This is a genomic window from Bacillus sp. WC2507 (assembly GCF_052656125.1).
On sequence record NZ_JBQXPN010000001.1, the window covers coordinates 1,766,189 to 1,823,859 of the forward strand.

The following is a 57,671-nucleotide window of genomic DNA, read 5'->3' on the forward strand; positions in this document are numbered from 1 at the left end:
TGGACCACTTTATACAATTCATAAAATCATTTCAGTTTTACAGCTTGCGAGGGAAAAGGAAGAAAGTTTAGGTGTTAAAGTTGTTCCTGTTTTCTGGATTGCTGGTGAAGACCATGATATGGATGAAATTAATCATACTTTTGTAACGAAGAATAAAAAAATAAAAAAGACTATTTTTCATGATCGTAATCCGAAAAAGGCGAGTGCTTCAGAGTCCGAGCTTTCTTTGGAAGACTGTAGAAAGTGGATTGAAGAAATTTTTAAAACATACCCTGAAACGAATTTTACAAAGGATGTACTGCAATTTATTGATGATTCTTTGGGGAAATCGAATACGTATGTAGATTTCTTTGGCCATCTTATTATGAAAATGTTCGTTAATTCTGGTTTAATTCTTGTCGATTCGCATCACCCTGAATTAAGAAGATTAGAAGTGCCGTTTTTCAAGCAACTTATAGGTAAATATAAAGAAGTGCAAGAGGGGCTTCATAATCAACAGGAAGTAATTAAAGAATTAGGATATAAACCGATTATTGAAACAAAGTCTAATGCAGTACATATATTCATGGAAATTGATAATGAGCGAATATTACTTGAAGACGATCAAGGGAAGTTTGTTGGAAAGGATGGGGCGTACTCCTTTTCATATGAGGAATTGATGGAAGAGATGGAAAGAAGTCCGGAACGCTTTAGTAATAATGTTGTAACGCGCCCTCTTATGCAAGAGTATGTATTTCCTACGCTCGCGTTTATTGGAGGACCAGGGGAATTAGCTTACTGGAGTGAATTGCAACAAGTTTTCCATACGATCGGTTTCCAAATGCCGCCTGTCGTTCCGCGTATTACGATCACTTATATAGAGAGGGATGTAGCGACAGATTTATACGATTTACAATTGCAAGTTAGTGATCCGTTTTTTAATAACGTAGATAATTTGCGTGAAAACTGGTTATCTAATCAAATAGAGGAACCGATAGATGATCGATTTGTAGAGGCGAAAAAAGAAATAATTGATATTCATACGTCATTACAACAGTTTGTAAAGAAAATAGATCCTGGATTAAGTGCGTTTGCAGGGAAAAATGAATTCAAAATTAATGAACAAATGGAACTGTTGGAAAGAATGTTGAAAAAAAATGTTGAGAAAAAATATGAAGTGCAGCTAAATAAGTTCCGTCGCATACAATTTGCGCTTCGTCCATTAGGAGCGCCGCAAGAGCGTGTGTGGAATATATGTTACTATTTAAATCAGTTCGGTTTGGATTTCGTTGATCGTGTAATGGAAAACCCGTTTTCTTGGGACGGAAAACATCATGTTATAAAACTATAGAATCTTGCTCTTAGGAGCAGGATTTTATTTTTATTCTGTTGAATTTACTGTGAAGTGAAATTTTTCTGAATTATCAATCTGAAAAAACGCTGAATGTCGTAATTATGCAGGATACTTAAATATATGACAAAATAGCACAAAATGTAAACGTATTATTATCTTTTTCGACAGTTTTTTATTTAAATTCCCGCAAAAGATGATAAAATTTAGTATATAATAAAAGAAAATAGCGATTTGTATAGTATGCTGCCTTTGTAGGCAAGTTAAATGAGTCGTTCTTTCATAGTATTTCGTTCTCTAATCGTGAAATATGCGTTTAGGGGAGGAGATGCATTCAACATAATTAATTGGAAAAAGAGTAGGTGCAACAATGTTTAAACACGTAACAGTGCTTTTGAAGGAAACAGTAGACGGCTTAGATATAAAGCCAGGTGGTACATATGTAGATTGTACACTGGGGGGAGGAGGACATAGTTCTTATTTATTATCCCAACTAACTGACGGCGGAAAATTAATCGCATTTGATCAAGATGAGATAGCAATTCAAAATGCGAAAGAAAAATTCTCTTCATACGGTGAGCAGTTCATAACAGTAAAGAGTAATTTCCGTTATTTATCTGAAAAATTACAGGAATTAGGTATAACAGAAGTAGATGGTATTTTATTTGATTTAGGTGTCTCATCCCCACAATTAGATACACCAGAGCGTGGCTTTAGTTATCATCATGATGCACCGTTAGATATGCGGATGGATCAAGATGCCCCATTAACAGCATATGATGTTGTAAATAGCTGGTCATATGAACAGCTTGTAAGAATTTTCTTCCAGTATGGTGAAGAGAAATTTTCAAAACAAATAGCAAGAAAAATTGAAGCGTATCGTGAGAATAAAGCTATTGAAACGACAGGAGAATTAGTAGAACTAATTAAAGAGGGTATTCCAGCTCCTGCTCGTAGAACAGGGGGGCATCCTGCGAAGCGAGTGTTCCAAGCAATCCGTATTGCTGTAAATGATGAGTTGAAAGTATTTGAAGAAGCGTTGGAATCTGCAATTGAGATGGTCAAGCCAGGTGGAAGGGTTAGTGTTATAACATTCCATTCTTTAGAAGACCGTATTTGTAAAACGACGTTTAAGCGAAATAGTACAACGCCACAATTACCACCAGGATTACCAATTATTCCTGATGAATTTAAGCCGAAATTAAAGCTTATTACAAGAAAACCGATTTTACCTTCTGATATAGAGTTAGAAGAAAATAATCGAGCGCGTTCTGCGAAATTGAGAATCGCTGAAAAACGATAAAAAGGGGAGAGAGGTATGAGTAACTTAGCTGTAAAGTACAAACAACAAGCGCAAGAGGAGATACAGATTCAAACACCCCCACAGCAGATGGTTCAGCCAAAAGCTAAAGCGAAGATTACAAGAATCGAAAAACTGTTGTATGTAGCATTTATTGGCTTTTTATTGTATGCCTGTGTAGCGTTTATTGGAAATAAAGCAGGCCTTTACCAAGTTAATGTAGAAGCTGCGACGATAGAACAAAATATTGTACAGCAGCAAAAAGAAAATCAAGAGTTACAGGCTGAAGTAGAGAAGTTAAGTCGCTATGAACGAATCGCTGAAGTTGCAAAAAAACATGGCCTAGAAATTAATGCGAATAATGTGAAGGGCCTCAAATAAGGCAATAGGTGTGAAGGGAAAATGAAGAGAAATATGACTAAATTTCATACCAATAAGGGAGCAGGGTATTTTATGATTTTATTCCTCCTGCTCTTTTTGCTGTTATTAGCCCGATTTTTTTACATACAAGCGACAGGAACAGTGCATAATCAGGATTTGGATAAACTTGCGCAGCAGAAACATAGTAAAACAGGAGTTCTGGAAGCAAATCGCGGGACGATTTATGATCAAAATGGTCATGTATTAGCGCAAGATGCAAACTCTTATAAACTTGTAGCGGAATTAAAAGGTGCGAATCATGTTGAAAATAAAGAGGATACTGCAAAGAAAATTGCGGGAGTACTCGGAAAAGACGAAGAGAAGATTTTAGCCACGTTAAATAAAAAAGATAAAAATCAAGTCGAATTTGGAACACTAGGTAAAGATTTGACGAAAGAACAGAAAGAACAAATAGAAGCATTGAAATTACCGGGAATATCTTTTATTACTGAAAATGCAAGAGTGTATCCAAACGGTGATTTTGCATCTTACGTTATAGGTCATGCGAAGCCGAATGAAAAGGGAACCTCGGTAGGTCAATTTGGCTTAGAACAAAGTTTGGATAAATATTTAAGTGCTTCTAACGGGAAAGTAGCTTATACAGGGGATCGTAAGGGTGTATCTCTAGATGGTGGAAAAGTGAACGTAAAGGCACCTAAAAATGGAGATAACGCTTATTTAACGATAGATCAACGTATTCAAAGTTATTTAGAAGATGCAATGAAAGAAGCGAGTAAACATTATGAACCAGAAAGTTTAATAGGGATTGTTGCGGATCCGAAAACAGGGAAAATATTAGCGATGTCTAGTAAACCTAGTTATGATCCAAATGATCGTCAAATTAAATATTTTTTCAATGATGCTATTTCAAATGCATTTGAACCTGGATCAACAATGAAAATTTTCACACTAGCAGCAGCCATTAATGAAGGTGTGTACAAGGGACAAGATTATTATCAGTCTGGTACATATCAAGTCGGAAACCGGAAAATAAAAGACCATAACGGTGGTGCTGGATGGGGATCTATCACGTTTGATGAAGGGGTAGAGCGTTCTTCCAACGTAGCGTTTGCAATTTTAGGGGATCAAAAACTTGGTCCAGAACGTTTCCGAAAATATATTCATAGCTTTGGATTAGATGAAAAAACGAATATTGATTTACCTGGTGAAGGTTCAAATACCATTGTATTCGATCAGCAAATACAGCAAGTAACAACAGCTTTTGGACAAGGTTCTACTGTAACACCAATTCAGCTTGTGCAAGCTGCAACTGCTATTGCAAATGATGGGAAAATGATGAAGCCATATACAATTGATAAAATTGTAGATCCAATAACAGGGGAAGTAAAATTAGAACATAAGCCAGAGGAAGTGGGAAAACCTGTTACAAAAGAAACAGCAGCGCAAGTAAGACAGTTATTAGAACGCGTTGTTACATCTCCGAAAGGAACAGGAACTGCTTATAAAGTCGATGGATATTCAGTTGGTGGTAAAACAGGAACAGCGCAAATTCCGGATGGAAAAGGTGGATATATGACGGGAAGAGAGAATTATATATTCTCATTCTTAGGGATGGCACCTATGGACGATCCGCAACTTGTTGTGTATGTAGCTGTTAAACAGCCGAAATTGAAAGATGATGAGAATGGTGCACAGCCTTTAGCTGATATTTTTAAATATGTAACCAAAAATAGTTTAGAGTATTTAAAGATTAAGCCGAATGAAGTGAAAGATCCGAAGAAATATGTGAAAGAGCAGCAAACTGCTGTTCCAGAAGTAACCGGAAAAACGATGGAAGAAGCGAAAAAAGCAATTGATAAAGCAAAACTTCGTCCAATTGTATTAGGTGAAGGGAAAGTACAGCAACAAGTGCCGAAAGCGACTGAGCAAACATTGAAGGGTGACCGAGTCTTCTTAGTAGGAGATAAACCTACAATGCCAAATATACAAGGTTGGGCACTGCGTGATGTTATGAATTTAGCGAAAACATTAAAGCTTAACCTAAAACCTACTGGTACCGGATACGTAACTGAACAAAGTGTGGCAGAAGGAACATTGTTGCAACCTGGCACAGAGTTAGGTGTAACACTTGTACCGCCACTTGAACCACAACAAGAAGCAGAAAAACAGTAATGGTAAAAGAGAAGAAGTTCTAATTAAATAAGTACAAGCATATATTGGAACAAGCTAGGCGTAAGGGAGGCTTGTTCCAATATGCGTGTATCAAATGTAACAGTTAGAAAACGACTTATTTTTATACTCATATCAGGTATACTTATTTTCACTATCATCGATATTCGTCTTGGATATGTACAATTTTTTCTTGGGAATATGTTAACGGATCGTGCGAAGGATTCGTGGAGTCGTAATATTACTTTTGAACCTGAACGTGGGAAGATTTTAGACCGAAATGGTGTGGAACTTGCTACGAATAAAAGTGCCCCAACTGTCTTTGTTGTACCGAGGCAAATTGAAAAACCAGCAGAGACTGCAGAGAAGTTAGCTGCAGTATTAGGTGTGGAAAAAGATGAGATTTATAAGAGAATTACAAAAAAAGAATCGATTGTAAGGTTAGATAAAGGCGGAAGAAAAATATCACATGATAAAGCGAAAGAGGTACGAGGATTAAGTTTGAAAGGTGTTTATATCGCAGAGGACTCTATCCGGTACTATCCATTTGGTAACTTTTTATCACACGTATTAGGGTTTGCAGGTAGTGATAACCAAGGTCTTATGGGGCTTGAAAAATATTATGATAAAGAGCTAAATGGTGATGAAGGTCATGTGCGTTTTTTTGCAGATGCAAAAGGACAAAGGATGCCTAATGTTGGCGATGATTTCAAAAAACCAGAAGCTGGTTTGAATTTAGGCTTAACAATTGATGCGCGTATTAATAGAATTATGGAAAGAGAAATGAATATTGCAGAGTCGACATATAATCCAGATGGTATGATTGCGATTGCAATGAATCCGAAAAATGGTGAAATTTTAGGTATGTCGAGTCGGCCGAGTTTTGATCCAGCAGATTTTCAAAGTGTATCTCCAGAAGTGTATAATAGAAATTTACCAGTATGGAGTACGTATGAGCCTGGTTCAACATTTAAGATCATTACGTTAGCGGCAGCTTTAAATGAAAATTTAGTAGACTTAGAGAAAGATACGTTTTATGATGATGGAGCAGCTGAAGTGGGTGGAGCGAGATTGAAATGCTGGAAAGCAGGAGGCCATGGTAGCCAAACGTTTTTAGAAGTAGTTCAAAACTCATGTAACCCAGGATTTATTGAACTTGGTGATCGTCTTGGTAAAGACCGATTGTTTAAATACATTCGTAATTTCGGCTTTGGACAGAAAACCGGAATTGATTTGCAAGGTGAAGGTAGTGGGATTTTATTTAATTTAGATAAAGTTGGTCCAGTCGAGCAAGCAACTACTTCATTTGGTCAAGGAGTTTCTGTAACACCAATTCAACAAGTAGCAGCAGTAGCAGCGGCTGTAAATGGTGGGACATTGTATCAACCGTATATAGCTAAGGAATTTATTGATCCGAAAAATAATCAAGTTGTAAGTAAAAAGACACCTGTGAAAAAAAGAAAAGTTATTTCCAAGGAAACTTCAGAAAAAGTTCGGTATGCATTAGAGAATGTTGTAGCAAAGGGATCTGGTAAAGGTGCTTTCATTGATGGGTATCGTGTAGGTGGAAAAACAGGTACGGCTCAAAAGGTGAAAGATGGTAAATATTTAGAGAATAATTATATAGTATCTTTTATCGGTTTTGCTCCAGCGGATGATCCGGAGATTGTTGTCTATGTTGCTGTTGATAATCCGAAAGGTGTAACGCAATTTGGTGGAGTAGTAGCAGCTCCAATTGTTGGGAATATTCTTCGGGATGCACTTCCTGTTATGGGAGTGAAACCGAGAAAAGAACAAGTTGAGAGAGAATATAAATGGGGCGATACACCAACGGTGGAAGTTCCGAATTTAATTGGTATGAAAAAGAAAGACTTACAGACACAACTCGTCGATTTGAAGCTTGATATAAGTGGAGACGGGGAGAAAGTAATTAAACAATCCCCAGAAGCAGGAGCTAAAGTGAAAGAAGGCTCAAAAATTAGAATTTACTTCGGGAATTAAAGGTAACCTAGTACGTTTTATGGTACAATTGGTGGAAGTGAGTTCTTTATAGAAGAGTTACTTAATTTGAGGCTGTAAGAGCCCTAATTATAAATAAGTCTATTTATTAGACACCGTAGCACTTACCTCCTATTTTACATATTTAGGAGGTAACGTGTTGCTTATTAAAAAAGAGATAAATACACAATGTAGAGAGGGTTTAGTGAAATGAAGTTGCATACACTTTTATCATGTTTGCATGATTTTCCAGTTGTTCCAAAAGAAAATCCAGAAATCACATCTATAGAAGCTGATTCACGTAAAGTGAAAGAGGGAAGCTTATTTGTATGTATGAAAGGATATACGGTTGATAGCCATGATTTTGCTAAGCAAGCAGCGGCACAAGGAGCGGCTGCTATTGTTGCGGAAAGACCAATTGATGTTGACGTTCCAGTTGTACTTGTGAAAAATACTTTTCGTTCGTTAGCGGTTTTAGCTGATTATTTTTATGGTCAACCAACACACAAGTTACATTTAATTGGAATTACAGGTACAAATGGAAAGACAACAACATCGCATATTATGGATGAGATTATGCGCGCACATGGTCATAAAACGGGGCTAATTGGAACGATTAATATGAAAATCGGTGATGAAACATTTGAGGTGAAAAATACAACACCAGATGCACTAACACTTCAACAGACATTTTCAAAAATGGTTGAGCACGGTGTAGATAGTACAGTAATGGAAGTTTCGTCACATGCTTTAGATCTTGGTCGTGTACACGGATGTGATTACGATGTAGCAGTGTTTACAAATTTAACACAAGACCATTTAGACTATCATAAAACGATGGAAGAATATAAACATGCAAAAGGGTTGCTATTTGCACAACTTGGCAATAGTTATAATCATAATCGTGAAAAATACGCGGTACTGAATAACGATGATGCTGTAACAGCGGAATATATGAGAAGTACTGCAGCAACTGTTGTAACGTATGGAATTGATACAGAAAGTGATATTATGGCTAAAGATATCGTTATGACGAGTGGTGGAACTACATTTACGCTTGTAACACCGTATGAAAGTGTAAATGTTACGATGAAATTGATAGGTAAATTTAATGTATATAACGTACTAGCGGCAACAGCGGCAGGACTTGTTTCTGGTGTAAGTTTAGAAACGGTTATTGATGTAATAAAGCAACTAGCTGGAGTTCCAGGACGCTTTGAAGTGGTTGATGGTGGACAAAATTATACAGTTATTGTTGATTATGCACATACACCAGATAGCTTAGAGAATGTATTAAAAACAGCAAAACAGTTTGCAAAAGGCGATGTATATTGTATCGTCGGTTGTGGCGGAGATAGAGATCGAACAAAGAGACCAATCATGGCAAGTGTTGCAACTAAATATGCAACTCATGCAATTTACACTTCGGATAATCCAAGAAGTGAAGAGCCAGGGGCTATTTTAGATGATATGGTACAGGGTGCAAATGGGAATAATTATGAAGTAATTATTGATAGAAAAGAAGCGATAAACCATGCAATTGCTAACGCGAAAGCTGAAGATATAATCATTATTGCTGGTAAGGGTCATGAAACGTATCAAATTATTGGTAAAGACGTTCATCATTTTGACGATCGTGAAGTCGCTAAAGAGGCAATTACAGAGCGTTTAAACAACGAAGAGTAACAACATGAGAGGAGGACTACATGTGCTTGAGCAAGGTTTATTAGTAACGGCTGGGGTAGCATTCTTAATTTCTGTTGCCCTTTCGCCGTTGTTTATTCCATTTTTAAGGAAATTAAAGTTCGGACAGAGTATTCGTGATGAGGGACCAAAGTCACATCAAAAAAAATCAGGGACACCGACAATGGGTGGTATTGTCATATATGTATCTATGATGGTAACTTCACTTATTATGGCGATTAAGTTTAATCATTTAGGTGCAGAGGTTTCATTATTATTATTAGTGACGTTTGGTTACGGATTGATTGGATTTTTAGATGACTACATAAAGGTAGTTAAGAAGAGAAATCTTGGTTTAACATCAAAACAAAAATTAGTAGGTCAGCTTGTTATTGCTATTGCGTTCTTTTTAATTGGAAAAGGGCAAGCGTTCCACACATACATCATGATTCCGGGAACAGATGTTAAGTTTGAATTAGGTTGGGCTTATTTTGTACTTGTACTATTTATGCTTATTGGTGGATCAAATGCAGTTAACTTAACTGACGGTTTAGATGGTTTATTATCAGGAACAGCTGCTATTGCATTTGGAGCGTTTAGTATTATTGCAGTAGCACAAGAGCAATTTGGAGTAGCGATATTCTGTATGGCAGTTGTAGGAGCAGTACTTGGATTTTTAGTATTCAATGCGAATCCAGCGAAAGTGTTTATGGGAGATACAGGTTCTTTAGCTTTAGGTGGAGCCATTGCAGCTGTAGCGATTTTATTAAAACAAGAATTGCTACTTGTAATCATTGGTGGCGTATTCGTAATGGAAACTTTATCTGTTATTATTCAGGTCATTTCGTTTAAAACAACAGGAAAACGTGTCTTCAAAATGAGTCCATTACACCATCATTACGAATTATGTGGTTGGTCAGAGTGGCGTGTTGTTGTGACGTTTTGGTCTGTAGGATTTTTATTAGCTGTGTTAGGAATTTATATCGGGGTGTGGATGTAATTGAAAACTGTAACTGAATTTCAAAATAAAAATATTCTTGTATTAGGCATTGCAAAAAGTGGTTATGCAGCAGCTACGCTGTTACAAAAATTAGGGGCAAATGTTATTGTAAATGACGGAAAGCCTTTAGCGGATAATGTACTTGCTGCAGAATTACAAGCAAAAGGAATGGACGTTGTATGCGGTGGTCATCCTTTAGAATTGTTAGAGAGAAATATTTCTCTTGTTGTAAAGAATCCAGGAATCCCGTATTCTAATCCAATATTAATTGCTGCGAAAGAAAAGCAAATTCCAATTGTTACGGAAGTTGAATTAGCATATCGTATTTCAGAAGCGCCATTTGTTGGGATTACGGGGTCTAACGGGAAAACGACGACGACAATGCTTGCATTTGAAATGCTAAAAGAAGGACAAAAGCATCCTGTAATTGCAGGAAACATAGGAACTGTAGCGTGTGAAGTAGCACAGGATGCAAAAGAAAATGAAGTTGTAGTTACAGAACTTTCATCGTTCCAACTGATGGGAGTAGAATTGTTCCAACCTAAAATTGCTGCGTTTTTAAATTTATTTGAGGCACACTTAGATTATCACGGGACGAAGAAAGAATATGGTTTAGCAAAAGCAAATATTTTTAAAAACCAAACAGAAAATGATTATAGTGTAATAAATGCAGATGATGCAGATGTGATGGCTCTATCTGCTTATAGTAAAGGTCAAAAGGTACTATTCTCGACAACGAAAGAAATTGAAGATGGTGCGTGTATAAAAGAGAATGCTCTTTATTTTAAAGGTGAAAAAGTTGTTGAAGTAGACGATATCGTTTTACCTGGTCAGCATAATTTAGAAAATATTTTAGCAGCGATGAGTATCGCAAAATTATTGGGTGTTTCTAATGAAGCGATTACGGCGGTGTTAAAACGTTTTACAGGTGTAAAACATCGGTTAGAATATGTAACAACTATTAACAATCGTAAGGTTTATAATGACTCAAAAGCAACGAATATGTTAGCGACTGAGAAAGCTTTATCTGCGTTTACACAACCGATTGTGTTATTAGCAGGTGGGCTTGATCGTGGAAATGAATTCGATGATTTAATTCCGTATTTCAAAAATGTAAAAGCAATTGTGACATTTGGACAAACAGCTCCAAAATTAGTAAGAGCTGCAGAAAAAGCGGGATTAGATACAATTGAAAGTGTCGATACTTTAGATGAAGCGGTAGTGAAAGCTTATGCTCATTCTACAGATGGCGATGTAATTCTTCTTTCTCCAGCATGTGCAAGCTGGGATCAATTTAAAACATTTGAAGAAAGAGGAGACATTTTTATACAAGCTGTGCATAAACTTATATAAAGTAAATCAAAACATCAGTAGGCTAACACCTACTGATGTTTTGTTACATAGGGCAAAAGTTTCTGCCTAAAGAGGTGGTGTTTATGGGTAATGAAGAAAACGCCTGATTTTATTCTCATCATCGTTACACTTGCGTTGTTAACAATCGGAATGGTTATGGTGTATAGTGCGAGTGCGGTTTGGGCCTCTTATAAAATGGGGGACTCATTCTTTTTTGCAAAAAGGCAATTGCTATTTGCAAGTATTGGTGTAGTGGCTATGTTTTTAATTATGAAAATTGATTATTGGGTGTGGCGTACGTATTCAAAAGTAATTTTGCTAGTTTGTTTCATTCTTCTTATTCTTGTTCTTATTCCTGGGGTAGGGCTTGTTCGAGGAGGAGCGCGAAGTTGGATTGGAATCGGGGCATTTTCCATTCAACCGTCAGAATTTATGAAGTTTGCGATGATTATTTTCTTAGCAAAATTTTTAGCGGAACGACAAAAATTAATTACCTCTTTTAAACGTGGTTTACTACCAGCTCTTAGTTTTGTATTCCTTGCTTTTGGGATGATTATGTTACAGCCAGATCTTGGCACAGGAACGGTAATGGTTGGGACATGTATTATTATGATATTTATCTCGGGAGCAAGGGTCTTTCACTTTGCAATGTTTGGTTTGCTTGGTGTAGCAGGATTTGTAGGGCTGATTGCATCAGCACCGTATCGAATGAAACGTATTACATCATATTTAGATCCGTGGTCAGATCCGCTTGGAAGTGGATTTCAAATTATTCAATCGTTACTCGCAATTGGACCAGGTGGATTATTCGGGCTCGGACTTGGACAAAGTAGACAAAAGTTTCTTTATTTACCTGAACCACAAACAGACTTTATATTTGCAATCTTATCTGAGGAATTAGGTTTTATTGGTGGTTCATTTGTGTTATTATTATTTAGTCTATTATTATGGCGTGGGATTCGTATAGCTTTAGGAGCGCCTGATTTATATGGTACGTTTTTAGCAGTAGGTATTGTGGCGATGATTGCGATTCAAGTAATGATTAATGTTGGTGTTGTAACAGGATTGATGCCTGTTACGGGTATTACTTTGCCGTTTTTAAGTTATGGTGGATCAAGTTTGACATTAATGTTAATGGCAGTAGGTGTATTATTAAATATAAGTCGCCATTCTCGCTACTAAACCCTGTTTTATAAGACAGGGTTTTTCGTATGTGTGCGAAGAAACATTATGTATATAGAAATAAATACGACTGAAATAAGAACAGAGAAGCGGAGGAGTTAGTAGTGCGAGTATTAGTAAGTGGTGGGGGCACTGGAGGTCATATTTATCCGGCTCTTGCTTTAATAAGAGAAATAAAAAAGTTAAATCCGGAAGCAAGGTTTTTATATATTGGTACGGAGAATGGATTAGAGAGCACAATCGTTCCAAAAGCAGGTATACCGTTTCAATCTATTGTTATAAGTGGATTTAAGCGTAAAATATCGTTAGATAACGTGAAAACGGTGATGCGTTTCCTAAAAGGTGTACAAGATAGTAAACGATATATCCGTCGTTTTAATCCAGATATTGTAATTGGAACGGGTGGATATGTATGCGGACCAGTTGTATATGCTGCGGCGAAATTAGGTATTCCAACTATTGTACATGAACAAAATAGTGTACCTGGTGTAACGAATAAATTTTTAAGCCGCTATGTTGATAAAGTTGCGGTTTGTTTTGAAGCGGCTGCAGAACATTTTCCGCAGTCAAAAGTTGTCATGACAGGAAATCCACGAGCATCAGAAGTAATGGATCAGAATGGAATGAAAGGGAAACGTTCAGTAGGTTTATCTCTTCCTAAAAAATCCGTACTTATTTTTGGTGGAAGCCGTGGGGCTAGACCGATTAACGATGCTTTCGTAGAAGCAATTGAACAGTTTGGAAATAAAAGTTACGAAATATTGTATGTAACAGGTGAAGTTCATTATGACAAAGTAATGGAAGCAGTGAAGCAAAAAGGGAATCCGAATAATGTTATTATTAAACCTTTCATTCATAATATGCCAGAGGTACTTACAGGGGTAGATCTTGTTGTTTCAAGAGCGGGGGCAACAACACTTGCAGAATTAACGGCATTAGGAAAGCCAAGTGTGTTAATTCCGAGTCCGTATGTAACAAATAACCATCAGGAAAAAAATGCACGTTCTGTTGTCGATAAAGGAGCAGCAAAAATGTTGCTTGAAAAAGATTTAACAGCTGAAACGCTTATTCGTGATATTGATGAGATTTTATTAGATGCACAAACATTACAAAATATGAAGCTAGCTGCTACACAATTAGGTATTCCAGATGCAGCAAATAAGCTGTATGAAGTAATGAATAAGCTTGTAAAAAAATAACGTTAGGTGAACGCCCTGCATACTACTGTAATAAGGATACTTAGTATGGGGGAGATTGTTTATGGAGCAATTAGTAAATGAGCTTATAGAAGCAAATGTTGGTCGCGTGTTAGTGAATGAACCGTTAGCGCGTTATACCACTATGAAAATAGGTGGACCAGCTGATATTTTAATTGTGCCAAAGCATGTTGCCGGTATTGAAAAAACGTTGCAGTTAGTAAAAAAATATAAAACAAAGTGGACTGTAATTGGTCGTGGTTCGAACCTTCTTGTATCTGATCTAGGTATAGAAGGTGTCGTTATTCGTTTAGGAGAAGGATTAGACCATTTAGAAGTCGAAAAACATAGAGTAAGAGTTGGTGGTGGGTATCCCCTTATTAAATTGTCAACTTTACTTAGTCGTCAAGGGTTAGCTGGTCTGGAATTTGCAAGTGGTATTCCAGGAAGTGTTGGTGGTGCAGTGTATATGAATGCAGGAGCACATAAATCGGATATATCAAACATATTATCAAGAGCTCTGATTTTGTTTGAAAACGGAACAATTGACTGGTTAACGCATGGAGAAATGGAGTTTTCCTATCGTACATCTGTATTACAAACGAAACGTCCTGGTATTGTTTTGGAAGCTGAGTTTCAATTACAGATAGGAGAGCGTGAGGGAATCGTAAGTGTCATGCAAAAGAATAAAGATTACCGCCGTGAAACACAGCCATGGAATCATCCTTGTGCAGGAAGTGTATTTCGGAATCCAACTCCATACTTTGCAGGAGATTTAATAGAAAAGGCGGGGCTTCGTGGTTATCAAATAGGTGGAGCTCAAATTTCTGAAATGCATGGGAATTTTATTATTAATACTGGGGGAGCCAGCGCGCAAGATGTCTTATCTTTAATTGCAGTAATAAAACAAACAATCAAGGATAAATTTAGCGTAGAAATGCATACAGAAGTAGAAATCATTGGAAGATAACGGTTATTCGTTCCGCTCATTATCATTTATGTTATAATAAGAAGATAAGAACGGCATGAGGAACATGCCGTTCTTTATGTTACGTAGGGGGATCGTACATGAAAAATAGTAAAGTGATTAAACTACAGGATCGTGTACCAAAGTTAAAAAATCAGCAGAAAAAAAACAAAAAAAATGTTAATCATCGGTTGATTTTATACATATCAATTTTATTTTTATTAGTGCTCTTTTTAATTTATTTTCGGTCTCCGCTTAGCAATATTAAAAAGATAAGTGTGTTTGGAAATCATTATATGACAGATGAGCAAGTGATGAAGGAATCAGGTGTGACGTATGATACAAGTTATTTCCGAGTGACAGCACATAAAGCAGAAGAAAACCTAACGAAACGAAAAGAAATTAAAGCAGTAAATGTAAAAAAACGTTTTCCAAATAAAATTGATGTTCATATTGAAGAATATGTAACGATTGGTTATATAAACAAAGATGGGAAATTACAACCGCTATTAGAGAACGGGAAAACACTTGATGTACTCCCGAACGGAAAACTTCCTGTTGCAGCGCCAATTTTTGAACCTTTTAAAGAGGAGAAGATGAAGGAGTTAATTGCTGAGCTTGAAAAATTAACACCAACAATTTTAAGATCTATTTCTGAAATTCGTTATTCACCGACGAATGCGAATGAAGACCATCTTACTTTATATATGAATGAAGGGTATGAAGTGAGCACTACGATTCAAAATTTCGCAAAGCGTATGGAAGCTTATCCACTTATCCTAAAAACAATTGAGCCGGGTAAAAAGGTATTAATTGACTTAGAAGTAGGGGCATATACGAAAGAATTAGGAGCGGAAGAAAAAAAAGAATAGAGTGATAGTTTTCACTACGTTACTGTAGAAAAAACGAAACGAACGTTCTGCTTAATGCATCTGAATTTACAAGAATGGTTCATTTGATGAAAAAGATGTAAAAATTCTTAGATTCATACTAGGATTGGTACAAGTTTCACTTTTCTATGAGTACATCTTAGTGTAGACTTATACTTGGCGGTAATCTTTACACTTGAAATGGAATTATTTCAAGATAAGCAGTTATTCACAGTTTACTGCGATATTCTTAAATGAATGTTAAATAAAAATAAGAAAAATATAGGGTTAAAAAAGGGAAACGTATAAAGACGTTGAATATTTTTCTTATAAATAGTAAAGTTGCGATTGTTGTTCCATATATTGAGTTGTATGGTATAAATAAAGAAGGAGGTGCCAAAGAATGAACAGCAATGAAATATATGTTAGTCTTGACATCGGTACATCCAATGTTAAAGTCATCATTGGCGAAATGGTTAATGACAGCTTAAACATTATTGGTGTTGGAAATGTAAAATCAAATGGTTTAAAGAAGGGATCGATAGTTGATATAGACGAGACTGTTCGATCAATTAAAAAAGCAATTGAACAAGCTGAGCGCATGGTGGGAATCCACATTGAGCAAGTTGTAGTAGGTGTCAATGCAAACCAGGTACAACTACTTCCTTGTCACGGAGTAGTCGCTGTTTCAAATGAAGATCGTGAAATCGGGAATGAAGATGTCTTACGCGTTCTAGATGCAGCACAAGTTGTGTCAATTGCTCCAGAACGTGAGTTTATTGATGTGGTACCTCGACAGTTCATTGTAGACGGTCTTGACGAGATTAACGATCCACGCGGGATGATCGGTGTAAGGTTAGAAATGGAAGGTACACTTATTACAGGCTCGAGAACTTTACTACATAACCTACTTCGTTGTGTAGAAAAAGCAGGTCTTGAAATTGTTGATATTTGTCTTCAACCTTTAGCGGCTGCAACAGTTGCTATATCTTCAGATGAAAAAAATAGAGGAGTAGCCCTTGTTGATATGGGGGGAGGATCTACAACTTTATCTATTTTTAAAGATGGAGAGTTACAAGCGACGAGCGTATTACCATTAGGTGGAGACCATATAACGAAGGATATTGCGATTGGGTTGAAAACTTCAACAGAAAATGCAGATCAAATTAAGTTGAAATATGGACATGCTTTTTATGATACAGCATCTGAAGAAGAGATGTTTACGGTTCCTATTATGGGAAGCGATCAAACAGAACAATATTCTCAGTTGGAATTATCGGATATAATAGAGGCTCGTGTAGAGGAAATTTTAATGTTTGTTCAAGATGAAGTGCGTAAGTTAGGAGTAAAGCAAGTAGCTTCTGGTTATGTGCTAACTGGTGGAATTGCTTCTATGCCAGGTGTTCTTGATCTTGCATATGATATTTTACATGAAAATGTTCGTATAGCAACTCCTGATTATATTGGTGTGCGTGAGCCCCAATATACAAGTGGAGTGGGATTAATTAAACATTCTTATCAAAAAGCTAAATTACGTGGGAAAAATGTGCAGGAAAAGCAAGAGCATTTTGAACCAGTACCAGCACCAGCAACAACGCCGGTACAACAGCAACCTGCGAAACAAAAAACTCGTAATCAAAACAATAATAATCAAAATGATGACCGTATGATGTCAAAAGTAAAACGTGTATTCCGTTATTTATGGGATTAAAATTGGACACGAAAAATGAGGTTCTAGGGGGATTTCGACATGTTAGAGTTTGATACTACTCAAGATCAATTAGCGAATATAAAAGTTATCGGTGTCGGCGGTGGCGGAAACAATGCTGTAAACCGTATGATTGAACACGGTGTACAAGGTGTAGACTTTATCGCTGTGAATACTGATGCACAAGCATTAAATCTATCAAAAGCTGAAACAAAAATGCAAATTGGTGGAAAATTAACACGTGGACTTGGTGCAGGTGCAAACCCTGAAGTAGGGAAAAAAGCTGCAGAAGAAAGTAAAGAACAGATCCAAGAAGCACTTCGTGGTGCAGATATGGTCTTCGTAACTGCTGGTATGGGCGGCGGAACTGGAACTGGTGCAGCTCCAGTTGTTGCTCAAGTTGCAAAAGAATTAGGTGCATTAACAGTTGGTGTTGTAACACGTCCATTTACATTTGAAGGACGTAAGCGTGCAACACAAGCAGCATCTGGTATTGCGGCATTTAAAGAAAATGTAGATACACTTATTGTAATTCCAAACGATCGCTTATTAGAGATTGTTGATAAAAATACGCCGATGTTAGAAGCATTCCGTGAAGCAGATAACGTATTACGCCAAGGTGTTCAAGGTATTTCTGATTTAATTGCAACACCAGGTTTAATTAACTTAGACTTCGCAGACGTAAAAACAATTATGTCTAATAGAGGTTCTGCTTTAATGGGTATTGGTTCTGGTAATGGAGAAAATCGTGCTGCTGAAGCTGCGAAAAAAGCGATTTCTAGTCCATTATTAGAAACATCTATCGATGGAGCTCAAGGTGTTATCATGAACATTACGGGTGGAGCTAACTTAAGCTTATATGAAGTACAAGAAGCGGCAGACATTGTAGCTTCAGCTTCAGATCCAGAAGTAAATATGATCTTCGGTTCTGTTATTAATGAAGGATTAAAAGATGATATCGTTGTAACTGTAATTGCAACTGGTTTTGATGATAGCATTGCAACTCAACCACCAAAACCAATTATCCGTCCGAATGCGAATCACACGCAACAACAGCAACAGCCAGTAGCTCAACCTTCAAAACAACGTGAAGTAAAACGTGAAATGAAGCGTGAAGAGCCGGTTGTACATGAGCGTCATTCAGATTCAGATGATATCGATATTCCAGCATTTTTACGTAATCGTCGTAGACGATAAAAGAAAAGGAGCTTTCATGCTCCTTTTTTGTTTTATACAGGGAAAAGATCTGCTAAGCAGGTCTTTTTTTATTTTATATATTTTAATTTATCCCGCAAAAGCCCAATTGGTGAGGGCTGATAATCGATGGAGATGAACACCCCCCACGCTGATTAAAGTTTCACTTTATATGTAAGTAAAAAAGTATAGTATTCTATGAAACATATACTTTTATTTTTTACCGACAGATTATGTCTAGAAAGCACAAAATAACAAAAAAACACCTCCGCAAATTGACACACTTTCCTATTGGATATGCATTATACTAGTCTCAACTTAAAAAAAGAGGTGAATTGTTTGGTTGTTTACGCCGACGTTGTTTGGTTGTTAAACGCCTGCATTGATTTTCTTTTACTTTTATTAACAGCCACCGTGTTAAAAAAGAAGATCAAAAGATGGAGGCTTGTATTAGGGGCATTTATAGGTTCAACCATTGTTATTTTTGCCTTTACTCCTTTTGCTTCTATGATGACACATCCGGTTATGAAACTACTGTACTCGTTACTTATTGTGTATACGGCATTTGGATTTACAACGTTTAGAAATTATGCACAAACTGTTTTTACTTTTTACTTTGTAACCTTTATGGTTGGTGGAGGGTTAATTGGCACTCATTTCTTTTTGCAAACGAATGAAATGGTAAATGGATTGGTTCAATCTCAATCAATTTCTTACGGTGACCCAATTAGCTGGTTGTTTGTTGTTTTTGGTTTTCCAGTAATCTATTATTTTTCTAAAAAGCGTATTGAAAGTGTAGAGGTTACAAAAATACACTATGATCAAATTGTGAAATTGAAAATTCAATTAGCTGAAGAGGAACTAGAACTCGCAGGTTTAATTGATAGTGGGAACCAACTTTACGACCCGTTAACAAAAACACCCGTTATGATTATGCATATCTCATCATTAGAACATTGCTTGCCAGCTTGGTTAACAGAACAAATTTATTCCAAAACAGAGATTCCTCAAATACCAGAAAATGATTCTGGGTGGGCGACAAAATTACGCTTAATTCCTTTTCGAGCAGTAGGAGTAGAGAATCAATTTTTATGGGCAATTAAGCCAGACGGTGTGCAAATTTATCATGAAGGTAGTTCTATTGTAGTCAGCAAGGTATTGATTGGATTAAATACACAACAGTTGTCAACCAATGGAGAGTATCAATGTATTGTGCATCCGAAAATGTTAATTTCGCAAAAAATGGTAATTGCTTAATAATGGGAGGCGGGATAATATGATGAAATTAAAATTTTATTTAGTATACCTTTGGTATAAAGTATTGCTGAAATTAGGAATTAAGACCGACGAAATTTATTACATTGGTGGAAGTGAAGCGTTGCCACCGCCGTTAACGAAAGAAGAAGAGGAAGTTCTTTTGAATAAATTGCCAAAAGGAGATCAGGCGGCAAGATCGTTGCTGATTGAACGCAATTTACGGCTAGTTGTATATATAGCAAGAAAGTTTGAAAATACCGGGATAAATATTGAAGATTTGATTAGTATAGGAACAATCGGCCTTATTAAAGCAGTGAATACATTTAATCCAGAAAAGAAAATAAAATTAGCAACATATGCCTCACGTTGTATAGAAAATGAAATTTTAATGCATTTGCGCCGGAATAATAAAAATCGTTCAGAAGTTTCTTTTGATGAACCACTTAACATCGATTGGGATGGGAATGAACTTTTGTTATCAGATGTATTAGGTACAGACGATGATATTATTACAAAAGATTTAGAAGCTACTGTAGATCGTCATCTTCTAATGAAAGCATTGCATCAATTAAATGATCGTGAAAAACAAATTATGGAACTTCGGTTTGGGCTTGCTGGAGGAGAGGAAAAGACGCAAAAAGATGTGGCGGATATGCTTGGGATTTCACAGTCATACATTTCGCGTTTAGAAAAAAGAATCATAAAAAGATTACGAAAAGAATTTAATAAAATGGTGTAAAGAATAAGACCAGCCGTTATCTAGGCTGGTCTTATTCTCTTTCGTTGTATGAAGAGAGACAACGAAAATGAAAAATGAAGAGAAAACCGCATGCATAAAATCCCCTTCAAAGGAAATACTTTACACTGTACAGCAACTCCCGATAGGAGGGAACACTTTGACGAGAAACAAAGTAGAAATTTGCGGTGTTGATACAGCTAAACTTCCCGTACTAAAAAATGATGAAATGCGTAAATTATTTCGTGAAATGCAAAGTGGAGAGATAAGCGCAAGAGAGAAATTAGTGAATGGAAACTTACGTCTTGTACTGAGCGTCATCCAAAGATTTAATAACAGAGGAGAATATGTTGACGATTTATTTCAAGTTGGTTGCATCGGACTTATGAAATCCATTGATAACTTTGATTTAGGCCAAAATGTAAAATTTTCAACGTATGCTGTGCCGATGATTATTGGGGAAATACGCAGATATTTGCGTGATAACAATCCGATTCGCGTATCTCGCTCATTACGAGATATTGCGTATAAAGCATTACAAGTAAGAGAAAAATTAATTGCAGAAAATTCAAAAGAACCAACAGCAATGGATATTGCAAAAGTGCTTGAAGTGACTCATGAAGAAATTGTTTTTGCTTTGGATGCGATTCAAGATCCAGTTTCATTATTTGAACCGATTTATAACGATGGAGGAGATCCTATCTTTGTTATGGATCAGTTAAGTGATGAAAAACAAAAGGACGAGCAGTGGGTTGAAGAATTAGCACTGAAAGAAGGGATGAAGCGTTTAAATGATCGTGAGAAAATGATTATTCGAAAACGTTTCTTTCAAGGAAAGACACAAATGGAAGTTGCAGAAGAAATTGGGATTTCTCAAGCGCAAGTGTCACGTTTAGAGAAATCAGCTATTAAACAAATGAATAAGACGATACAAGGATAAGGTTTCACCATTTATGGTGAGACCTTTTTATATGTCATATAGTTTGTTTGCGCTCATAGTAGGGCAGCTGTGTTCATATAATGAAAATAATATGTGGTTAGTAGAGGGTGCTTCCTGTTAATTTGAGAAATAGCGTTTTTTCAATCCGTCATATATAAGGGAGAGGATGAAAGTGATAAGAATTTCGGAGTTGCAAATGAAAGAGATAATAAATGTTTCAGATGGAAAAAGGCTTGGGAATATTGGAGATATTGAAATTGATATGAACACAGGGCAGATTCAATCTATTGTTATTTCCAAACAGTCACGTATGTTAGGGATTTTTGGGAAAGATGTAGAAATTGTAATTCCTTGGGAGGAAATTATGAAAATTGGGGAAGATGTCATACTTGTTAGAGTAAATCCTGTTAATTCTGTAACAGAATCAATACAAACACCGACAATTTCATAAAGAATATTACAAATTCCTCTTTTTTTTCTGTTGTCATTATGAAAAAATAAAAGTATGGTAAAATAGACAGGAAGTACCATGCTTTTTTATGTTATTTTAATTAAAAGGAGCCGCTTTGTTATGAGAGAACCATTTAAATATGTGGACGGTATACTGTATTTACAAGCGTGGAAAGAACTTGGAAACATTACTGCTGGATTTACGACAAAAGATGGTGGGGTAAGTACGGGCTCCTTTCATGCGATGAATTTAGGATTACATGTGAATGATATCGTGGAGAACGTTCATGAAAATAGACGCATTTTAGCAAATAAGTTACAAAAACCATTAGAAAACTGGATTTGCTCTGAACAAGTTCATGATCATCATGTTGAAAAAGTAGGACAACAGGAAAAAGGAAGTGGCGTCTATTCATATGAAGACGGCATTTCAAAAACAGATGGCATTTATACGAGTAATAATGATGTTCTTCTAACATCATGTTACGCGGATTGTGTTCCACTCTATTTTTATGCACCATCACATGGTATGATAGGACTTGCGCATGCTGGATGGAAAGGGACTGTAAAAGAGATTGCAAAGGAAATGATTCAAAAATGGAATGCAGAAGGGATTTCAAGTGATGAAATTCATGTTGCAATTGGACCAGCAATTGGATCTTGTTGTTACGTTGTTGATGATCGAGTGTTAACAGCAGCAGAGCAAGTAGTAAATGGCTCTGTCCCTTATAAAAAAATTTCTGATGGGCAGTACGCAATTAATTTAAAAGAAATTAATCGTATATTATGTGTACAAGCAGGCATAAAAGAAGAGAATATTGTAATGTCATCTCTTTGTACAAGCTGTGAAGAACAACTATTTTTCTCTCATCGTCGTGATCAAGGTAAGACAGGGAGAATGTTGAGTTTCATAGGTTTTAAGGAGGAAGAAAGCAAGTGACAGTACAAAAAAATTTAACAACTGTAAACGAAGCAATTAAACAATCTTGCGTACGAGCTGGACGTTCGTTGAAAGATATTAAACTCGTTGCGGTTACAAAAACGGTAGGAATTGAAAAAACAAACGAAGTAATTGAAGCTGGAATTATCGATTTAGGTGAAAATAGAAATGAAGGTTTCTTACAGAAGTACGAACATTTCGGTTCAAAAGTGAATTGGCATTTTATTGGATCATTACAAACGAGAAAAGTAAAAGAAATCATTAATGAAATTGATTATTTACATTCGTTAGATCGTCTTTCACTTGCAAAAGAAATTCAAAAACGTGCGGATAAGAAAGTGAAATGTTTTATTCAAGTGAAAACATCATCTGAAGAATCCAAGCAAGGATTGGCAATAGAAGAAACCATTTCTTTTATTCAAAGTTTGCAAGAATTGGATAAGATTGAAGTGGTGGGACTAATGACAATGGCTCCGTTTACAGAAGAAGAGGAAGAAATCAGACGCTGTTTTAAGGAGTTGCGTATGCTACAAACAGAGGTGCAGGAGCTAGAATTATTACATGCGCCATGTAAAGAATTATCAATGGGAATGTCTAATGATTACACGATTGCAATTGAAGAAGGTGCTACATATATTCGTTTGGGGACGATTTTAGTAGGAAAAGCGTAAAAGGAAGGAGAATCTTATTATGAGTTGGTCAAAAGTAAAATACTTCTTTTTTGATACACCGGAAGAAAAAGAAGCAGCTCAATATGGTTATGAAAAGGAGCAAACAGACATGAAGAAGCAGCAAGATCCGCCAGAACAACAAGATGTTACGTTTCCAAAAGCGCAACCGAAACAAAATGTTGTGAGCATTGAAACGGCAAAGCAATCTTCAAAAGTTGTTTTATTAGAACCGCGCACATATTCGGAAGCGCAAGGGATTTCGGACCATTTAAAAGGTAGACGAGCTGTTGTGATTAATTTACAACGAATGTCTACTGATCAAGCTGTACGTATCGTTGACTTTTTAAGTGGTACTGTATACGCTATAGGCGGGGATATTCAAAAAATAGGACCGAAAACATTTATGTGTACACCTGAAAATGTAGATATTGTTGGCGCAATTTCAGAGTTATTCGGTGAAGAAGAAGACACAAATATAAAGAGGTGGTAATACGCCATGGAAACAGTTTTAAGGCTTTTAGTTTATGCTATCGAGATTTACTCGTGGGCACTTATTGTTTACATTCTCCTATCATGGTTCCCAGGTGCAAAGGAATCAACTTTTGGAGAAATTCTTGCGCGTATTTGTGAACCGTATTTAGAACCATTTCGCAGATTTATTCCGCCGCTTGGTATGATTGATATCTCTCCACTCGTTGCGATTTTTGCGTTAAAGCTTGCTACGAATGGTTTAATAAGTATATTCGGCTATTTCTTATAGTAAGAGGTTATATGCATGAGCATCTACGAGCATTTTAGACCTGATGAAGTGGTCTTTGTGGATAAAGTATTAGAGTGGAAACAGGCGGCTGAGTACCATCAAGTGAAGTTAACAGATTTTCTTGATCCAAGACAGCAACAAATTGTCACTATGGTAATTGGACAAGGAGATGTTGCTGTACAATTTGATGGTGCAACGCCTCATGCAGAGCGCAAAAGAGCACTCATTTATCCGGACTATCTAGTAGTAAATGAAGAGGAATTTCAAGTAGAAGTATTGGAAATTGACTATCCTTCCAAGTTTTATACGCTAGAACATAGGCAAATATTAGGTACATTTATGTCTCTCGGTTTAACGAGAGAAAAATGTGGTGATATTTTGCTTCAAGAAGATCGTGCCCAAATTGTAGTCGCGAAAGAAGTTGTATCTTATATTGAGATGAACTTACAATCGATAGGGAAAGTGAAAATCTCCTTATCACCAGTGCAAGGAGAAAAAATTCTACAGATACAAGAGACGTGGGGAGAGAAAACCGGAACGGTTTCTTCACTTCGTTTAGATGTGATGTTAGCTGAAATGTTACATATATCCAGACAAAAAGTACAACCTTTCATAAAAAATGGTTTAGTAAAAGTGAATTGGAAAACAGTCGAGCAAACCTCTTATGAATGTTATCCAGGAGATGTTTTTTCAGTGAGAGGATATGGACGAAGTAAATTGTTTTCTGTAGAAGGTAGAACAAAGCGCGACAAATGGAGAATTTTGTATGGTATACTAAAATGATTGGTTTTTTAGAAGGAAATCCTCCTATTTTGTCGAAGAAAAGATATAATTGAAAGAGGAAATTTAGATAACTACTTGGAGGTGGCGTTGTGCCGTTAACACCATTAGATATTCATAACAAAGAATTTGGTCGCGGATTCCGTGGCTATGATGAAGATCAAGTAAATGAGTTTCTTGATCAAATTATCAAAGATTATGAATTAGTCATTCGTGAGAAAAAAGCTTTAGAAGAAAAAGTTGCGCAATTAGAAGGAAAGTTAGATCATTTCTCTAATATTGAAGATACGTTAAACAAATCTATTGTCGTTGCACAAGAAGCAGCGGAAGAAGTAAAACGTAATGCGCAAAAAGAAGCAAAATTAATCGTACGTGAAGCGGAAAAGAATGCAGACCGTATTATTAACGAAGCGTTAGTGAAATCAAGAAAAGTTGCTTTTGATATTGAAGAGCTAAAGAAACAAGCAAAAGTATTCCGCACTCGTTTCCGTATGTTATTAGAAACACAGCTTGAAATGTTAAACAACGATGATTGGGATAAACTAATTGAGTTAGAAGACGAAGTGGATGAACTGTTGAAAAAAGAAGAAACAGTGTAAGCTTGACGTTTTTCTCATTATTACATATAATTTTAAACAACATATTTATTAAGAAAAACGAAGATAGGGATAAGTACCTTTTCATACCTTATATAGCGAACTGAGGATGGTGTAAGCTCAGGATAAGGAGATAATGGGAATATCACCCTGGAGTTCCTCGCTGAACAAATAGAGTAAGCGTAGGCGTATATTCGCGTTAAGAATATAAAGAGGATTGTATACATACGTATAGGATCTACTAGGGTGGTACCGCGGGAGACTTTCTCGTCCCTTTTTGGGATGAGAAGGTCTCTTTTTTATTCCGTTTTTTAAGTGTTTCTTTTATACATGTAAGGAGGAATTGAGCATGGAGTACAAAAATACATTACTAATGCCAAAAACAGAGTTCCCAATGCGTGGGAATTTACCAAAACGTGAGCCTGCGATGCAAGAAAACTGGGCTGAAATGAATATTTATGAAAAGGTACAAGAACATACGAAAGGTCGTCCTTTATTTGTACTGCATGATGGACCTCCATATGCGAATGGTGACATTCATATGGGGCATGCATTAAATAAAGTGTTAAAAGACTTTATTGTTCGTTATAAATCAATGACTGGTTACTGTGCACCATATGTACCAGGTTGGGATACACATGGTTTACCAATTGAGCAAGCTTTAACAAATAAAGGTGTAAAGCGTAAAGAAATGACAGTTGCTGAGTTCCGTAAGCTATGTGCAGAGTATGCATATGAACAAGTAGAACGTCAACGTGAACAATTTAAGCGTTTAGGTGTACGTGCTGATTGGGATAACCCATATATTACTTTAGAGCCAGCTTATGAAGCACAACAAATTAAAGTATTTGGTGATATGGCGAAAAAAGGTTATATCTATAAAGGGCAAAAACCAGTTTACTGGTCTCCAACAAGTGAATCAGCTTTAGCAGAAGCTGAAATTGAATATCAAGATAAAAAATCAGCATCTATTTACGTAGCATTCCCTGTAAAAGACGGAAAGAACGTATTAGAAGGTGATGAGAAATACATTATCTGGACAACAACACCTTGGACGTTACCTGCAAACTTAGGTATTTCTGTTCACCCAGAACTTGAATACTCTATTATAAAAGTAAATGGTGAAAAATATATTATTGCTTCTGAACTATTTGAGACAGTTGCAAAAACGTTAGAGTGGGAAAATGCTGAAGTTGTGAAAACGGTAAAAGGTAGCGAACTTGAGTATACAGTTGCAAAACATCCATTCTACGATCGTGATTCATTAGTTATGCTAGGAGATCACGTAACAACAGATGCAGGTACAGGTTGTGTTCATACAGCACCAGGACACGGGGAAGATGACTTCGTTGTTGGTAAAAAGTATGGATTAGAAGTACTTTGCCCAGTTGATGATAAAGGTGTATTAACAGAGGAAGCGCCTGGATTTGAAGGCTTATTCTATGATAAAGCTAACAAGCCAATTACAGAAAAATTAGAAGAAGTAGGCGCGTTACTGAAACTAACATTCATTACGCATTCATACCCACATGATTGGAGAACAAAAAAACCAATTATTTTCCGTGCGACAGCACAGTGGTTTGCATCTATTGAAGCATTCCGTAAAGAGTTATTAGAAGCTGTTGCGGAAACAAAATGGGTACCAGCATGGGGAGAAACTCGTCTTCATAATATGGTTCGTGACCGTGGTGACTGGTGTATTTCTCGTCAGCGTGCATGGGGTGTGCCAATTCCTGTATTCTATGCAGAGAATGGTGATCCAATTATTACGGATGAAACAATTAATCATGTAGCAGATTTATTCCGTGAGCACGGTTCTAACGTATGGTTCGAGCGTGAAGCGAAAGATCTATTACCAGAAGGATTTACACATCCAGGTAGCCCAAATGGTGAATTCCGTAAAGAAACAGACATCATGGATGTATGGTTCGATTCAGGTTCTTCTCACCAAGCGGTATTAGAAGAGCGCGAAGATTTACAACGTCCAGCTGATTTATATTTAGAAGGATCTGACCAGTATCGTGGTTGGTTTAACTCTTCATTATCAACAGCGGTTGCTGTAACAGGTAAAGCTCCATATAAAGGCGTACTAAGCCATGGTTTCGTATTAGATGGTGAAGGACGTAAAATGAGTAAGTCGATTGGAAACATCGTCGTACCGAAGAAAATTATGGATCAATTAGGTGGAGATATTTTACGCTTATGGGTATCTTCTGTTGACTATCAATCTGATGTACGTATTTCAGATGATATTTTAAAACAAGTAGCAGAAGTATATCGTAAAATCCGTAACACATTCCGTTTCTTATTAGGAAACTTAGATGACTTTAAACCAAGTGAAAATACAGTAGCTGTAGCTGAACTTCGTGAAGTAGATCGTTACATGTTAGTGAAATTAAATGACTTAATTACAAAAGTAAAAGAAGCATATGAAACATACGACTTCGCTGCTGTGTATCATGCAATTCATAACTTCTGTACAATTGATTTAAGTTCATTCTACTTAGACTTTGCAAAAGACATTTTATACATTGAAGGTGCAAACCATGAAGATCGTCGTGCAATTCAAACTGTATTATATGATGTTCTTGTTGCATTGACGAAACTTGTAACTCCAATCTTACCGCATACAGCTGATGAAGTATGGCCATATATTCCAGGTGTAACAGAAGAAAGTGTACAATTAACTAATATGCCAGAAGCTGTAGAATTAGATGGTGCGGAAGCATTAAAAACAAAATGGGATGCATTTATGACATTGCGTGATGACGTATTAAAAGCGTTAGAAGTAGCTCGTAATGAAAAAGTAATCGGTAAGTCATTAAATGCAAGTATTACGCTATATCCAACTGCAGAAATGAAAGCTATGTTAGAGTCTATTAGCGAAGACTTGAAGCAATTATTCATCGTTTCTGAGTATAAACTTGGTGGCATGATGGAAGAAGCGCCAGCAGATGCGCCGAAGTATGAGCATACAGCGGTCGTTGTTACTCAAGCAACTGGTGAAACATGTGAACGTTGTTGGGTAGTTTCAGAAACAATTGGTAAAGATGCTGAACATGAAACATTATGTGAGCGTTGTGCAACAGTTGTTAAAGAAAACTATGTAAAATAATAAAAAAACTGACTGTGCGTAAGTGCAGTCAGTTTTTTTATTGATGATATATTAAAATGACTTTCACTCTCTTTCCTATGAAGGAAAAATGTGTGTGAGGTAAGCATAGAAATTTCGGACACACTAATCGTACATTGCAGCTGGGAGGAATGTACACGTGAATGAAATGTATATGGAAATAAAAGAAGAATTGCAATTGATGCGAAAAGAGTTACAAGAGAGGCTAGCTAAAGAGGTCATGCACAAATATGATACAGAGTTTAGCGAAGAGCTTGGATATGAAATGAAGGAAGAGATAAAGAAAAAACTCCTATTACATGATATAAAAGAGGACTTAAAAGATGTAGAACGTGCATTATTTAAAATGGAAATAGATATGTATGGTATTTGTGAAGAAACAGGGAGAGTAATTTCGGTAAAACAAATGAAAACGATGCCGACTGCCCGTACCATTCATGAATTTTTTTATGAAAAAGTAAATGTATGAATGTGCACAACGATATTATATTACCTTTTTTTAATTTATTTTATTCTTCTATAAAGGTTCATTGTGAAAAGGTTGCAGCTATGCTAAAATTTTGAGGTACACTGTCTTTGTGGGGGAAATGAAAATGATATATTATGTAATAGCGTTATTTGTCATTGCCATCGATCAAATATCGAAATGGCTAATTGTAAAGAACATGGAATTGGGTACGAGCATTCCGATTATCGATAATGTATTATACATAACATCACATCGAAATAGAGGAGCTGCCTGGGGGATTTTAGAAAATAAAATGTGGTTCTTCTACATTATTACAGTCGTTTTTGTAGTATTTATCGTAATTTATATGCAAAAATATGCGAAAACAGACAAACTTCTAGGGATTTCATTAGGTCTAATATTAGGCGGAGCAATTGGTAATTTCATTGATCGTGTATTTAGACAAGAAGTAGTGGATTTCATTCACGTGTATATTTTCTCGTACAACTATCCAGTATTTAATATAGCTGATTCAGCATTATGTATTGGTGTTGTATTAATTATTATTCAAACATTATTAGAAGGCAAGAAAACGAAGGAGTAATTGAATGAGTGAAGTAGTACAAGTAACAGTTGCAGAAGAACAAAAAAGCGAGCGAATTGATAAATTCGTTGCAGAAATAAACAGTGAATGGTCACGTTCACAAGTACAGCAATGGATTAAAGATGGTGTCGTTACAGTTAATGGAAAGTCGGTAAAAGTGAATTATAAAGTTAAAGAAAACGATGAAATTACAGTAACGATTCCTGATCCAGAAGAGTTAGATATCCAAGCAGAAGATATGAGCTTAGAAATTTATTATGAAGATGAAGATGTACTCGTTGTTAATAAGCCACGTGGTATGGTTGTACATCCAGCTCCAGGGCATACAAGCGGTACGCTTGTAAACGGCCTTATGCATCATTGTACGGATTTATCAGGCATTAACGGTGTAATGCGTCCTGGCATCGTGCATCGTATTGATAAAGATACATCGGGACTATTAATGGTTGCTAAAAATGATATGGCGCATGAATCACTTGTAAATCAACTTGTAGCAAAAACAGTAACAAGACGTTACAAAGCGATTGTACACGGTGTGATTCCGCACGATAAGGGAACAATTGATGCTCCAATTGGTCGCGATAAGAAAGAACGTCAAAGCATGACAGTTGATGAAAATGGTAAGAATGCTGTTACGCACTTCCAAGTGTTAGAACGCTTTAAAGATTTTACACTTGTAGAATGTCGCTTAGAAACGGGACGTACGCACCAAATTCGTGTTCATATGAAATATATTGGCTATCCACTTGCAGGAGATCCGAAGTATGGTCCGAAGAAAACATTAGACATGAATGGACAAGCACTTCACGCAGGTATTTTAGGGTTTGACCATCCTCGTACTGGTGAATATATTCAGTTTGAGGCACCGATTCCAGAAGTGTTTGAAGATGCATTAAATATTTTACGGAAATAGTATTGACAAATCATAAAAAAACTGAGATACTGACAACAGTTAAATAATGATCCTTTAACACAGCCCCGTGAGGTTGAGAAGGTAACGGTTTGAAATACATAGGGTATGCTGTACCCTTTTTCAAAAGTCCTCTCGCACACGCTGAGAGGACTTTTTTTTATACCATTACTCTCACGCAAGAAAAAAAGCTTGGAGGTGTAGAGCATGCAAGAGAAAGCTGTTGTTTTAGATGACCAAATGATTCGCCGCGCTTTAACACGAATTAGTCATGAAATCGTGGAACGAAATAAAGGTGTCGATAATTGTGTTCTTGTCGGAATTAAAACGCGTGGAATTTTTATTGCACAACGTTTGGCAGAACGAATTGGTCAAATTGAAGGAAAAGAAATGGAAGTTGGAGAGCTAGATATTACGTTATATCGTGATGATCTAACACTACAATCGAAAAATGAAGAACCACTTGTAAAAGGTTCTGATATCCCTGTAGATATTACGAAGAAAAAAGTTATCCTTGTGGATGATGTATTATACACAGGAAGAACAGTTCGAGCAGCAATGGATGCTCTTATGGATTTAGGTAGACCATCACAAATCCAATTAGCGGTTCTTGTTGATAGAGGTCATCGTGAACTACCAATTCGCGCTGATTATGTAGGAAAGAACATTCCAACATCAAGTGAAGAGCGTATCGAAGTTGATTTGCAAGAGACAGATCAACAAGATCGAGTAAGCATATACGATAAGTAAAGCCCTTTTAAATGTAGTCCTGTGAGGCTGCCAAAGGGTCTTGGCTTTCATATGTCAAATTTGGCATACGAAAGTGTAGGACTCTTTGTGCACAGGCACAAAGAGTTTTTTTATTGCAAAGATTTAAACTGAAGGAGGATGTAACAATGGAACAAAAGCCAGTGTTAGACGTTAATGAAGTACCGAAACCGGGAAAATGGTTATTTTTAAGTATACAACATTTGTTCGCGATGTTTGGATCAACAGTGCTTGTTCCGTTTTTAACAGGATTGAATCCGTCAGTAGCATTAATATCAAGTGGATTAGGAACGTTAGCGTTTCTTCTTATAACGAAAGGTCAAGTACCTGCTTATCTAGGATCATCATTCGCCTTTATCGCACCGATTATAACAGCGAAAACCGCAGGTGGACCGGGAGCAGCAATGCTTGGTGGTTTACTTGCAGGACTTGTGTACATCTTAATCTCACTCGGAATTAAGAAATCAGGATCAGAGTGGATTATGAAATTACTTCCGCCAATCGTAGTTGGTCCAGTAGTAATGGTAATCGGTCTAGCTTTAGCACATACAGCGGTGAACATGGCGATGAACGGTGCGGATGGCAAATATAGCTTTACACACTTTTCGGTAGCATTAGTAACATTAGCAATTACAATTATATGCTCTATATTCGGAAGAGGATTTTTCAGTATCATACCAGTGCTACTTGGCATTATCGGCGGATATATCTTCGCTTACTTCCAAGGGCTAGTAGACTTAAAGCCGGTAGCTGAGGCAAAATGGTTTGTTGTACCAGATTTCACAGTACCATTTGTAACATATACTCCGGAGTTTTCATGGAAGATTGTACTCTTGATGGTACCAGTAGCATTAGTAACAATTTCAGAACATATCGGACATCAAATTGTACTTGGAAATGTTATTAAAAGAGATTTAATTGAAAAACCAGGTTTACATCGCTCAATCTTCGGTGATGGAATAGCAACATTGATTGCATCACTTATAGGTGGACCACCGAATACAACGTATGGTGAAAACATCGGTGTGCTAGCAATTACGAGAGCATACAGTGTATACTTATTCATCGGCTCAGCAGTGTTTGCAATCGTATTCGGATTTATCGGTAAGATTTCTGCACTGATTCATTCGATCCCAACACCGGTTATGGGTGGTGTATCAATCTTACTCTTCGGTGTAATCGCATCAAGCGGATTACGCATGATGGTAGATGATAAAACGGACTTAAGTGACAAACGAAACTTAATGATTGCATCAGTAATACTAGTAATCGGTATTGGTGGAGCAGTACTCCATGTAGGAGAATCGTTCCAAGTAGAAGGAATGGCACTAGCAGCAATTGTAGGTGTACTATTAAATCTACTACTACCGGAAACGAAACAAATAAAACAATCTAAGCAGATTGCTTCATAATAATAACCTTTTAATTCAGTCCTGTGAGACCGGAAAGGGTGGCTTCTTTCATGCACCCTAGTCTCATATGACTAGGGTATTTTTATACAAATGTTGTTATAAAAATACAAAAGTGGTAACATAAAAATCAGAAAGATGAGGGATGACGATGAGCCATTTGTTAACGATGAGTGAATTATCGGAAGTAGAAATTTCAGAAATCCTAAAAGACGCAGAAGATTTCGCGAATGGAAAAGAGAGCAAAACGACAGAGCAAACTTTTGTTGCGAACTTGTTCTTTGAGAATAGTACGAGAACGAGATTTAGCTTTGAAGTTGCTGAGAAGAGATTAGGACTTGATGTTTTAAACTTTTCAGCTGATGCATCTAGCGTACAAAAAGGAGAAACTTTATACGATACGATAAGAACACTAGAATCAATCGGAACAAAAGCAGTGGTCATCCGCCATGAGCAAGATCGCTACTTCGATGAACTAAAAGATCAGGTGAATATCCCAATCTTAAACGCTGGAGATGGATGTGGAAACCACCCAACGCAGTGCCTACTCGACCTTCTTACAATTAAACAAGAGTTTGGAAGATTTGAAGGATTGAAGATTGCAATAGTAGGAGATGTTCGTCATAGCCGAGTAGCACGTTCTAATGCAGAAGCATTAACGAAACTGGGTGCAACAATTTACTTTGCAAGTCCAGAAGAGTGGAAAGATGAAGACAGCACATTTGGAACATACAAACCATTAGATGAACTTGTTTCAGAAGTGGATGTAATGATGTTACTTCGTGTACAACATGAGCGTCATGATCATTATGAAACAGACATTATGAAAGAGTATCATGAGAAACACGGATTAACAGTGGAAAGAGAAAAGCGTATGAAAGAAGGAAGCATTATTATGCATCCAGCTCCTGTAAACCGTGATGTTGAAATTGCAAGTGAACTTGTTGAGTGTGAGCGTTCACGCATATTTAAACAAATGGAAAATGGAGTTTACGTAAGAATGGCTGTACTAAAACGCGCCTTACCAAATGTATTAGGAGGAATGAAACATGAATTACTTGTTTAAAAATGGTCGTTATATGAATGAAGAAGGAAAAATCGTAGCAACAGATCTTCTCGTACAAGACGGTAAAATCGCTAAGGTAGCAGAAAATATTACGGCAGATAATGCTGAAGTAATCGATGTGAACGGAAAGTTAATCGCACCTGGATTAGTAGATGTACACGTACATCTTCGTGAACCAGGTGGTGAACATAAAGAAACAATTGAAACAGGTACACTAGCAGCGGCAAAAGGTGGATTCACTACAATTTGTGCAATGCCAAATACACGCCCAGTACCAGATTGCAGAGAACATATGGAAGACTTGCAAAATCGTATTAAAGAAAAAGCGCATGTTAACGTACTACCATACGGAGCAATTACAGTACGCCAAGCGGGTTCTGAAATGACAGATTTCGAAACATTAAAAGAACTTGGAGCATTTGCTTTCACTGATGACGGTGTAGGCGTACAAGATGCTAGCATGATGTTAGCTGCTATGAAGCGTGCAGCGAAATTAAATATGGCAGTAGTTGCGCACTGTGAAGAGAATACTCTTATTAATAAAGGTTGTGTACATGAAGGGAAGTTTTCTGAGAAACACGGATTAAACGGTATCCCATCAGTATGTGAATCTGTACATATTGCAAGGGATATACTGCTTGCTGAAGCGGCAGATTGTCACTATCACGTATGTCACGTAAGTACGAAAGGCTCTGTACGCGTAATTCGTGATGCGAAACGAGCTGGAATTAAAGTAACAGCAGAGGTAACACCTCATCACCTAGTGTTATGTGAAGATGATATCCCATCGGCTGATCCTAACTTTAAAATGAACCCACCGCTTCGTGGAAAAGACGATCATGCAGCATTAATTGAAGGATTACTAGATGGAACAATCGATATGATTGCAACTGACCATGCACCGCATACAGCGGAAGAGAAAGCACAAGGAATTGAAAGAGCACCATTCGGAATTACTGGTTTTGAAACAGCATTCCCGCTTCTATACACAAACCTTGTGAAAAAAGGGATTATTACACTAGAGCAGTTAATTCAATTCTTAACAGAAAAGCCAGCTGATACATTCGGCTTAGAAGCAGGTCGCCTGAAAGAAGGTAGAACAGCTGATATTACAATCATTGATTTAGAACAAGAAGAAGAGATTGACCCAACAACATTCGTATCAAAAGGAAAAAATACACCATTCGCAGGTTGGAAATGCCAAGGATGGCCGGTAATGACAATCGTTGGTGGTAAGATCGCATGGCAAAAGGAGAGTGCATTAGTATGAAAAGACAACTTATCTTAGAAGATGGAACAGTATTAATTGGAAAAGGTTTCGGAGGAGAAATTGAAAAGTCAGGTGAGGTTGTATTCACAACAGGAATGACTGGATATCAAGAAACATTATCTGATCCATCATATTGCGGTCAAATCGTAACATTCACGTACCCATTAATTGGAAACTACGGTATCAACCGTGACGATTTTGAATCGATTCACCCATCTGTAAATGGTTTAATCGTAAACGAAATTTGTGATCACCCATCAAACTTCCGTAATGAAATTTCGTTAAATGATTACTTAAAAGAAAGAAACATCCCAGGCTTAGCAGGAATTGATACAAGAAAATTAACGAGAAAAATTCGTCAATACGGTACATTACGTGGACGTCTATGTAACATGGATGCAGATGTAGAATACATCGTGAGCCAATTAAAAGCGACAGTATTTACAGATCACGTGAAACGCGTATCAACGAAAGATCCATACCCAAGCCCAGGCCGTGGACACCGAGTTGTACTTGTAGACTTCGGAATGAAACATGGTATTTTACGAGAATTAAATAAACGTGACTGTGATGTAATTGTAGTACCTTACAATACAACAGCAGAAGAAATTTTACGCCTTAGCCCAGATGGAATTATGTTAAGTAACGGACCTGGAGATCCAAAAGATGTACCAGAAGCAATTGAAATGTTAAAAGACATTATCGGTAAAGTTCCTTTATTCGGAATTTGCTTAGGACATCAACTATTCGCTCTAGCATCTGGTGCGAATACAAGTAAGTTAAAATTCGGTCACCGTGGTTTAAACCATCCAGTAAAACATCTTGCAACTGGAAAAGTAGCAATTACATCTCAAAACCATGGTTATGCAGTAGAAGAAGAATCAGTTAAAAATACAGAACTTGAAATTACACATGTTGCTTTAAATGATGGAACAGTAGAAGGTCTTCGTCATACGAAGTTCCCAGCATTTACAGTACAATATCATCCAGAAGCTTCAGCAGGACCAGAAGATGCAAATGATTTATTCGAAGATTTCTTAGAAATGATTGAAAACTTCAAGAAAGAAGGGGAAGAGTTATGCCAAAACGCCTAGACATTAACACAATTTTAGTAATCGGATCAGGACCAATTGTAATTGGGCAAGCAGCAGAGTTTGATTACTCTGGTACACAAGCTTGTCAATCTCTTAGAGAAGAAGGTTACAAAGTAATCCTTGTTAACTCTAACCCAGCAACAATTATGACAGATACTGCAACAGCAGATAAAGTATATATAGAACCATTAACACTAGAATTCGTAAGCCGTATCATTCGTAAAGAACGCCCAGACGCAATCCTGCCAACATTAGGTGGTCAAACAGGTTTAAATATGGCTGTTGAACTTGCGAAATCAGGCATACTTGAAGAATGTGGAGTTGAAATTTTAGGAACAAAATTATCAGCAATCGAGCAAGCGGAAGATCGTGATTTATTCCGTACATTAATGCAGGAATTAAATGAACCAATTCCATCTAGTACCATTATTCATACGCTAGAAGAAGCACATGAATTTGTAAAAGAAATTGGTTATCCAGTTATTGTTCGCCCAGCATTTACAATGGGTGGAACAGGTGGTGGAATCTGTAGTAATGAAGAAGAATTAATTGAAATTGTATCAGGTGGTTTAAAACATAGTCCAGTGACACAATGTTTATTAGAAAAGAGCATTGCTGGTTGTAAGGAAATTGAATATGAAGTAATGCGTGACTCGAATGATAACGCGATTGTAGTATGTAATATGGAAAATATCGATCCAGTTGGGGTTCATACAGGTGATTCTATCGTTGTAGCGCCGAGCCAAACATTAAGTGACCGTGAGTATCAAATGTTACGAAACACTTCATTACGAATTATTCGTGCATTAGGAATTGAAGGCGGATGTAACGTTCAGCTTGCACTTGATCCACATAGCTTCCAATACTATGTAATCGAAGTAAACCCACGTGTAAGTCGTTCATCTGCACTAGCATCTAAAGCAACTGGGTATCCAATTGCAAAGCTAGCGGCAAAAATTGCAGTCGGTTTAACATTAGATGAAATTATAAACCCAGTAACACAAAAAACATACGCTTGCTTCGAGCCAGCATTAGACTATGTTGTTTCAAAAATACCACGCTGGCCATTTGATAAGTTTGAATCAGCAAACAGAACACTTGGTACGCAAATGAAGGCAACTGGTGAAGTTATGTCAATCGGACGTAACTTAGAGCAATCATTATTAAAAGCGGTTCGTTCTTTAGAACTTGGCGTTTATCACTTAGAATTAGAACATTTAAAAGAACTTGATAAAGAAACAATGAAAAAACGCATTATAAAAGCTGATGATGAGCGACTGTTTATTGTAGCAGAAGCAATTCGTCAAGGTGTAACGAAAGAAGAAATCAACGATTGGTGTGAAATGGACTTCTTCTTCTTACAAAAAGTTGAAAACATCGTAAATATGGAACGTGAAGTAAAAGCGAATGTAGGAAATATGGAAGTACTACAAACTGCGAAAGAAATGGGCTTCAGCGATCACTACATTGCAGCAGCTTGGAACAAAACAGAGCGTGAAATTTACGATATGCGTAAAGAAAGCAATATAACTCCTGTTTATAAAATGGTAGATACTTGTGCGGCAGAGTTTGAATCTGCAACACCATACTACTACAGCACATATGGTGACGAGAATGAATCGGTTAGAACAGATCGTAAGAGTGTAGTAGTTCTAGGATCTGGTCCAATCCGTATCGGTCAAGGTGTTGAGTTTGACTATGCAACAGTTCACTCAGTATGGGCAATTAAAGAAGCTGGATATGAGGCAATTATTGTTAATAACAACCCAGAAACAGTTTCAACAGACTTCAGTATTTCTGACAAATTATACTTTGAACCATTAACGATTGAAGATGTAATGCACATCATCGATTTAGAAAAACCAGAAGGTGTTATCGTTCAGTTCGGTGGACAAACGGCAATTAACTTAGCGGCGAAATTAGAAGCACACGGTGTGAAGATTTTAGGAACATCACTTGAAGACTTAGATCGTGCAGAAGATCGTGATAAGTTTGAAGCGGCTCTAACACAGCTTGGTATCCCGCAACCAGTTGGTAAAACAGCAACGACTGTAGAGCAAGCAGTAGCAATCGCTGACAAAATTGGTTACCCAGTATTAGTAAGACCATCTTACGTACTAGGTGGACGTGCGATGGAAATCGTATATCGTCAAGAAGAACTGCTGCACTACATGAAAAATGCGGTTAAAGTTCACGCTGATCACCCAGTATTAATCGACCGTTACATGGTTGGTAAAGAAATTGAAGTAGATGCAATTTCAGACGGTGAGAATGTGTTCATTCCAGGTATTATGGAACATATTGAACGCGCTGGAGTTCACTCTGGTGACTCAATTGGAGTATATCCACCACAAAGCTTATCTGAAAAATTAAAAGAACAAATTATTGAACATACAATTGCACTTGGAAAAGGATTAAACATTGTTGGATTACTAAATATCCAGTTTGTAGTATTCGAAGATCAAGTGTATGTAATTGAAGTAAATCCACGTGCGAGCCGTACAGTACCATTCTTAAGTAAAATTACAGGTGTACCGATGGCGAACGTTGCAACGAAAGTTATTTTAGGGCAAGACCTAGTAGAGCAAGGATACGGAACGGGCTATCACCCAGAAGAGAAAGAAGTATATGTAAAAGCTCCGGTATTCTCATTTGCGAAACTACGCTCAGTTGATACAACATTAGGACCTGAAATGAAATCAACAGGGGAAGTAATGGGTAAAGACTTAACGCTTGAAAAAGCATTATACAAAGGATTAGTTGCTTCTGGAATTAATATCCCAACGCACGGATCAGTAATCATTACTGTAGCTGATAAAGATAAAGAAGAGGCGATGGAAATTGCAAAACGTTTCCACGAAATCGGCTATAACTTATTAGCAACAGCTGGAACAGCACAATCGTTAGAAGAGCAAAATATCCCAGTACAAGTTGTAAACAAAATTGATTCTGAAGACTACAACTTACTAGATATTATCCGTCAAGGAAAAGCACAGTTTGTAATCAATACATTAACAAAAGGCAAACAACCAGCGCGTGATGGTTTCCGCATTCGCCGTGAATCAGTAGAAAATGGCGTGGCTTGCTTAACATCACTTGATACAACGAGAGCAATCTTACGAGTATTAGAATCTATGACATTCTCAGCTCATTCAATGAAAGAAATTACGCAAACAAAGCGTCACGAGGTGGTACATGCATGATGCAAAAGCAAAATATGATCGTCGTTAATCAAAAAGAAATCGCAAAAAACATTTACGAATTAGTGCTTCAAGGAACTTTAGTACAGCAAATGAACGAACCAGGGCAGTTTGTACACATTAAGGTAGCAGAGGGCATTGCGCCCCTTCTGCGCCGCCCAATTAGTATTTGTAATGTAGATCAAGAGAAGAACGAATTTACAATGCTATATCGTGCGGAAGGACAAGGGACAAAAACATTATCAACTAGAAAACAAGGTGAAATGGTAGACGTACTAGGACCACTAGGACACGGTTTTCCTGTAGAAGAAGCAAAAGCTGGTCAAACAGCTTTACTTGTAGGCGGGGGAATTGGTGTACCACCACTTTATGAACTATCACAGCGCCTCGTTGCAAAAGGTGTACGTGTGATTCACATCTTAGGTTTTCAAACGAAAGATGTTGTTTTCTATGAAGAAAAATTTGCAGAACTTGGTGATACGTACGTTGCGACAGTAGACGGTACACACGGTACAAAAGGATTTGTCACAGATGTAATTGATCATTACGGAATAGACTTTGATATTCTTTATTCATGTGGTCCGTTAGCGATGCTTCGTGCATTAGAAGGACGTTACAAAGAGAAAAAAGCCTATATTTCATTAGAAGAACGTATGGGCTGTGGTATTGGAGCTTGTTTCGCATGTGTATGCCACTTACAAGAAGATCCAAGTGGACATTCTTACAAGAAGGTGTGTAGCGACGGACCAGTATTTCCAATCGGGGAGGTTGTACTATGAACAGATTGCAAGTTGAATTACCAGGATTATCATTAAAAAATCCAATTATACCGGCATCTGGATGCTTTGGATTTGGTCGTGAATATGCACAGTTTTACGATTTAAGTGTACTAGGATCAATCATGATTAAAGCGACGACAGAACAACCACGCTATGGAAATCCGACGCCTCGTGTTGCTGAAACACCAGGCGGCATGTTAAATGCAATCGGACTTCAAAACCCAGGATTAGAAAAAGTAATGAATTCTGAATTACCTTTTCTCGAACAATTTGACCTTCCAATCATTGCGAACGTTGCGGGCTCACAAGCTGAGGATTACGTAGCGGTTGCAAAGGAAATTTCTAAAGCGCCTAATGTCCATGCGCTAGAATTAAACATTTCTTGTCCGAACGTAAAAACAGGTGGTATCGCCTTTGGTACAAATCCTGAAATTGCTGCTGATTTAACGAAGCGAGTAAAAGAGGTTTCTGAAGTACCTGTATACGTGAAGTTGTCACCGAACGTGGCAAACATTGTAGAAATTGCAAAAGCGATTGAAAATGCAGGTGCAGATGGTTTAACGATGATTAATACATTGCTTGGTATGCGTCTAGATTTAAAAACAGCTAAACCAATTTTAGCAAACCGTACAGGCGGACTATCAGGACCTGCGATTAAGCCAGTAGCAATTCGTATGGTACATGAAGTAAGTCAAGCGGTTAACATTCCAATTATCGGAATGGGTGGTATTGAAACAGCTGAAGATGTAATTGAATTCTTCTACGCTGGCGCAAGCGCAGTTGCAGTAGGTACAGCGAACTTCATAGATCCGTTCGTATGTCCGACAATTATTGAAGAGTTACCAGCACTATTAGATGAACTAGGATTTGATCACATTTCGGAATGTCAAGGAAGGAGCTGGAAGCAAACATGTCACAGTCGTTAATCGTTGCACTAGATTTTCCAGGGAAACGAGAAGTAGAGAAATTCTTACACCACTTTGAAGGGGAAGAGTTATTTGTCAAAGTAGGTATGGAGTTATTCTACAAAGAAGGCCCTGCGATTATTACGTACTTAAAAGAAAAGGGACATAAGATCTTCCTAGATTTAAAACTTCATGATATTCCGAATACAGTAAAAAGCGCTATGCGTAGCCTAGCTAGTCTAGATGTTGATATGGTAAATGTTCATGCTGCTGGGGGAAGTAGTATGATGAAAGCTGCGATTGAGGGATTAGAGGAAGGTAAGCAAGAAGGAAAAGAGAGACCGATTTGTATTGCAGTTACACAACTAACAAGCACTTCGGAAGCTATGATGAAAAAAGAGATCGGCATTGAGAAAACGTTAGAAGAAGCGGTTGCTCATTATGCAAAATTAACGAAAGAAAGTGGACTTGCTGGCGTTGTTTGTTCAACACTTGAAGTTCCAAAATTACGTGAAGTATGCGGAAATGAATTTGTAACAGTAACACCGGGGATTCGTCTTGCAAGTGATGATGTAAATGACCAGGTGCGCGTAGCAACACCGAAACGTGCGAGGGAACTTGGCTCAAGCTACATCGTAGTTGGACGTAGTATTACAAAAGCAGAAAATCCGCTTGAAGCGTATAAAACAGTAAAACAACAGTGGGAAGGTGTAACAGTATGAAAAAAGAAATCGCATCGCATTTATTAGAAATTGGAGCAGTATTTTTACAACCGAATGATCCATTTACTTGGTCTTCAGGTATGAAATCACCAATTTATTGTGATAACCGTTTAACTTTATCTTATCCAAAAGTACGTCAAGCGATTGCAGCTGGATTAGAAGAGTTAATTAAAGAGCACTTCCCAACTGTAGAAGTTATTGCAGGAACAGCAACTGCTGGTATTGCGCACGCTGCATGGGTAAGCGATCGTATGGATTTACCAATGTGCTACGTACGTAGTAAAGCAAAAGGTCACGGTAAAGGGAACCAAATCGAAGGAAAAGCTGAAAAAGGTCAAAAAGTAGTAGTAGTAGAAGACTTAATTTCAACTGGCGGTAGTGCAATTACATGTGTAGAAGCACTTCGCGAAGCTGGTTGTGAAGTGTTAGGAATCGTATCAATCTTCACATACGAGCTTGAGTCAGGAAAAGAAAAATTAGAAGCAGCAAACGTAGCATCATATTCTTTAAGTGATTACAGTGCATTAACTGAAGTTGCAGCAGAAAAAGGTATGATCGGACAAGCTGAAACGAAAAAATTACAAGAGTGGCGTAAAAATCCAGCTAACGAGGCTTGGGTTACAGCGTAATATGAAAAAAGACGACTGCGGGGGAACGCGGTCGTTTTTTATATTATTGTTAAAACTTCATGTAAAGAACAGATAGTAGGAATATCGTACTTGAGTTGTGAGTTATCCCGATTTAACCATATCCCTTGCATCCCAGCTGCTGTACTACTAATCGCATCAGTCTCTAATCGATCGCCAATATAATAGCAATCTTTCATTTCAAGATTCGATTGTAATACGGTTCTGTGAAAAATTTCAGGATCTGGTTTCGATATACCAAGTTCACTAGAAGTAAATATATATTTGAAATGTTTTAAAATGTTTAGGGCAGTTAATTTTTCGACTTGTTGTTCATAGTCACCATTACTAATGATACCTAATGAGTGCCCTTCTTGCTTTAAGGTCTGTAATGTATAGTGTACATCTTCAAACGCGGCCCAGTTGTTCTTATAAAGTTCTATATATTGATTGAATCTGTGCTGAGATTCCTCGGGTGATAAGTTTAATCCATATGTTTTAAATAAATGATACATTCGCATCCTTTGTTGTTCTTGAAAAGATAATTCCTTGGATAAAAATTTGTTGAAATATTCTTCGGATAATTCATGCCAGACTTTTGTGGCCTCTAATTCATTACCTGAAAAAATAGTACTATATACTTGAAAGAAATCTATAATACCATTTCTTTCCGCGGCCTCATAATCAAATAAAGTTCCATCGACATCAAAGAAAATCATATGACAAACTCCTCGTTAATAACTATTTAGCGTTTTCCGCAACTTCATACCCTCTCACAAACAATAGTGTCATATAAGAAACAATAAACGAGAAGATGCTGTACATGCCAACCCAAAAGAAAAATTTTGGAGTAAAGGCGATAACACCTATTATTAAAAAACTAGCAAACGTTACAATCGGCATGACGTAATACGTTTTCGTTCTACGTGTTCCAATAACAGAAACGATAAAAATAAGTAATGGACAAATTAATAAGACGAAAATCAATTCATTCATAGTTATGTCCCCTTTTCTAATGGAAGTAATCTGTTTCTCGTAAACGTTTTGGAATAAATACTCTCTTAATATAATTTCGCTAACATATACATAACTCCTTTTCAAAGCCAGTAATTCATGATGAATTTTACAATAAAAAAACATAAGCAAGAGAACACTTGCTTATGTTATAGGATAAACATCGCAACGATTGTGGTGACAATTAAGCCAATCACAACCGGTAAAAAATTTCGGCGTGCAAGTTCAAATGGATCCACTTTACAAATGGCAGCCGCAGGAATAAGCGCCCAAGGAATTAAAGTCCCGCCTCCGGTCCAGATTGCAGCAATTTGCCCGAGAGCTGTTAATGTAGCTGTTCCATGCCCAAGTGCTGTTCCGAAAAGATTGGCAATAGAACCAGCAAGTGATATACCGGAAAAGCCAGACCCATCTAAGCCTGTTATGACACCAACGATAGTTAATGTTCCTGCCGATACGTATTGATTTAAAGGAACAGTTTGAGATAAGGCGATGCCTAAGTCGTTAATGATTCCGTGCGAACCTTTCGGTAAATAGTCCCCGATAATTTTCACAAAGCCGCTATCCCCTAAATAAAAGAGTGCAGCAATTGGGATAACTGGACCGAAGATTTTAAATCCAAATTGGAGCCCTTCTATAAAATAATCGGTCGTTTTATTTAGCCCATTTCCTTTGTAGGCGATGAGGGAAATGATGATAATCATAATAACAGTCGTCCCGCCGATAAGTGCAGTTGCGTCGCTTCCTTGTAGTTTAAACTGGATCATACAAAGGATGTCAATGATATATACGATAGGGATACATATAGCGAGCCATTTCTTTATGCGAGGAGATAATAAAATGGTAGTTTTAGATGGTTCAGTTGATGAAGAGGTGTCTTGCAATGATAGTCCTGTATGAAATTCTTTTCGTAAGAAGAAAAATGCGACGGAAGTTGTAACAATGCCCATAACGATAACGAGCGGAACACTGGCAGAAACAACGCTGGAAACAGGGAGACCAGCAGCGTCTGCGGTTAATTTTGGTGCGCCCTGTATAACGAAGTCGCCGGATAAAGCAATCCCATGACCAAATAAGTTCATAGCAATGGCAACTCCAATTGGCGGAAGACCGACGCGTACAGCGACTGGTAATAAAATAGCTCCCATTAAAGCAACAGCTGGAGAAGGCCAAAAGAAGAAAGAAATAGTCATCATCAAAAGACCGATAATCCAGTAGGCGAGTGTAGGTGTACGAATCATCTTTGTAAATGGTGAAATCATCGTATCATTTATGCCGGTATGAACGAGTAGATTGCTCATTGATACGATAATGGAGATGATTAATATAGTTGGTAATAGCTCAGTAATAGCATAAATGAAACTTTGAAAAATACCGCTAATGGCAAGAGGGATAGAACTTGTAGCGGTTAATGCTAATAAAAAGATAAAAACGATACAAATAATCGTCGTATCTTTCCGGAGAATAAAAAAGGTAATAATAGTGAGTAAACAAAGAATATAGAGAGCGTGTAACAGCGTTAATTCAACTCCCATAACATTCACATCCTTTAGGCATTCGTGTAGTTTATTGTATGAAAGCAGTGAAAGTATGTGAGTATAGGAAAAAGAAAAAGTGAAATTTCATGTACTGTAATGGTAAGTTTTTAAAATGGATGTTACAATACAATTAATCCTAAAAATGGAATTTAAGGAGGGGTTATGTGCAAAAAATTGGATTTTGGGGATTCATCATAACTTGTATTCTAGTAATCATTTTAAATCTATTTACAAATACGGAATGGATAAGTATCATACCTGTTTTCGGGTTTGTTTTTATACTGTTATACCGCTGGGATGACATGAAACAATATAGTAAGAAAAGTATCAGAATTATAATAGGTATCACTGTTGTTTGCTCATTTTTCGTAGGGGTTATTTTAATAGAAGGGCAGAAACAAATGGAGAAAATGTCTATTTTTCAAGAGTGGATGTCTTCTGCAAAAGGTCTTTATATTGTAATTGTAGTTGTTATTTTTCTAAGAATTGTTATAAGTATAGCAAGTTACATATTAAAGGAGAGGTAGAGTGGAGGGAGTACGAATGAGAGAGAGAATAGGTTATTATGGTGTGCTCGTTTGTTTACTATTATCAGTTATTTCAGGGCAATTTCTTAAAAGTGAATGGGTACCAGTTATATTATGTATAGGAGTATTGATTTTTGCTCCCATGTATCGCTGGGATGAATGGAAAGCATATAGTCGAAAAAAGAAAATTGTTTTCAGTATTGAGTTTGTCATTATAATTAGTACAATTCCGTTTTTGTTATTGAAAGGATATGAGATAATAGGTGAAATTGTAATGTTTCAAGGGTGGTTATTTATCGCGAAATTGCTATATTTAATTTGCATTCTAATAGCGATAGTAGTGATTGCTAAAAAAGTAAATGAAATAATATTTGCTAATGAATAGAAGAAAGTGCCACCGAATAAGGTGGCACTTTCTTACTTTACTGAATGGGCTTTTTGCATTTTCTTAATTAAACGAATTTGTCCGCGATGATTGATTTCATCTTCAAATACGTGAAACCATTTAAAGTAGTTATTTGCTGGTTTATCATACCAAAAGTCTGTCGTTTTAAATAACCATTCATCAGGTAAAGATTGAAAAGTCTCGATCGTTTTGGAACGTACTTCTTGCAATGTACGTATGTAAAATTCTATAGAGTTGCCTTTTATTTTCTCGCGTCCAAGATCGCCTAACTCAATAGCAGGTAACCACCGTTCTAACTCAGCCTCCGTTGGTTCACGGTCTTCAAAAGTATGAATCTGGTAGTAAAATTCAATAGCGGCCATATGGTACAATAACATGCCAATTGAATTTGCCTCCTCATCATATAAATAATCAAGTTCTTCAATTGTTAAGCCTTCTACCGCTTGCATTGTTGTATAACGAGCGTAATTCATCATAGAAACAAGTTTTGAAAATTCAACTTGTAAACCATCTATTTTATCAATTACAAAGTTCAATTTAAATTCCCCCTCTTTAAACGATGACTCCAGAGAAAGAATTCTATGTGCAGCGAAAAACTCCTTTTAAAAAGCCCATGATTTTAACAAGGAATAATAATTAGTTCCCGATTTGATTTTGTAATAACTTCATATCCGTCTTTTGTGATGACAATATCATCTTCAATTCTGCAACCGCCCCAGTCTGGTATATAAATGCCTGGTTCCACTGTAACAACCATACCTTCTTCTAAAGTAGCTTTACTTTCTTGGGATAAGCGGAGAGGTTCATGAATTTCTAACCCAAGACCATGACCAGTAGAGTGTCCAAAATATTGGCCGTATCCATGTTCAGTAATGTAATCTCTCGTTATATCATCGATACTTTTCGCAGTTTCCCCAGGTTTAATTGCTTCCGTCCCACGTTTTAACGCTTCTCGTACAACATTGTATATCTTTTTGAATTCTTCTGATGGTTCCCCAATTGCTACAGTACGTGTAATATCGGAACAATATCCGTCGTAAAGTGCGCCGAAATCTAATGTAACGATGTCACCTCGTTCGATTATTTTATTTGATGCAACTCCATGAGGAAGTGAAGAACGGACGCCAGAAGCTACAATAATTTGGAATGAAGAGGATGTAGCTCCTTTTTTCCGCATGAAAAATTCTAACTCATCTCGTACATCATTTTCACTTATTCCTGGTTTTAGAAACGTAAGGATGTGGTGAAATGCTTCATCAGCAATATTAGCTGCGATTTTCATTGTTTCTATTTCAGGCATGTCTTTAATAATGCGAATATTTTCAATGATTTCGCAGACCTGAACCATTTCCACATGTACGTATTTTTGTAAGTTTTTATATTGTTGCAATGTCATGTTATTTTCTTCAATTCCAAGTTTTTGAATGTTTAATTTCGATACTTGATTTGCAATTTCTTTTTCTAAATTTCCTTTATGCATAATAATTTCAGCAGCATCTATTTGTGATTTCGCTTGATCTACATAGCGAAAATCAGTTATAAAAACAGCTGTATCCGCAGAAATCAAGACGACGCCAGCGCTACCTGTAAAGCCTGTTGCATATTGGCGATTTTCTTTTTTTGTAATGAGTAATCCATCAATTTCATAGTTTTGTAGTTGATTTTGGATTTTATTAATTTTTAAAGTCATGTTAATTCCCCCTATTCACAGTATTAAATAAAGCAAATAGCGTGCCAAAGTATTATTGTATTGAAAATAAAAATAGCCAGTTATTTGTAGGAAGCGGGCCACTTATGAAATCCAGATTGCTTTAAATGAATAAGAGATAAAAAATATTAATTTGAGATGTATTGTATTTACATACTGTAAAAAAATTTATACAGATGTGGAATGAAACTGTCAATTTTTTAAAAAATATATAAAATGACAAAAGAAAGATGTTATGAATTAGTGAATGGGTATATGAACTAGTGTGAACGAATATAAAAATGCGTTGCTTATAAGCAACGCATTTTTATTTACGCTTTTAATTTCATTACAGTATCAGCATCTGGTGTTACATATACGGTTTGCTGATTGTCGTACGTAACAAAACCAAGTTTTGCACCACTCGGTTTTTTGACATGGCGTATTTTGGTGAAATCTACAGGAACAGAACTAGAATCTTTTGCTTTACTGAAATAGGCAGCGATTTTAGCGGCTTCTAACACAGTTTCTTCGGTAGGTTCAAGAGAACGAATGACAACATGAGACCCAGGGATATCTTTCGTATGTAACCAAATTTCATCACGACGGGCAAACTTCGTTGTTAAATAATCATTTTGTTTATTGTTTTTACCAACGAAAATCTCTGTACCATCACTTGCAAAATATTTGTCCAATACTGGTTTAGTAGGCTTTTTCTTTGCGTTTTTCGTTTTACGATTGCGCATATAACCTTCTTCAGCTAATTCCTCACGAATTTCTTCAATATCTTTTGAAGAAGCAGCTTCCATTTGTTGAAGTAAGCTATCAAAATAAAGAATTTCTTCATTTGTTTTTTCGATTTGTTCTTCTACAACAACAACTGAATTTTTCGCTTTTTGGTACTTTTGGAAATAGCGTTGCGCATTGTCAGATGGTGTTTTTAAAGGATCTAATGTAATTTTTACAGTTCCGCCATTTTCGTCGTAATAGTTAACGACTTCAATATCTTTATCACCTTTTTTCAAAGCGTACATATTGGCTGTAAGTAGTTCTCCAAATAGTTGATATTTATCTGCTTTTCCGGCATCTTGTAATGTTTTTTCTAGTTTAATGAGTTTCTTCTCATTTTTATTTTTTTCGTTTTGCATAAAGCGCTCTAAATCATAAGCTTGTTGTTTTACACGGTCGCGCTCTGCTTTTCCGAAAAAGAAACGGTCTAGCAATTCACTAACAGATGAGAATGTCTTGTCTTCTCCTTGCAAGTGTGCAAGAGGGAAAAGATAAAAGAATTCTTTCCCATTTGAAGTAGTCATTGTTGGTGAATATGTATGAGTTAGTAATGGTTTTTGTATGGAGAAAAATGCGTCAGCTAATGCTTTTTCATTTACCATACCTGCTTTTTTCACTACTTCTTTTGCGAATAACGGTGATATTCCCGTAAAGGTGCCGACAAGCTGTTTATCCATATTTCCAGATAGAAAGTCTAGCGGTCTAATAAATTCATCATTTGTTTCAATCTGAAGTGGGTTAATTTTATGTTGTGCTGGTGGTGCAACATATTCCGCCCCAGCATATACAGTTCGATGTCGGTTTACTGCTAAAGAAACGTGTTTTAAGCTATCTAGAATATTGTTTGTTTTTGTGTCTACTAAAATGATGTTACTATGTCGTCCCATGATTTCAATTACTAATGTTTTTAGCGATTCGTCACCAATTTCATTTCTGCTGCGAACGGTAATTTGAATAATGCGCTCTAAATCAATTTGTTCAATTTTTTCAATGAAACCACCTTCTAGATGCTTGCGGAGAAGCATACAAAACATTGGCGGAAGTGCAGGTGAATCGTAATTTTGATTTGTTAAGTGTAAACGTGCATATGTCGGATGAGCGGAAAGAATCAGTTTTTGATTTTTTCCGTTTGCTCGAATATGTAATAAAATCTCGTATTTTGAAGGTTGGTATATCTTAGAAATTCTTCCTGTGTAAAGAGAATTTGCAATTTCATGTGTAATTGCTCTTGTAAATAATCCATCGAATGCCATAAATGAACACTCCTTTCTAACTAAAAGTTAATTATAGCATTTTTTTGGACGAGGCTGAATAAGCTTTCAATAGAGTATGTCTGGAATCAGGAGGTCGATAGCGGGATGAACTGGTATGGAATGCGCGCACATGAAGTGGAAGAAAGAACGAATACGAATGTGAAGGTTGGACTTACAGAGAAGGAAGCAGAAGGGCGGATAAAAAAATTTGGTACAAATGAATTAGATGAAGCAAAAAGGCCTTCTGCACTGATGGTATTTTTGGCGCAATTTAAAGATTTTATGGTACTTGTTTTGTTTGGTGCAACAATAGTTTCGGCTTTTTTAGGTGAATACATTGATTCTATTGCGATTGTTGCAATTGTTATTATCAATGGTATTCTTGGCTTTTTTCAAGAAAGAAAGGCTGAAAAGTCATTGGAAGCTTTAAAAGAGCTAGCCGCCCCGCAAGTTACTGTACTGCGGAATGGAAAGTGGGTAAAGGCACCGTCTAAAGCACTCGTTTTAGGTGATGTTATTAAATTTTCTAGTGGCGATCGTATTGGGGCGGATGTACGTCTTGTTGAGGCATCGAGTTTATATATCGAAGAATCAGCATTGACAGGAGAGTCAGTACCGGTGCAGAAGAAGGTAGAAGCTTTGCAGGGGCAAGATGTTTCAATTGGTGATCAAAAAAATATGGCTTTTATGGGTACGATGATTACACGAGGAGCTGGCACAGGAGTCGTTGTAGCAACTGGTATGAATACAGCGATGGGTCAAATTGCAAATATGTTACAAAATGCAGAGCAAATGGAAACACCACTGCAAAGAAGATTAGAGCAACTCGGAAAAATATTAATTATTGTGGCTCTTATTTTGACAGCGCTTGTCGTATTAGCGGGTGTGTATCAAGGGAATGAAGTATATCATATGTTTTTAGCAGGCGTGTCTCTAGCTGTTGCTGCTATTCCTGAAGGATTACCAGCAATTGTTACAGTAGCTTTATCGCTTGGTGTACAGCGTATGATTAAAAAGAGAGCAATTGTAAGGAAGTTACCAGCTGTAGAAACGTTAGGATGTGCTTCCGTTATATGCTCTGATAAAACAGGAACAATGACGCAAAACAAAATGATGGTAACGCATATGTGGTCAGGTGGAGAGTTATGGAAAGTGACGGGTCAAGGATATGAACCTAATGGCTCTTTTTTGAAAGGTGAAAAAGAATTTGATCCAGCTAAAACAAAAGCACTTTATCAACTACTCACATTTGGCTCACTATGTAATAACGCAAATATTATTCAAAAGAAAAAGGCGTATGTATTAGATGGAGATCCAACTGAGGGAGCACTTGTAGCTGCAGCAATGAAAGCGGGAATAACGCGTGAGGCACTGAAAGGGAAATTTGAAATTATTCGTGAATTTCCATTTGATTCAACTCGAAAAATGATGAGTGTTATTGTGCGAGATAGAGAGGGGAAAAAGTTTCTTGTTACGAAGGGAGCACCAGATGTCCTCCTACAAATGAGTCAAACGATTTTATGGGGGGATAAGCAACAACCGTTAAGTGAGTTGTATAGAAAAGAAGTACAGGCGGCTATTCATAGCTTAGGTAGTCAAGCGCTTCGAACAATTGCAGTTGCATTTAAGCCATTAAAAGTAACAGATTCTATTGAACATGAACGAGACGTTGAAAAAGATTTTATGTTGGTCGGGATACAGGGAATGATTGATCCGCCAAGACCAGAGGTGGAACAGGCTGTAAAAGAGTGCAGAGAAGCTGGTATTCGAACAGTGATGATTACGGGAGATCATAAAGTGACAGCAATGGCAATTGCGGAACAATTAGGCGTTTTACCACCTGGTGGACGTGTTGTTGAAGGAGTAGAACTCGCAAGTATGGATGTAGAGGAACTAGAAAGTGTTGTAGAAGATACGTATGTATTTGCTCGCGTATCACCTGAACATAAATTAAAAATTGTTAAGGCGTTGCAAAATAAAGGGCATATAGTGGCGATGACAGGTGATGGGGTAAACGATGCTCCCGCTATAAAAACAGCGGATATTGGGATAGCGATGGGAATTACAGGGACAGATGTTGCGAAAGAAGCTTCTTCTCTTGTTTTGCTAGATGATAATTTTGCTACGATTAAATCAGCAATTAAAGAAGGTAGAAATATATACGAGAATATACGTAAGTTTATTCGTTACTTATTAGCATCGAACGTAGGAGAAATTTTAGTCATGTTATTTGCAATGTTACTTGCATTACCGCTGCCGATGGTTCCCATCCAAATTTTATGGGTGAACTTAGTTACTGACGGTTTACCGGCGATGGCATTAGGATTGGATAAGGCGGAAGGAGACGTGATGAAGAGAACGCCGCGTCATCCGAAAGAAGGGGTATTTGCTAGAGGGCTTGCCTGGAAAATTATAAGCCGTGGCTTTCTAATCGGAGCAGTGACGTTAGTGGCGTTTATTATTGCATATAATCAACATCCAAATGAACTGAAATATGCACAAACTGTGGCGTTTGCGACGTTGGTACTTGCACAACTTATTCATGTATTTGATTGCCGAAGTGAACATTCTATCTTCCATCGTAATCCGTTTGGGAACGTGTATTTAGTGGGAGCGGTTATCATTTCTTTACTGTTAATGTTAGTGGTTATATATTACCCACCGCTACAACCGATCTTTAGTACAATGCCAATACAAGCGAGAGATTGGTTGTTAATTGGAGGTTTGTCATCAATTCCGACCTTCTTACTAGTAGGTTCTTTATTAACAGGGAAAAAGGGGAAGAAGGAAAAGCCAGTATTATATAAGAAGGGATTAAACTTGAAATAGTCAATGATATGAAAATATGATATAATTTACAGAAGGTAGTAGAGCCTTGTCTCTATTACCTTTTTCATTGAGTTATTTCATGGCTTGGATGTGATAAAAATGATTTGTAGTATGACAGGATTTGGAAGGTCGAAAGTAGAAAATGATACTTTTCAAATTACAGTAGAAATGAAATCGGTGAACCACCGTTTTCTAGAGATGAGTATTCGACTTCCGAAGCAAATGATGGTATTTGAAGACAAAATTCGTAAAATAATCGCACAGCAAGTTCGACGTGGACGCATAGAAGTGTCTATTAGTATAACGGGTGAAGGGCTTGTTGAAAGAAAATTAAGTGTGAATTGGTCGCTTCTTGAGCAGTACCAATCGATTATGGAAGATATAAAAGGAAAATTTCAATTACAAGATTCTATTACACTCGCGCAATTAATGGCAATGCCAGAAGTAACAGCGATTGAAGAAGCAGAAAATGTAAATGAACAATTTGAGAACAGTTTATATGAGGCTGTTCGCCAAGCTGCTCATATGTTAAAAACGATGAGAGATGGCGAAGGAGAACGATTACATAAAGATATAGCGTATCGTTTACAAGAGATTCACAATTGTGTAAATGCAGTTATTCCGCATGCACCGATTGTTACACAAAAATATCGTGAACGATTAGAAAATCGCTTAAAAGAATTACATAATCAAGATCTAGATGAACAAAGATTGTTAACAGAAGTCGCAATCTTTGCAGAGCGTTGTGATATTCACGAAGAGTTAGTTCGTTTGCAAAGTCATTTAGAGCAATTTTGTGAAACACTGCAGATTGAAGAGCCTGTTGGAAGGAAAATGGATTTCATCGTGCAAGAGATGCATAGAGAAATTAATACGATTGGTTCTAAGGCAAATGACTTAACAATTTCAAAATATGTTGTAGAAATGAAAAATAACCTTGAAAAAATTCGTGAACAAGTACAAAATATTGAGTAGCTTTCAAAAAATATATAAAGTTATACGTGGTGGAGAAATCGGATAGACTTACTAGGAGGCGCAAACTATGGCCATGCGGTTTTTAAATATTGGATACGGAAATATTGTATCTGCTCATCGAATTATTGCTATTGTAAGTCCGGAGTCAGCTCCTATTAAACGAACAGTACAGGAAGCACGCGAACATAATGCTTTGCTTGATGCTACGTATGGGAGAAAAACAAGGGCGGTTATTGTTATGGATGATGGGCATGTTGTATTAAGTCCAATTCAGCCAGAGACGATTGCACATCGTTTGAATAATAAAGAAGATTTAAGTGAGGAAGGGTAGGTTTTACATATTTATGAGAAGTAGAAGAGGATTGCTCATCGTTCTTTCAGGACCTTCTGGGGTTGGTAAAGGAACGGTTCGAAAAGAGCTGTTTAGTCATGAGGATACACGTTTTCAGTACTCCATTTCAGTAACGACACGTAAGCCGCGTGAAGGTGAAGTGGATGGTGTGGATTATTTCTTTAAAGAGAGAGAAGAATTTGAGGAAATGATTCGTAATGAAAAATTACTTGAGTGGGCTGAGTTCGTAGGTAATTATTACGGAACACCGATTGACTATGTTGAAAAAACATTACAAGAAGGAAAAGATGTATTCTTAGAAATTGAAGTGCAAGGAGCAATTCAAGTTAAGAAAGCTTTCCCAGAAGGTGTATTTATTTTCTTAGCACCTCCAAGTTTATCTGAACTAAAGAACCGTATTGTCGGCCGTGGTACAGAAACTGAAGATGTTATTGAAAATCGTTTAACGGTAGCGAAAGAAGAAATCGAAATGATGGACGCTTACGACTATGTTGTAGAAAACGATCAAGTTGAATTAGCTTGTGAAAGAATTAAAGCAATTGTGGTTGGTGAACATTGCCGCCGCGAAAGAGTAGCAAAATACTATAAAGAAATGACGGAGGGTCTATAATTATGTTAAATCCATCAATTGATTCATTATTAACAAAAATCGATTCTAAATACACACTTGTAACAGTAGCTGCAAAACGTGCGCGTGAAATGCAACTTGCTGATAACTGTGTTATCGAGCAACCTGTTTCTCATAAATGTGTGGGTAAATCATTAGAAGAAATCGATGCAGAAGTATTAAAATATGTACCAAGCGAAGACAAGATCATCGATTAAGACATTCTTTTCGACAAATTAAAACATAGACTTTATAATTTTCTATGTAACGGTAACAACCTATTTACAAGTAGGTTGTTATTTTTTTACGATAGGGAAGAGATATTGGTACTGACGAGCTGGGAATTCTGTTTCAGTATTATAAGTTTGAAAAAGAAAGAGGACGAGCCATATGCTAAAAGGAAAAAAGATACTTCTATGTGTAACAGGAGGCATTGCGGTCTTTAAAGCGGCTGCGTTAACTAGTAAATTGACACAAACTGGTGCAATTGTAAAAGTAATGATGAGTGAGTCGGCAATGAAGTTTGTTACGCCTCTTACATTTCAAGCACTTTCTCGCCATGATGTATATACAGATACATTCGATGAGAAAGACTCAGCTGTTATTGCACATATCGATTTAGCAGATTGGGCAGATGTAGTACTTGTTGCACCTGCTACTGCCAATTGTATTGGGAAGTTAGCTAGCGGTATTGCAGACGATATGATTACAACTACTTTGTTAGCGACTACAGCCCCAGTGTGGATTGCACCTGCTATGAATGTGCATATGTATGAAAACAAAATTGTTCAAAAAAATATGATGACGTTAAAAACGTTAGGATATACATTTATTGAGCCTGGAGAAGGTTTTTTAGCGTGTGGTTATGTAGCGAAGGGAAGACTAGAAGAACCTGAAGCAATTATTGCACGGTTAGAAGAGGCTTTTTCAGAGCAAAAACCATTACAAGGAAAAAAAATATTAATAACTGCTGGCCCAACTCGTGAAAAGATTGATCCAGTGCGTTTTATGACCAATTTTTCTTCTGGGAAAATGGGATATGCAATTGCGGAAGTGGCAGCGAACTTAGGTGCTGATGTCATACTTGTTTCGGGACCGACAGTATTAAACCCACCATTACATGTAAATACGGTACAAGTGGAATCTGCACAAGATATGTTAGAAATAGTTCTGCAACATTATCAAAACGTAGATGTTGTCATTAAAACAGCGGCAGTTGCAGATTACCGTCCGAAATATGTTCATGATAATAAAATGAAAAAGAAAAATGGTGATGCTGTAATCGAACTCGAGAGAACAGTAGATATTTTAAAAACGTTAGGTGAGATGAAGGACAAACAGTTACTTATCGGTTTTGCGGCTGAAACGACAAACATAGAGGAATACGCAACGAAAAAATTACGTGAGAAAAATGCGAATATGATTGTTGCGAACGATGTAAAGGCGCAAGGAGCTGGATTTGGTACAGATACGAACATTGTAACAATGTATAGGAAAGATGGAGAAGTTATAGAGTTGCCACTTTTAACGAAGAAAGAGGTTGCTCGTGAAATATTAAAGCAAATTGAAATGATGTTAGAAGATGATCGTCTATGATATTTGCAAGTGTAATTGTTGATGTACCTGCACGTCAGACAGATCGACCATTTGATTATATTATCCCTAAAAAATGGGAAGATATTGTCCAGACGGGCATGCGTGTAGTAGTTCCGTTTGGCCCAAGGAAATTGCAAGGTTTTATTATTGGGATCAAAGATTCGGTTGAAGTAGAAAGTAAGAAGTTAAAGACAATCCATGAAATATTAGATGTAACACCGGTTTTAAACGAGGAATTATTAAAGCTTGGATATTGGCTTACAAGTGAAACGTTATGTTATATGATTTCAGCTTTTCAAGTCATGCTTCCAACGGCGATAAAAGCAACGTATAAAAAGCGTCTACAAATTCGTAAACAAGAAGATGTAGCACCTGAACTACTGTTTTTATTTCAAGACAAAGAAGCGATAGATTGGGAAGCAATTGAGACGCAGCCACACCTATACCGCACGATTCAACAAGAAATTAAAAATGGCACGATTGAAGTTGTTTATCAGGTAAAAGATAAAGTACAAAAGAAGAAACAAAGAGTCGTTCAACCGGAATTGTCAGAAGATAAATTAGAATTAGCAGCATTTGAACTGAAAAGTAAAAAACAACAAGATGTACTCTATTATTTTGTGGAAAATTATAAAAGTGTGCCGTTGAAAGTGATAACAGAAGAGTTGCAAATAACAGATGCTCCGATTAAAGCACTTGTTAAAAAGGGGCTAATCTCAGAAAAGTATGTGGAAGTATATCGGAATCCATATGACGATGATGATTTTGAACAAACGAAACCATTCCCACTTACGGAGGAACAAAAGCAAGTTATTGCACCGATTTTATCATCAATTACAAATGAAACTTACAATCCATTTTTACTATATGGTGTTACAGGAAGCGGAAAAACAGAAGTATATTTACAATCTATAGCAGCGGTGCTCGAGAAAGGAAAAGAAGCTATTGTGCTTGTTCCTGAAATTGCACTAACGCCTCAGATGGTAGATCGTTTTAAAGGTAGATTTGGCTCGCAAGTTGCGGTTCTTCATAGTGCGCTGTCTGTTGGAGAAAAATATGATGAATGGCGTAAGATTTTAAGAAAAGAAGTGAAAGTTGTAGTTGGTGCACGTTCAGCTGTATTTGCTCCTTTTGAAAATTTAGGGATTATTATTATTGATGAGGAGCATGAATCGAGCTATAAGCAAGAAGATAATCCGAGGTATCATGCAAGGGATGTAGCTGTGTGGAGAGGACAATATCATAAATGTCCTATCGTTCTTGGTAGTGCAACACCGACACTTGAATCGTTTGCAAGAGCGAAAAAAGGTGTGTATGAATTACTAACGATGGAAAAGCGTATGAACGAACAAGCCTTACCGACAGTAGAGATTGTTGATATGCGTGAGGAACTTCGTGACGGGAATCGTTCCATGTTTTCGAAAGCGCTGCATGAAAAAATAGCAGATCGATTAGAAAAGAAAGAACAAATGGTGCTCTTTTTAAATAGAAGAGGTCATTCTACATTTGTTATGTGCCGTGATTGCGGGTATGTTGTACAATGTCCGCATTGTGATATCTCGCTGACATATCATAAAATGAACCATCGTTTAAAATGTCATTATTGCAGTTACGAAGAGAATATGCCGAATGCATGTCCTGCGTGTCAAAGTACATATATTCGTTTCTTTGGTACAGGTACACAAAAGGTAGAAGAAGAAATTA

53 protein-coding genes and 1 other annotated feature (2 of these 54 running past the window's edge) are annotated in these 57,671 nt (G+C 36.9%); of the genes, 47 read left to right on the plus strand and 6 right to left on the minus strand.

Going from position 1 to position 57,671, the window contains the following annotated elements:
- The 38 genes from bshC to pyrE all read left to right on the plus strand — a co-directional run.
- Positions 1-1,330, plus strand: the 3' portion of a protein-coding gene (gene bshC, locus ACUN28_RS09580; RefSeq protein ID WP_016086547.1) for a bacillithiol biosynthesis cysteine-adding enzyme BshC. The gene continues 287 nt to the left of window position 1, outside the view; 1,330 of the gene's 1,617 nt are visible here — the last part of the coding sequence; its start codon lies off the left edge, out of view; the stop codon is at positions 1,328-1,330.
- Between the two features lie 370 nt (positions 1,331-1,700).
- The gene (gene rsmH / locus ACUN28_RS09585; RefSeq protein WP_016086548.1) at positions 1,701-2,633 is read left to right on the plus strand and encodes a 16S rRNA (cytosine(1402)-N(4))-methyltransferase RsmH; all 933 of its coding nucleotides are present in this window, start codon (positions 1,701-1,703) and stop codon (positions 2,631-2,633) included.
- A gap of 15 nt (positions 2,634-2,648) precedes the next feature.
- Entirely contained in the window at positions 2,649-3,011 is a 363-nt protein-coding gene (gene ftsL, locus ACUN28_RS09590; RefSeq protein ID WP_016086549.1) for a cell division protein FtsL, read from the plus strand.
- 21 nt (positions 3,012-3,032) lie between these two features.
- Entirely contained in the window at positions 3,033-5,183 is a 2,151-nt protein-coding gene (locus tag ACUN28_RS09595; RefSeq protein ID WP_080117880.1) for a penicillin-binding protein, read from the plus strand.
- 81 nt (positions 5,184-5,264) lie between these two features.
- Entirely contained in the window at positions 5,265-7,181 is a 1,917-nt protein-coding gene (locus tag ACUN28_RS09600; RefSeq protein ID WP_016086551.1) for a stage V sporulation protein D, read from the plus strand.
- Positions 7,182-7,388: 207 nt separating this feature from the next.
- Positions 7,389-8,864: a UDP-N-acetylmuramoyl-L-alanyl-D-glutamate--2,6-diaminopimelate ligase gene (murE, locus tag ACUN28_RS09605; protein ID WP_016086552.1), complete on the plus strand. Its 1,476-nt coding sequence runs from the start codon at positions 7,389-7,391 to the stop codon at positions 8,862-8,864.
- A 22-nt stretch (positions 8,865-8,886) separates the two neighbouring features.
- On the plus strand, positions 8,887-9,861 hold the full coding sequence (gene mraY / locus ACUN28_RS09610; RefSeq protein ID WP_000893058.1) for a phospho-N-acetylmuramoyl-pentapeptide-transferase: 975 nt from the start codon (positions 8,887-8,889) through the stop codon (positions 9,859-9,861).
- Positions 9,862-11,214: a UDP-N-acetylmuramoyl-L-alanine--D-glutamate ligase gene (murD, locus tag ACUN28_RS09615; RefSeq protein WP_016086553.1), complete on the plus strand. Its 1,353-nt coding sequence runs from the start codon at positions 9,862-9,864 to the stop codon at positions 11,212-11,214.
- A 90-nt stretch (positions 11,215-11,304) separates the two neighbouring features.
- Positions 11,305-12,396, plus strand: coding sequence for a stage V sporulation protein E (gene spoVE, locus ACUN28_RS09620; RefSeq protein ID WP_000753516.1), 1,092 nt, complete (start codon positions 11,305-11,307; stop codon positions 12,394-12,396).
- Positions 12,397-12,500: 104 nt separating this feature from the next.
- Positions 12,501-13,595, plus strand: coding sequence for an undecaprenyldiphospho-muramoylpentapeptide beta-N-acetylglucosaminyltransferase (murG, locus tag ACUN28_RS09625; RefSeq protein WP_016086554.1), 1,095 nt, complete (start codon positions 12,501-12,503; stop codon positions 13,593-13,595).
- 61 nt (positions 13,596-13,656) lie between these two features.
- Positions 13,657-14,562, plus strand: coding sequence for a UDP-N-acetylmuramate dehydrogenase (murB, locus tag ACUN28_RS09630; RefSeq protein WP_016086555.1), 906 nt, complete (start codon positions 13,657-13,659; stop codon positions 14,560-14,562).
- A 98-nt stretch (positions 14,563-14,660) separates the two neighbouring features.
- Positions 14,661-15,431: a cell division protein DivIB gene (gene divIB, locus ACUN28_RS09635; protein ID WP_016086556.1), complete on the plus strand. Its 771-nt coding sequence runs from the start codon at positions 14,661-14,663 to the stop codon at positions 15,429-15,431.
- A gap of 400 nt (positions 15,432-15,831) precedes the next feature.
- Positions 15,832-17,139, plus strand: coding sequence for a cell division protein FtsA (ftsA, locus tag ACUN28_RS09640; RefSeq protein ID WP_016086557.1), 1,308 nt, complete (start codon positions 15,832-15,834; stop codon positions 17,137-17,139).
- 39 nt (positions 17,140-17,178) lie between these two features.
- A complete protein-coding gene (gene ftsZ, locus ACUN28_RS09645; protein ID WP_000888984.1) occupies positions 17,179-18,333 on the plus strand; it encodes a cell division protein FtsZ in 1,155 nt (384 codons plus the stop codon).
- Between the two features lie 336 nt (positions 18,334-18,669).
- A complete protein-coding gene (gene spoIIGA, locus ACUN28_RS09650; RefSeq protein WP_016086558.1) occupies positions 18,670-19,587 on the plus strand; it encodes a sigma-E processing peptidase SpoIIGA in 918 nt (305 codons plus the stop codon).
- Between the two features lie 19 nt (positions 19,588-19,606).
- Positions 19,607-20,326, plus strand: a complete 720-nt coding sequence (gene sigE, locus ACUN28_RS09655) for an RNA polymerase sporulation sigma factor SigE (protein ID WP_000976948.1) — start codon at positions 19,607-19,609, stop codon at positions 20,324-20,326.
- Positions 20,327-20,483: 157 nt separating this feature from the next.
- Positions 20,484-21,263, plus strand: a complete 780-nt coding sequence (gene sigG, locus ACUN28_RS09660; RefSeq protein ID WP_000197753.1) for an RNA polymerase sporulation sigma factor SigG — start codon at positions 20,484-20,486, stop codon at positions 21,261-21,263.
- A gap of 166 nt (positions 21,264-21,429) precedes the next feature.
- Positions 21,430-21,714: a YlmC/YmxH family sporulation protein gene (locus tag ACUN28_RS09665; RefSeq protein WP_033659759.1), complete on the plus strand. Its 285-nt coding sequence runs from the start codon at positions 21,430-21,432 to the stop codon at positions 21,712-21,714.
- A 120-nt stretch (positions 21,715-21,834) separates the two neighbouring features.
- Positions 21,835-22,653 (plus strand): peptidoglycan editing factor PgeF, encoded by an 819-nt coding sequence (pgeF, locus tag ACUN28_RS09670; RefSeq protein WP_016086560.1) that lies wholly within the window; start codon positions 21,835-21,837, stop codon positions 22,651-22,653.
- Positions 22,650-23,324 (plus strand): YggS family pyridoxal phosphate-dependent enzyme, encoded by a 675-nt coding sequence (locus ACUN28_RS09675; RefSeq protein ID WP_016086561.1) that lies wholly within the window; start codon positions 22,650-22,652, stop codon positions 23,322-23,324. The genes pgeF and ACUN28_RS09675 overlap by 4 nt, the downstream gene beginning before the upstream one ends.
- 19 nt (positions 23,325-23,343) lie before the next feature.
- On the plus strand, positions 23,344-23,814 hold the full coding sequence (locus ACUN28_RS09680; protein WP_016086562.1) for a cell division protein SepF: 471 nt from the start codon (positions 23,344-23,346) through the stop codon (positions 23,812-23,814).
- Positions 23,815-23,820: 6 nt separating this feature from the next.
- Positions 23,821-24,084 carry a YggT family protein gene (locus ACUN28_RS09685; RefSeq protein WP_016086563.1) on the plus strand — a complete coding sequence of 88 codons (264 nt, stop codon included), beginning with the start codon at positions 23,821-23,823 and terminating at the stop codon, positions 24,082-24,084.
- A gap of 15 nt (positions 24,085-24,099) precedes the next feature.
- Positions 24,100-24,867 carry a YlmH family RNA-binding protein gene (locus ACUN28_RS09690; RefSeq protein ID WP_016086564.1) on the plus strand — a complete coding sequence of 256 codons (768 nt, stop codon included), beginning with the start codon at positions 24,100-24,102 and terminating at the stop codon, positions 24,865-24,867.
- Between the two features lie 89 nt (positions 24,868-24,956).
- On the plus strand, positions 24,957-25,463 hold the full coding sequence (gene divIVA / locus ACUN28_RS09695) for a septum site-determining protein DivIVA (protein WP_001131611.1): 507 nt from the start codon (positions 24,957-24,959) through the stop codon (positions 25,461-25,463).
- Between the two features lie 51 nt (positions 25,464-25,514).
- Positions 25,515-25,738: a binding site (T-box leader), on the plus strand.
- Positions 25,739-25,809: 71 nt separating this feature from the next.
- The gene (gene ileS2 / locus ACUN28_RS09700) at positions 25,810-28,575 is read left to right on the plus strand and encodes an isoleucine--tRNA ligase (RefSeq protein ID WP_016086565.1); all 2,766 of its coding nucleotides are present in this window, start codon (positions 25,810-25,812) and stop codon (positions 28,573-28,575) included.
- A 157-nt stretch (positions 28,576-28,732) separates the two neighbouring features.
- Positions 28,733-29,062, plus strand: a complete 330-nt coding sequence (locus tag ACUN28_RS09705; protein ID WP_016086566.1) for a TraR/DksA family transcriptional regulator — start codon at positions 28,733-28,735, stop codon at positions 29,060-29,062.
- A gap of 124 nt (positions 29,063-29,186) precedes the next feature.
- Positions 29,187-29,645, plus strand: coding sequence for a lipoprotein signal peptidase LspA (gene lspA / locus ACUN28_RS09710; protein ID WP_000642186.1), 459 nt, complete (start codon positions 29,187-29,189; stop codon positions 29,643-29,645).
- Between the two features lie 4 nt (positions 29,646-29,649).
- A complete protein-coding gene (locus ACUN28_RS09715) occupies positions 29,650-30,558 on the plus strand; it encodes an RluA family pseudouridine synthase (RefSeq protein ID WP_016086567.1) in 909 nt (302 codons plus the stop codon).
- Between the two features lie 204 nt (positions 30,559-30,762).
- Positions 30,763-31,305, plus strand: coding sequence for a bifunctional pyrimidine operon transcriptional regulator/uracil phosphoribosyltransferase (pyrR, locus tag ACUN28_RS09720; protein ID WP_001156490.1), 543 nt, complete (start codon positions 30,763-30,765; stop codon positions 31,303-31,305).
- Between the two features lie 146 nt (positions 31,306-31,451).
- Positions 31,452-32,735 (plus strand): uracil permease, encoded by a 1,284-nt coding sequence (gene uraA, locus ACUN28_RS09725; RefSeq protein ID WP_016086568.1) that lies wholly within the window; start codon positions 31,452-31,454, stop codon positions 32,733-32,735.
- A gap of 148 nt (positions 32,736-32,883) precedes the next feature.
- Positions 32,884-33,798 carry an aspartate carbamoyltransferase gene (gene pyrB / locus ACUN28_RS09730; RefSeq protein ID WP_016086569.1) on the plus strand — a complete coding sequence of 305 codons (915 nt, stop codon included), beginning with the start codon at positions 32,884-32,886 and terminating at the stop codon, positions 33,796-33,798.
- Positions 33,782-35,068, plus strand: coding sequence for a dihydroorotase (gene pyrC, locus ACUN28_RS09735; protein WP_016086570.1), 1,287 nt, complete (start codon positions 33,782-33,784; stop codon positions 35,066-35,068). The genes pyrB and pyrC overlap by 17 nt, the downstream gene beginning before the upstream one ends.
- On the plus strand, positions 35,065-36,162 hold the full coding sequence (locus ACUN28_RS09740; RefSeq protein WP_000828669.1) for a carbamoyl phosphate synthase small subunit: 1,098 nt from the start codon (positions 35,065-35,067) through the stop codon (positions 36,160-36,162). Before pyrC ends, ACUN28_RS09740 begins: the two co-directional genes overlap by 4 nt.
- The gene (gene carB / locus ACUN28_RS09745; RefSeq protein ID WP_016086571.1) at positions 36,147-39,365 is read left to right on the plus strand and encodes a carbamoyl-phosphate synthase large subunit; all 3,219 of its coding nucleotides are present in this window, start codon (positions 36,147-36,149) and stop codon (positions 39,363-39,365) included. Before ACUN28_RS09740 ends, carB begins: the two co-directional genes overlap by 16 nt.
- Positions 39,362-40,141: a dihydroorotate oxidase B electron transfer subunit gene (gene pyrK / locus ACUN28_RS09750; RefSeq protein ID WP_016086572.1), complete on the plus strand. Its 780-nt coding sequence runs from the start codon at positions 39,362-39,364 to the stop codon at positions 40,139-40,141. Before carB ends, pyrK begins: the two co-directional genes overlap by 4 nt.
- Positions 40,138-41,067 (plus strand): dihydroorotate oxidase B catalytic subunit, encoded by a 930-nt coding sequence (gene pyrD, locus ACUN28_RS09755; protein WP_001081053.1) that lies wholly within the window; start codon positions 40,138-40,140, stop codon positions 41,065-41,067. The genes pyrK and pyrD overlap by 4 nt, the downstream gene beginning before the upstream one ends.
- A complete protein-coding gene (gene pyrF / locus ACUN28_RS09760; protein WP_016086573.1) occupies positions 41,052-41,768 on the plus strand; it encodes an orotidine-5'-phosphate decarboxylase in 717 nt (238 codons plus the stop codon). The genes pyrD and pyrF overlap by 16 nt, the downstream gene beginning before the upstream one ends.
- Positions 41,765-42,397: an orotate phosphoribosyltransferase gene (pyrE, locus tag ACUN28_RS09765; RefSeq protein ID WP_016086574.1), complete on the plus strand. Its 633-nt coding sequence runs from the start codon at positions 41,765-41,767 to the stop codon at positions 42,395-42,397. The genes pyrF and pyrE overlap by 4 nt, the downstream gene beginning before the upstream one ends.
- Positions 42,398-42,435: 38 nt before the next feature.
- On the opposite strand, the gene ACUN28_RS09770 is transcribed toward pyrE, so the two are convergent.
- The 3 genes from ACUN28_RS09770 to ACUN28_RS09780 form a co-directional block, all read right to left on the minus strand.
- A complete protein-coding gene (locus ACUN28_RS09770; RefSeq protein WP_000575809.1) occupies positions 42,436-43,113 on the minus strand; it encodes an HAD family hydrolase in 678 nt (225 codons plus the stop codon).
- A 22-nt stretch (positions 43,114-43,135) separates the two neighbouring features.
- Positions 43,136-43,390 carry a YbeF family protein gene (locus ACUN28_RS09775; protein WP_001003944.1) on the minus strand — a complete coding sequence of 85 codons (255 nt, stop codon included), beginning with the start codon at positions 43,388-43,390 and terminating at the stop codon, positions 43,136-43,138.
- Positions 43,391-43,557: 167 nt separating this feature from the next.
- Positions 43,558-44,943 (minus strand): hypothetical protein, encoded by a 1,386-nt coding sequence (locus tag ACUN28_RS09780; protein ID WP_016086575.1) that lies wholly within the window; start codon positions 44,941-44,943, stop codon positions 43,558-43,560.
- A gap of 167 nt (positions 44,944-45,110) precedes the next feature.
- Between ACUN28_RS09780 and ACUN28_RS09785 the strand changes: the two genes are divergently transcribed.
- Both ACUN28_RS09785 and ACUN28_RS09790 read left to right on the plus strand, forming a co-directional pair.
- On the plus strand, positions 45,111-45,473 hold the full coding sequence (locus tag ACUN28_RS09785; RefSeq protein WP_016086576.1) for a YoqO family protein: 363 nt from the start codon (positions 45,111-45,113) through the stop codon (positions 45,471-45,473).
- A 16-nt stretch (positions 45,474-45,489) separates the two neighbouring features.
- Positions 45,490-45,858 (plus strand): YoqO family protein, encoded by a 369-nt coding sequence (locus tag ACUN28_RS09790; protein ID WP_016086577.1) that lies wholly within the window; start codon positions 45,490-45,492, stop codon positions 45,856-45,858.
- Between the two features lie 32 nt (positions 45,859-45,890).
- Here the strand turns inward: ACUN28_RS09790 and ACUN28_RS09795 are convergent, their stop codons facing one another.
- The 3 genes from ACUN28_RS09795 to ACUN28_RS09805 form a co-directional block, all read right to left on the minus strand.
- Positions 45,891-46,415 (minus strand): DinB family protein, encoded by a 525-nt coding sequence (locus tag ACUN28_RS09795; RefSeq protein ID WP_016086578.1) that lies wholly within the window; start codon positions 46,413-46,415, stop codon positions 45,891-45,893.
- 83 nt (positions 46,416-46,498) lie between these two features.
- Positions 46,499-47,569 carry a M24 family metallopeptidase gene (locus ACUN28_RS09800; protein ID WP_016086579.1) on the minus strand — a complete coding sequence of 357 codons (1,071 nt, stop codon included), beginning with the start codon at positions 47,567-47,569 and terminating at the stop codon, positions 46,499-46,501.
- Positions 47,570-47,898: 329 nt separating this feature from the next.
- Positions 47,899-49,608 carry an Rqc2 family fibronectin-binding protein gene (locus ACUN28_RS09805; protein WP_016086580.1) on the minus strand — a complete coding sequence of 570 codons (1,710 nt, stop codon included), beginning with the start codon at positions 49,606-49,608 and terminating at the stop codon, positions 47,899-47,901.
- 105 nt (positions 49,609-49,713) lie between these two features.
- Here ACUN28_RS09805 and ACUN28_RS09810 point away from each other — a divergent pair, with 105 nt between their 5' ends.
- The 7 genes from ACUN28_RS09810 to priA all read left to right on the plus strand — a co-directional run.
- On the plus strand, positions 49,714-52,437 hold the full coding sequence (locus ACUN28_RS09810) for a calcium-translocating P-type ATPase, SERCA-type (protein WP_016086581.1): 2,724 nt from the start codon (positions 49,714-49,716) through the stop codon (positions 52,435-52,437).
- Between the two features lie 99 nt (positions 52,438-52,536).
- Positions 52,537-53,412 carry a YicC/YloC family endoribonuclease gene (locus tag ACUN28_RS09815; protein WP_016086582.1) on the plus strand — a complete coding sequence of 292 codons (876 nt, stop codon included), beginning with the start codon at positions 52,537-52,539 and terminating at the stop codon, positions 53,410-53,412.
- 67 nt (positions 53,413-53,479) lie between these two features.
- The gene (remA, locus tag ACUN28_RS09820) at positions 53,480-53,743 is read left to right on the plus strand and encodes an extracellular matrix/biofilm regulator RemA (protein ID WP_001251456.1); all 264 of its coding nucleotides are present in this window, start codon (positions 53,480-53,482) and stop codon (positions 53,741-53,743) included.
- A gap of 13 nt (positions 53,744-53,756) precedes the next feature.
- On the plus strand, positions 53,757-54,374 hold the full coding sequence (gmk, locus tag ACUN28_RS09825; RefSeq protein ID WP_001257740.1) for a guanylate kinase: 618 nt from the start codon (positions 53,757-53,759) through the stop codon (positions 54,372-54,374).
- Between the two features lie 2 nt (positions 54,375-54,376).
- A complete protein-coding gene (rpoZ, locus tag ACUN28_RS09830) occupies positions 54,377-54,589 on the plus strand; it encodes a DNA-directed RNA polymerase subunit omega (protein WP_000933964.1) in 213 nt (70 codons plus the stop codon).
- A gap of 172 nt (positions 54,590-54,761) precedes the next feature.
- Positions 54,762-55,967: a bifunctional phosphopantothenoylcysteine decarboxylase/phosphopantothenate--cysteine ligase CoaBC gene (gene coaBC / locus ACUN28_RS09835; RefSeq protein ID WP_016086583.1), complete on the plus strand. Its 1,206-nt coding sequence runs from the start codon at positions 54,762-54,764 to the stop codon at positions 55,965-55,967.
- Positions 55,964-57,671: the 5' portion of a primosomal protein N' gene (gene priA / locus ACUN28_RS09840; protein WP_016086584.1), read on the plus strand. Its footprint extends 698 nt past the window's final position; only the first 1,708 of its 2,406 coding nucleotides appear in the window; its start codon is at positions 55,964-55,966; its stop codon lies beyond the right edge, outside the window. Before coaBC ends, priA begins: the two co-directional genes overlap by 4 nt.

Coding starts and splice junctions, on each gene's coding strand:
- pyrK (WP_016086572.1), top strand. CDS start 39,362: ATGATGCAAAAGCAAAATATGATCGTCGTTAATCAAAAAGAAATCGCA.
- ACUN28_RS09800 (WP_016086579.1), bottom strand. CDS start 47,569: ATGACTTTAAAAATTAATAAAATCCAAAATCAACTACAAAACTATGAA.
- carB (WP_016086571.1), top strand. CDS start 36,147: ATGCCAAAACGCCTAGACATTAACACAATTTTAGTAATCGGATCAGGA.
- murE (WP_016086552.1), top strand. CDS start 7,389: ATGAAGTTGCATACACTTTTATCATGTTTGCATGATTTTCCAGTTGTT.
- pyrE (WP_016086574.1), top strand. CDS start 41,765: ATGAAAAAAGAAATCGCATCGCATTTATTAGAAATTGGAGCAGTATTT.
- ftsL (WP_016086549.1), top strand. CDS start 2,649: ATGAGTAACTTAGCTGTAAAGTACAAACAACAAGCGCAAGAGGAGATA.
- pyrR (WP_001156490.1), top strand. CDS start 30,763: ATGCAAGAGAAAGCTGTTGTTTTAGATGACCAAATGATTCGCCGCGCT.
- ACUN28_RS09600 (WP_016086551.1), top strand. CDS start 5,265: ATGCGTGTATCAAATGTAACAGTTAGAAAACGACTTATTTTTATACTC.
- ACUN28_RS09715 (WP_016086567.1), top strand. CDS start 29,650: ATGAGTGAAGTAGTACAAGTAACAGTTGCAGAAGAACAAAAAAGCGAG.
- pyrD (WP_001081053.1), top strand. CDS start 40,138: ATGAACAGATTGCAAGTTGAATTACCAGGATTATCATTAAAAAATCCA.
- ACUN28_RS09780 (WP_016086575.1), bottom strand. CDS start 44,943: ATGGGAGTTGAATTAACGCTGTTACACGCTCTCTATATTCTTTGTTTA.
- pyrC (WP_016086570.1), top strand. CDS start 33,782: ATGAATTACTTGTTTAAAAATGGTCGTTATATGAATGAAGAAGGAAAA.
- gmk (WP_001257740.1), top strand. CDS start 53,757: ATGAGAAGTAGAAGAGGATTGCTCATCGTTCTTTCAGGACCTTCTGGG.
- ACUN28_RS09740 (WP_000828669.1), top strand. CDS start 35,065: ATGAAAAGACAACTTATCTTAGAAGATGGAACAGTATTAATTGGAAAA.
- spoVE (WP_000753516.1), top strand. CDS start 11,305: ATGAAGAAAACGCCTGATTTTATTCTCATCATCGTTACACTTGCGTTG.
- sigE (WP_000976948.1), top strand. CDS start 19,607: ATGATGAAATTAAAATTTTATTTAGTATACCTTTGGTATAAAGTATTG.
- ACUN28_RS09815 (WP_016086582.1), top strand. CDS start 52,537: ATGATTTGTAGTATGACAGGATTTGGAAGGTCGAAAGTAGAAAATGAT.
- pyrF (WP_016086573.1), top strand. CDS start 41,052: ATGTCACAGTCGTTAATCGTTGCACTAGATTTTCCAGGGAAACGAGAA.
- ACUN28_RS09810 (WP_016086581.1), top strand. CDS start 49,714: ATGAACTGGTATGGAATGCGCGCACATGAAGTGGAAGAAAGAACGAAT.
- coaBC (WP_016086583.1), top strand. CDS start 54,762: ATGCTAAAAGGAAAAAAGATACTTCTATGTGTAACAGGAGGCATTGCG.
- ACUN28_RS09790 (WP_016086577.1), top strand. CDS start 45,490: ATGAGAGAGAGAATAGGTTATTATGGTGTGCTCGTTTGTTTACTATTA.
- ftsA (WP_016086557.1), top strand. CDS start 15,832: ATGAACAGCAATGAAATATATGTTAGTCTTGACATCGGTACATCCAAT.
- divIB (WP_016086556.1), top strand. CDS start 14,661: ATGAAAAATAGTAAAGTGATTAAACTACAGGATCGTGTACCAAAGTTA.
- rsmH (WP_016086548.1), top strand. CDS start 1,701: ATGTTTAAACACGTAACAGTGCTTTTGAAGGAAACAGTAGACGGCTTA.
- ACUN28_RS09595 (WP_080117880.1), top strand. CDS start 3,033: ATGAAGAGAAATATGACTAAATTTCATACCAATAAGGGAGCAGGGTAT.
- ACUN28_RS09690 (WP_016086564.1), top strand. CDS start 24,100: ATGAGCATCTACGAGCATTTTAGACCTGATGAAGTGGTCTTTGTGGAT.
- ftsZ (WP_000888984.1), top strand. CDS start 17,179: ATGTTAGAGTTTGATACTACTCAAGATCAATTAGCGAATATAAAAGTT.
- rpoZ (WP_000933964.1), top strand. CDS start 54,377: ATGTTAAATCCATCAATTGATTCATTATTAACAAAAATCGATTCTAAA.
- remA (WP_001251456.1), top strand. CDS start 53,480: ATGGCCATGCGGTTTTTAAATATTGGATACGGAAATATTGTATCTGCT.
- ACUN28_RS09685 (WP_016086563.1), top strand. CDS start 23,821: ATGGAAACAGTTTTAAGGCTTTTAGTTTATGCTATCGAGATTTACTCG.
- ACUN28_RS09805 (WP_016086580.1), bottom strand. CDS start 49,608: ATGGCATTCGATGGATTATTTACAAGAGCAATTACACATGAAATTGCA.
- ACUN28_RS09775 (WP_001003944.1), bottom strand. CDS start 43,390: ATGAATGAATTGATTTTCGTCTTATTAATTTGTCCATTACTTATTTTT.
- ileS2 (WP_016086565.1), top strand. CDS start 25,810: ATGGAGTACAAAAATACATTACTAATGCCAAAAACAGAGTTCCCAATG.
- uraA (WP_016086568.1), top strand. CDS start 31,452: ATGGAACAAAAGCCAGTGTTAGACGTTAATGAAGTACCGAAACCGGGA.
- pyrB (WP_016086569.1), top strand. CDS start 32,884: ATGAGCCATTTGTTAACGATGAGTGAATTATCGGAAGTAGAAATTTCA.
- ACUN28_RS09665 (WP_033659759.1), top strand. CDS start 21,430: ATGAAAGTGATAAGAATTTCGGAGTTGCAAATGAAAGAGATAATAAAT.
- ACUN28_RS09770 (WP_000575809.1), bottom strand. CDS start 43,113: ATGATTTTCTTTGATGTCGATGGAACTTTATTTGATTATGAGGCCGCG.
- lspA (WP_000642186.1), top strand. CDS start 29,187: ATGATATATTATGTAATAGCGTTATTTGTCATTGCCATCGATCAAATA.
- pgeF (WP_016086560.1), top strand. CDS start 21,835: ATGAGAGAACCATTTAAATATGTGGACGGTATACTGTATTTACAAGCG.
- murB (WP_016086555.1), top strand. CDS start 13,657: ATGGAGCAATTAGTAAATGAGCTTATAGAAGCAAATGTTGGTCGCGTG.
- ACUN28_RS09680 (WP_016086562.1), top strand. CDS start 23,344: ATGAGTTGGTCAAAAGTAAAATACTTCTTTTTTGATACACCGGAAGAA.